The following is a 57,671-nucleotide window of genomic DNA, read 5'->3' as shown; positions in this document are numbered from 1 at the left end:
GTAGTCGCTACAGTTTGAACACTCTCGGGTTTTTCTTTTATCATTTCAGCGATTTTAACTAGTAATACTTCGAAATGAACACTTTGGTTTACACTGAATCGAATCGAAACGAGTGTATCATTGATGATATCAATCATTTTGTAAAGAACATCTAAATCAAAATGCATTAATGCATCATATTCAGTTTCTACATTAGAAGTCTTATTCATAATCGTATCTCTCACAAAGTAAATCATATCGTTAATCAAACGATTGACTTCTTTACCTTGTGATATGAATTGATGATAAGTTGAAAAAGCGCTTTTTACATCACCTTGAACTACTTCTTTAAGCAATTCATTTAAAGCACTGGCATCTACACTACCGGTTACGTTCAGCGCATCTTGTAACGTGAGATGCTCATCTCCAAAAGCAATGGCTTGATCCATAATACTTAACGCATCACGCATACCACCTTCTGATGCCTTCGCAATAAATTCTAACGCGGCTGTATCGTATTCTATTTCTTGTGAGTCCGCTACAAACTTTAAGCGTTCAACAATTTCATCTTCACTAATTGCTTTAAAATCAAACCTTTGTGATCTTGAAATAATTGTCGGAGGTATTTTGTGAGGTTCTGTCGTCGCTAATATAAATATTGCATGTCTTGGTGGCTCTTCTAACGTTTTAAGTAACGCGTTAAAAGCACCTGTTGTTAGCATGTGTACCTCATCTATAATATATACTTTGAATTTCGATTCACTAGGTGCATATTTAACTTTATCTCTAATATTTCTTATCTCATCTACACCGTTATTACTTGCAAGCATCAATTTCAATGACGTCTGAATTCGTTCCTCGCGTGATACCCTTACATATTGCACATTCATTACAAGGTTCACCATCGGTACGTTCAAGACAGTTTATGGCTTTTGCGAACACTTTAGCAATACTCGTTTTACCTGTCCCTCTAGGTCCGCTAAATATATAAGCATGGGATTGTTTACTTTTAGCAATCGCATTACGTAGTGTCTTAGTTACATGCTCCTGACCCACAACATCTTCAAAGCTTTGCGGTCGGAACATTCTATATAAAGCTTGATAATTCACTTTCGCACCTCCAATAGCATTCATCAACTATTATAGCATTGTACTTTATACTTTGAATATCAATTAAAAGATTCTGGATAAACCACTTTGCCATTAGGTTGCTCTGTTAGTTGTTCCCAAAGGAATTTGACCATAAAATTTTTTGAAGGTAAATCAAATGGACTATATATATTGTATTGCTCCGCTTCTTCATAACCTAATTTGCCATAATATCCCGAAGCTCCTAAAACAATAATGGTAGTATAACCTTGCGCTTTTGCTCGCTCTTCTGCTGCTTGCACTAGTGCTTTTCCCAACCCCATGTTTCTATATGCTTGGTAAAACAGATAGTGGCGCTAATGCTAATGCAGTAAAACTTGTTTCTTCATTAAGGATGTGGATTTCTGATAACATAATATGACCAATCACTTCACCATCATCATTTTTCGCGACAACTTCTAGTTCATAGTTATATTCTAAAGTTTCTCTCAATTTCACAACTAACGCTTGCTCATCATGCTGTGACTCAGCGACATCTTCAAACGCAGATTTTATTGTTTCCAAACTTGTATCATAATCATTTTCAGTTAAAGTACTTAAGTATATTTGCATCGACATCCCCCTTATGACGTTTAAATTTCAACCTTTGACTTAACAACATCGGCTTTGTGACAAGTATTAAACGATACCAATATCCTATCAAAGTATTCCTTATATTTTAATATAAAAAAAGAGCGACTGCTATCAAAAGATACGTCGCTCAGTATTTATATAAGTTTATTTCATTATTTAAAAATTTAAAACCGTGCACCTTCACTTCGAATGTGTATCACAAACGTAACCAAAGTCGTTAGCTAAATCTCGGCAACCCTACGGCACATACGATAATCCACTTAATGCCGCTTCCGTCAGGACCTGACATGGTTCGTGGGTTCATATTGCATAGGACCGAGATCTTCAAACACTACGTGCTTTGGGCAGACTTCACAAAAACACACCCTTAGCAAAGGAATTCAGTCTCGCGTAAAGCGGATTTCGAGTACAGGGAACCGCTACCTCCCCACTTAGCACGGCAAAATATATCATACTATAATTTAACAACTGATTGCAAGTATAACCTATCCTAGATACTATATCTTCATTATATAATTCACATTATAGTCATTTTTACGATAAAGTATTTCACCTTTTATGGCGTCTAGAAAAATCATTGAATTTAAACTCTGTGGCTAAGTGTTTCGAAACATTATATTGGAATATTGTAGTATCTTTCAAATGTACAATGCCTCGAACTGTTGCTGTATATGGCGGAACTACATCGCCAAATATTTCTCGTTCTATTTCTCCGAAGGCCTCAAAAGTAATCGACTTATTAGAGTAACTAATTTCTAAACCTAATACATCTTCTATATACTCATATAGTGATGCTTTTGCAATCTCCGTAGTAAGGTTCGGAACAATTGCTTCTATTAAGTAGTCTTCATCTATAATCTTTACTCTATTTTCTATTTTCCTAATTCGAACAACATGCCACAATACTGTTCCGTGGCGAACATTCAATGCCTTTTGTACTTTCGGAACTTCACCCGCAGTTATCTTTTCAAACACTTTGACGTCAGTTTCATGTCGCAGCCCTAATCCTTGTTGAACTTCTCTGAAGCTGGTTAAATCTGCAAAAGGAAACTCTGTTAAGCCTTGATAGATTACAATCGAACCTTTACCGCGAATCTTTTGAATCATACCGTCTCTCACTAATAAGTTCAGTGCTTTACGTACTGTTTCACGAGAGGCACTATAGGTTTCTACTAACTCATGCTCTGATGGCAATTGAGTGCCATACGATATGCGTGACTCTATGATGTCTGTACGTATTGTTTCATATATCGTAATAAATTTTTTCTGTGTCATGCGCGCTCACTCACTGCCCTTTTCTAAATTATTGTGCAATTACTATTGCGCCAAATCCATAAATTAATTCATTTGTTGCTTCACCCTGTTGGATAATAATTTCTCCCTCAATAGCTAAATCTTCTGGAATCGCTACTTGTTCATTTGAAAAATTTGCAATAACAAGCCACGTTTCATCATTATAATGACGTTTATAAACAAATAACTCATTATGCTCCATATATAAAGGTTCTATACTCCCATACGTAATAATATCGTGTTCATGACGTAAGTGAATCAAATGTCTATAAGTGTGCAATATAGATGCTTCATCTTTAATCGCCGCTTCAACATTGATTTTATCAAAATTATTTGGAATATCAATCCATGGTGTGCCTGTAGTAAAGCCCGCATGCTCTGTATCAGTCCATTGAACTGGTGTTCTTGAAGTGTCGCGAGATTTTTGTCCTAATATCGTAATGATTTCTTCTTCTTTATAACCTGCACCTTTCATATTTTGATAAGCATTTAAAGATTCAACATCACGATACTGGTCAATTGTTTCAAAACCCGGATTTGTCATACCGATTTCTTCACCTTGGAAAATGTAAGGCGTGCCTTGTAACATATGCAGTACAGTAGCTAACATCTTAGCACTTTGTTTACGCATTGGTTCAGACGAGTCATCACCAAAACGCGAAACGACACGAGGCTGGTCATGGTTACACCAAAATATTGCGTTCCAACCGCCACCTTCATAAATACCGAGTTGCCATTCCATAAGTATATCTTTTAATTTATGGAAATCTAATTTAGCATTCGTCCATTTTTCACCATCAGCATAGTCTACTTTTAAATGATGGAAATTAAAGACACTACTTAATTCTTGGCGCTTAGTATTCGTATATTTAATACAATGATCTATTGTAGTTGAGGACATTTCACCAACTGTCATTATATCTTTGTCTCCAAACGTACGACGATTCATTTCATGTACGTATTCATGTACGCGTGGTCCATCTGTATAAAACTCTTTACCGATTTTTTCAGAGTCTTTAAACTCACCTTTAGAAATCAAATTAAGCACATCAAATCTAAAGCCATCTACACCAAAACTAATCCAGTGGTTAACAATGTCATATAAAGCGTCTCGCACCTCAGGATTATCCCAATTTAAATCAGCTTGTGTAACGTCGAATAGGTGCAAATAATATTCTTCTGTTTTTTCATCGTATTTCCACGCATTGCCGCCAAATTTTGACTCCCAGTTTGTTGGTGGTTGATTATCTGCTGATCGTCTAAAGAAGTAATAATCCCTATAGGCACTTTCTTTATCTGCATACGCTTGCTTAAACCATTCATGTTTTGTAGAGGTATGATTAATTACAATATCCATCATAACTTTTAAATCACGCTTATGTGCTTCACTTACTAATGTTTCAAGATCTTCTATTGTTCCAAATTTTTCATTGATTTTGTAATAGTTACTAATATCATAGCCGTTATCGTTCATTGGTGATTCATATACTGGCGTTAACCAAATGTAATCCACACCTAGATATTGTAAATAATCTAGTTTTTCAATAATACCTTGTAAATCACCTTCTCCACTGCCTGTTGTATCATTAAATGATTTTGGATAAATTTGATAAACAACTGATTTTCTCCAATCATTATGTGCCATAACAATTACCGCCTTTTCTTTTACTATTTTAAAAAGAAACTCGCTAATCAATTTTAGCGAGTTTAATTGTACTTATCTATATAACTTGAATTATTTTTCAACCATTTCTTTTGTTTCTTCTTTACTAAATCTTGATAGAACAACAGTTAAAATTGCTGGTACGACAATTGCTAAAAGGGTACAAATAGCATAAATTAACCAGAAATCCTTTTGGATAGAAATAATAGCCGGCACGCCGCCTACGCCTACACTACCAAGCACACGACTTGCACCTATAATACCACCTATCACACAAGATGTTGAAATTGCTGCTATAAATGGGTATTTTAGTGGTAAGTTTACCCCGAATAATGCTGGTTCTGTTACACCTAAGAAACCTGAAATACCTGAAGTCATAGCAAGACCCTGTTCTTTGCCCATTTTACGTCTTCTATAGACAAACCATGCGCCAAATGCTGCTGAACCTTGACAAATGTTTGAGATTGCAAGAATCGGCCATAGGTATGTGCCGCCAAGGCTACTTCCCATTAATTGGAAATCTACCGCTAAGAACATGTGATGCAAACCTGTAATAACGAGTGGTGCATAGAACAAACCATAAAGTGCGCCACCTAACCAGCCGGCATGTTCAAAGACAAATGTCACGCCTTCTGTAATTCCTGTACCAAGCCATAATGCAACCGGTCCAATAACTATAAATGCTAAGAAACCTGTAATTAGTAGTGCCACAGGCCCTACAACTAACATTTTAATTGAATCATGAATATATTTATTTAAGAATTTCTCGATTTGAGCTAATACATACGCGGCAAGTAAAATCGGCAATACTTGTCCTTCATAGTTCAATTGTTTAATTTCTAAACCGAAAATATCCCAAGTAGGAATATTACCACTAGCAATATCGTATTGTGAAGCTAGTTGTGGATTCATTAGAATTAAACCTAGCACTAGACCAAGTATTTGACTCCCACCAAACACACGCATACTACTCCAACCGATTAATGCTGGTAAGAATATGAATGCTGTACTTGCAATTACATTGATAATATTAGAGATATCTCCAAGTTGAGGAAATTGTTCTACTAACGGTTTAGGGCCAAATAGCCCTTCCATCGTAAGTAAATTATTAATCCCCATAAGTAAACCAGCAGTAACAATTGCCGGTAAGATTGGAATAAATATGTCTCCCAACAATTTAATCAATCTTTGAACCGGATTACCCTTTTTAGCCGCTGCAGCTTTCGCGTCGTCTTTTGACGCTTCACCTACACCTGTTTCTTCAATGAATTGTTTGTAAACTTCATCGACTGTACCTGGACCAATGACAATTTGATACTGATTATCAGCTTTGAATTGTCCTTTTACTAAATCGTTATCCCCCAATCGATCCTTATCTACTTTATCATCATCTTTCAAGACAAGTCGCAAACGTGTTACACAGTGCGTTGCTGTGTCCAAGTTGTCTTTGCCCCCAATAGCTTCGACTATATCTTGCACATCTTTCTTTTTAACTGCCATGATGATTCACTCCCTTTTTCTTTTAACATCACTGAAAGTATAACTTGTATAGACAAGTTTTGTAAAGGCTTTCATGTTAATTTAAAAAAATAATGTTATTTTCATGTTTTTGTATAATATTTTCAATAGATTCATTTAATTAATGCAAAACAACTTAAAAACGGCAAATAAAAAAGACAAGCACTCAATACATGATTGATTACTTGCCTACTCTATTTATTAGTCTTAGTTTTATAATATTATGGCGGAGGAAGAGGGATTCGAACCCCCGCGGGCCGTTAAGCCCCTGTCGGTTTTCAAGACCGATCCCTTCAGCCGGGCTTGGGTATTCCTCCAAATAAATACATTATTTATAATATTATAGCCCGTTTCAAAAGTCAATTAAAATTTCAGCACTATACAAGTGCTTTTTCTTTTAAGTAAGCATCTACTGAATCTGCGACAGCCCTTCCTTCTTGAATAGCCCAGACCACAAGACTTTGACCTCTTCTCGCGTCGCCCGCTGCAAATATGTGTGGTTGATTCGTTCTAAAATCTTTATTATCAGCCACTATTTTATTACGTTTAGTTTGAATATCAAAAGCATGAGGGACGGTCGTTTCTGTACCGACAAAACCGATAGACAATAAGACTAGATCTGCTGGCCAGTGACGTTCTGTGCCATCCACCACGACCATTCCATCTTCTGTTTCTTCAAGTATTTGAGTATAAACGCCTTTTACATTGCCGATACGATCAACATCGTAACGCATCGTTTGTACACCATATGCACGTGGTTCAAAACCAAAACGCGCCTCATATTCTTTGTGTGCATAATCCATCTTGAACACAGGCATTGCTAATGGCCAGTACGTATTTTCATCAAATGTAATCTCTTCTGGTTGCTTTGTGTATTTATTAAATTGAACGATAGACTTACAATTTTCACGCAGTGCTGTCGCTACACAGTCAGCACCTGTATCACCGAGCACCAATTACAATGACATTTTTTCCTTTAGCTGAAATCTCAGGTTCGTTAATTTCTCCATTTAAAAATTGGCCTTGTTCAATTAAGTAATCCATTGCAAAGTGAATTCCAAATCCCATGCGTCCTTCTAATGGTAAATCTCTCGCATTTTGTGAACCTGTACAAAGTATAATTGCATCGTGTCGTTCATTTAATTCATCACGACTTACGTCTACACCAATTTCTGTATCTGTCATAAATTCAATACCTGATTGTTTCATCACTTCAATTCTACGGCGCACGACATCCTTATCTAATTTCATATTAGGAATACCATACATTAGAAGCCCACCCGCTTCATGTGCACGTTCATATACTGTTACTTTGTATCCTAGTTTATTTAGTTCATCTGCCGCTGTTAACCCAGCTGGACCACTGCCGACGATTGCTACTGTTTCGGATTGGCGTTGCTCAGGCTTTGTTGGTTTGACCCAGCCATTTTCATAAGCTTCATCAATAATCGTACGTTCAATACCTTTGATAGCAACAGATTCACGATTAATTTTCATCACACACGATTGTTCACAAGGCGCGGGACAAACGCGACCCGTGAATTCTGGAAAGTTATTTGTCTCACTCAAGCGTTCATATGCTGTTTTAAAATCTTTTCTATAAACGAGATCGTTCCACTCCGGAATGTAGTTCCCAATTGGACAACCAATTGTTTCTTTTCCATGAGGTTCCCCCGTTTGGCAAAATGGTGTCCCACAATCCATACAACGTGCACCTTGTTCTGCTGCTTCATCCTTAGTAAACCTCTGTTGAAAGGCATCGTGATTACTTATACGTTCAACCAATGACAATTCATCTAATTGTTGTTTGTCATAATTCATAAATCCTTTGAATTCGCCCATGACAAATCCCCCTTTATGGTTAATATACGGCAGTCTGCTGTTCTTCTGATGCTAAGCTTGTACGTTTATCATTAAATGCATTCAACAACGCTTCATCTAATTCACTCGAATCACGTTTTTGTAATTCTATTTTTTGCATCATTAATTTATAGTCTTTCGGAACTACTTTGACTACTTTTTGTGCCACATTTTCAAAATCATTTAGAATAGCTTGTGCTTTTGTGCTCTGTGTATATTTAACATGAGCTTGTAGCATGTCTTTCAAAATTTCACGCTCTGCTTTTACACTAATCGTATCGAAATCTAGACTGTCTAATTTATGTTCTTTTCTAAAAGCTTCAACGTCTGATGGGAAAATGTAACTCACGCCGCCACTCATACCTTGGCCAAAGTTTTTACCTACATCTCCAAGTATAACGACGCGTCCGCCAGTCATATATTCAAGCCCGTGGTCGCCAATACCTTCGACAACTGCTTGTACACCACTATTTCGGATACAGAAACGTTCTCCTGCCTTACCATTAATATACGCTTTACCATGTGATGCACCGTAAAAACAAACATTACCAATAATAATTTCATTTTCACGATGTTTATTCGGCGCTTTCACAATAATCTTACCGCCAGATAATCCTTTACCAACGTAATCATTTGCGTCACCTGTATGATGAATCGTTAATCCACTAGGCGTATATGCTGCTAAACTTTGCCCACCATGACCCTGTGTTTGGGCATAAATCGTGTCTTCAGGTAAACCTTCAGAGCCATGAATTCTAGTAATTGCACTACCAGTGATTACACCTACGTCTCTTTGTTCATTTTTCAATTTATATTTACCTGTAAATGCTTCACCTTTTTCAATAGCTGTTTGTGCGTCAGGATACAATCTCGTTAAATCAAACCCTTCATCAAGATGATGATTTTGTTTTATTTTATTAAATCTGTCACCTTCATGTTGATACAACAACGCTTCAACATTCATAGTAGCTGCTTTAGAGCGACGTGATGATAACTGGCTACTTCGTTGTAATAAATCCGTTCTCCCTACTAATTCATCGACTGATTTCAAACCGAGTTCAGCTAATATTTCTCTTAATTCTTCCGCTACAAAATGCATGAAATTAACTACATGGTCTGCTCTACCATTGAATAACGCGCGTAAATCTTGATTTTGTGTAGCGATACCTACTGGACATGTATCTTTATGACATACGCGCATCATAATACATCCCATAACTACTAGCGGTGCAGTGGCAAAACCAAATTCTTCAGCACCTAATGCACATGCATAAGCGACATCTTTACCTGTAAGTAATTTGCCATCGGTTTCCACTTTCACTCTTGATCTTAAGCCGTTCATCATTAAGGTTTGATGCGTCTCTGATAGACCAATTTCCCATGGCACGCCTGCATGTTGAATGCTTGTTTTAGGTGATGCTCCTGTCCCACCATCATAACCACTGATTACGATTTTATCAGCGTATGCTTTCGCGACACCTGCCGCAATCGTACCGACACCTGTTTTAGAGACAAGTTTAACTGTAATATTTGCATCTTTATTGGCATTTTTTAAATCGTGAATTAATTGTGCTAAATCTTCTATTGAATAAATATCGTGATGTGGCGGTGGTGATATTAAGCCAATACCTGGTGTAGAACCCCTTACTTCCGCAATCCATGGATATACTTTCGTACCTGGTAGTTGTCCGCCTTCCCCTGGTTTAGCGCCTTGCGCAACTTTAATTTGTATTTCTTTTGCATGTTGTAAGTAATCACTTGTTACTCCAAAGCGACCTGAAGCAACTTGTTTAATAGCACTTGAACGATTTTTACCTTCTTCATCTATTACAAAACGTTCAGGATTTTCGCCGCCTTCACCACTATTACTTTTACCGCCCATTTGATTCATTGCTTCTGCAAGTGTCTGATGTGCCTCTTCTGAAATCGACCCATAACTCATCGCTCCAGTATTGAAACGTTGTACAATCTTACTCGCAGGTTCAACTTTATCGATATCTATTGATTTCTGCTTTTTAAATTCCATCAAATGACGAATATGGTCTGTTCGCTTATGATTAACTTCATTTGAAAATGCTTTGAATTTTTCATAATCGTTTAAGCGACATGCATGTTGCAATAAATGTATCGAAGTTGGATTAAAAGCGTGATGTTGTCCTTGTTTGCGCCATTGGAACGTACTACCTGACTCAATGTATTCACTCTCAGGTGTTTGTCTCGCTTTATTTTCTTTATCAATTAAATCCATCGTTATCCCAGATAACTTGGACTGTGTGCCAGTGAAATATTTGTCTACAATTTCATTTGAAAGTCCTACAGCTTCAAAAATCTGTGCCCCTTGATAACTTTGAACTGTAGAAATACCCATCTTAGCCATTACTTTGATGACACCTTCAGACAAGGTATGTGTATAGGTTTGAACATTTTCAGAAATATCCCCTTCTAAACGTTGGCTCAAGACCAATTGTTCAATCGTACGTTGTGCTAAATAAGGTACTACCGCGTTTGCACCGTAACCTAATAAGCATGCAACATGATGTACCTCTCTTGTTTCTCCTGACAAAGCAACAATACTCGTACGCATACGTAGGCCTTCTCGGATAAGCAATTGATGAATATGACTCACCGCAAGTAATATAGGCATTGCATAACCTTTTTCTGTTACAAGTGTACGATCATCTAATACTAAAATTTCACTGCCTTCTTTAACAGCACGTATCGCTTTACCCCCTAAAGCGTCTAATGCTGCTTCTAAATCGTCTTTATAAACAGTTGATAGATGTTTTACGTTAAATCTACTCTGTTCAATTTCCTCAAGTTGCGCTTCTGTCATCACAGGACGTTTAAGCTGAATTCTATTTAACACATCCTCATTAGGATTTAACAAATTCCCTTCGCTGCCTAAATAAGCTAACTCACTCGTGACAATTTTTTCACGATAAGCGTCAATAGGCGGGTTTGTTACTTGAGCGAATAATTGCTTGAAATAATTAAAAAGTGTTTCATTTTTTTCGTTTAATACTGCAATAGGTACGTCATAACCCATTGCCCCGATTGGATCTTTTTTATTATCAACCAGTTCTGTCATGTATTTATCCATTTCTTCTTTGGTATAGACAAATTGTTTTTGCAATCGATTCAATGTTGCACTATCCCACTCAGATGATTTATACGTCACATTTTCTAAATCCAAATCTACTTTAAACTGGTTTAACCAACTTTCATAAGGCAGTTCATCTGCGATATTTGCTTTTAACTCATTATTTTCAATCACTTTATGTTGGTTAAAATCAACAAGTAATAACTTCCCAGGGTTCAACTGACCTTTAAACGCAACGTTCTTTTCAGGTACATCAACAACACCAACTTCAGATGAAAAGACAATGTAATTATCTTTCGTTATAGTATAACGTCCTGGTCTTAAGCCATTTCTATCCGTTAAAGCACCAATCTTGTCTCCATTACAAAACGAAATCATCGTCGGTCCATCCCATGGTTCCATTAAATAACTATAATACTCATAGAAAGCACGTACATTCGCATCGTTAGCTTTGTTGTATAACCAAGGCTCTGGAATCATGAGCATCGTCGCTCTTTCAGGCTCCATAGCTAATGATAAAAATTCTAAAGCATTATCGACTATAGCCGAGTCACTGCCATCTTCATCAATAATTTCTTTTACCTTGTCCTTTTCGTCGCCAAAAATAGTTTCAATCAGCTCATCTTGTCTAGCGCGCATCCAGTTTACATTACCTTTAATCGTATTGATCTCACCGTTATGCATAAGTAATCTATTAGGATGTGCACGTTTCCAACTTGGAAAGGTATTTGTACTGAAACGCGAATGAACAAGTCCTAATTTCGAAACATAAGATTCGTGATTCAAATCTTGATATAAAGCCTTAATCTGATCCGAACGCAACCATCCTTTATATACAATCGTTCTATTCGACAGACTTGTAAAATATAAATCTAGTTGTTGCTGATTCGCATAATTTTCAATTTGTTTTCGCGCTAAAAATAATTTACGATCTACATGTGAAACATCATTTAATGCCACGAACACTTGTTGAATAAAAGGCATTGTATCGGCAACATGTGAAGCAATTGCATTAATGTCTACAGGTACATCTCTATAACCAATTACGCTTAATCCTTCCGCTTCAAAGTGTGCATTAAACTGTGCCTCGTGCTGAGAACCAGCAATCGATTCATTTGTAAAAAACATCCCAACGGCATATTGACCTTCTTCAGGCAAATTAAAGTCCGTTTGTTTTGAAAAATAATCGTATGGCACTTCGGTCATAATCCCTGCACCATCACCTGTCACACTGTCTGCACCAAGACCGCCACGGTGATCTAACCTACGCAAGCATCTCCAATGATTTTTCGACAATAGCATGGTTCCTTTCGTTATCCATATTGGCATAAAAGCCAATACCACATGCATCATGTTCCTCACGACTATCATATAAGCCAATTTTCTTATTGTATTCGAGCATGATCTTCACCTCTTTTTCGAAAATTCTGAATATTAAATTAGTAAGTAAACTATATAGTAGTTGATCAATCTGTTCAATATATAAAATAGATGATATTATTCTAATTATTAGAATGTTTTTGAATTTGGGGGATACAATGGAAATCAAACAACTAAAATACTTTATAGAAGTCGCAAAAAGAGAGCATTTATCAGAAGCCGCACTTGAATTAGAAATCGCACAATCTGCAATAAGTCGTCAAATTACGCAACTCGAAAAAGAATTACAAGTTAAATTATTTAATAGAGAAGGCCGCAATATTTATCTTACCGATGAAGGGAAGCAATTATTTTCAGAAGCAACTAAAATTATAGATCAATTCGACGAAACTGTCCGTCTATTTCATAAACAATCAGAATCCAATCATTTTATTATTCGTATCGGTTATGTTGAAAGTTATATCTCACAAGTACTCACGCTATTAATACAATCTTTTGAAAATCAGAGCGATTCAATTGTCGAACCTATTCTAATGGAAGAAAGTGAAATTTTAAATGCTTTAACCACTGATCAAATCGATATTGCATTTACCGATTTATCAAATGACATCAAACAAAATCGCGAACTAAAAGTAAATGCTTTGTTCGAGGAAAACTACCACGTCTACGCCCCTAAAGACGCACCAATTACTATGGCAACTCACCCGCCTCTAGTACAGTTCTCAGACAAAATAATTTACGAACTTTATCCGTTACCTCCGCATATCAAGCAAATATTAGCCAATATTGTAGTAAAACCAATACGTACCATTACCCATCCACAACTCGCACAATACATTTTAAATAAAGAGCGTGGATATATTATCATGACTTCCTATCACCTACTAGAGAAGAACCCTGATAAATGGGTGGACATCTCTCTCGGACATACAGAGCTAAAACGCACAATTTGTAGTGTGATGCGCCAAGATAATCGTAAAAACGACATTCGCTTAATGCTTTCAATGATCGATCAATTGTTGAGTCGTAGTACAACGTATCACTAATTCAAAATTCATACGCAAACCTATAAATCGTTGAATTCAACATATGAGACGCGTATAATCGCATTGTCTATAAAGAGAGGATTGAATTAGAGCGATGCCAATCAAAACACTAATCAAACGCCCTTTCAATTGGGTATTATTGTTGTTTTGCATCATATTTATTGGGTTGTTTATTTTCACATTTGTAAACGCTAAGTTTTACGATACACCTATTGGTCAAATTACAAATATTGAAAATAAATCTACATCTAAAACCACAGATGACCATCATAATAAAGATATAAAACATACAGAAACATTGAAACTTACAATTTTAAACGGAAAATTTGAAGGTCAAACTGCAACGATTCCACATGAATATTATGAATCTCAAGCAGATAGTGAAAAATTTTCTAAAAATAATAAAGTCTTACTACATATCGATAAACATCCAAATGACGCATATATATTAGAGAAAAAGCGTGATAGCCTCGTAGTAGCCGTGACAGGTTTATTTTTATTAACGGTACTTCTTGTAGGCAGGAAAATCGGACTTCAATCCATTTTATCTTTGGCAATTAACACAGCCGTCGTCATTCTAGCGATTTATATTTATAACCAATTCCATATTATGACTTTATTCAGTCTAATGAGTATCGGAGTTATCATATCTACTACATTAACCTTATTGCTAGTTACGGGTTGGCAATGGCGCACACTCATTACTATTGTTAGTACCTTGCTTGGTACATTTATATGCGTTGGGTTAACACAATTAGTAATTCAAATGACTGGTGGCGAAGGATTAAAATTTGAAACGATGAGTTTCTTAACATTACCACCTAAAGAAGTCTTTCTCGCATCGGTAATGATTGGGTCACTTGGTGCAGTAATGGATGTCGCCATTACAATTGCAAGCGGGATGACTGAAATCCTACGTCGAACACCTCATATTAGTATGACGCGTTGGGCACTTGCCGGACGAAATATTGGCCAAGATATTATGGGGACGATGACCAACATTTTACTCTTCTCTTATTTATCTGGAAGCTTACCGATGTTACTTATTTATTTAAAAAATGCAAATACCATTACCTACACAATCTCTATGAATTGGTCATTAGAAATTTCCCGGGCAATTACAGGCGGTATTGGTATCGTCTTAACAATTCCTATTACAATATTATTGATGCAAGTATGGTTCAAAATGCGAGGTGCTAAACAATGAGTGCAATAACAATTTTAGGTATTATACTGTTCATACTCATGCTTATTTTTGGTGGTAAAAAAGGGCTCATCTCTTATCTGACATTATTCTTAAACTTTGTCATCCTATTAATAAGCTTGATTATCATTATGTTTGGCGCACCGGTTTATCTTGTAACCTTAATTTTTTGTATCGTTATCGCGGCGTGTAATCTATTTGTACTTAATAGTTATAATACCAAGACACAGGCAGCTTTTTACGCAACGATTCTAACAACAGTCATCTTGATTGCAGCCATCTACTTTTCTGTATCTATCGGTAACCTACAAGGTTTCACAACTGAGCAACAAGATGAAACGTACATTTTCTCTATGAATATCGGTATAGACATGGTTAAATTCATGGTCTTCACCATAGTCCTTGCAGTCATAGTCGCTGTCATTGATTTAGCTATTACAATTAGTTCACCCATGTATGAATTAAGTGAGACCAACCCTGATTTAACTCAAAAAGAACTATTTTATTCAGGAATGCGTGTAGGCAGAGAAATCTTAGCCACATCAGCTAATACAATTTATCTCGCTTATTTTGGAGGCCAACTCACATTATTTTTCTGGTTTTTCAAATTAAATTATTCCTTTGGTCATATCATTAATTCTAAAATATTCGCTCAAGAATTTATCTCTATTTTATTAGGCGGTATTGCGATTGCGATAAGCATCCCTATTACGGCTTGGCTGTCCTCGCTATTAATCAAAAAGGAACAAAAAATGAAATTACCTATAAAGCATACGTATAAATAAACAAAACCACTCATCTTGTATTAAATATTAGATGAGTGGTTTTGACTTATTTTTTCTTCAATCCATTAAGGCAGCTTATTAAATTTATTTAACTCTCCACTGAAATAAGCACGTTCTCCATGAACAACATAATCCAATCCATTTACTTCTTCAACTTTGTCTGTGCCTAAAGCACTAAATAATGTTATTCCTTTTGCAATTAAAAACGTTAAGCAACCGCTAAAAACAACTGTTACAAAAACTGCAATCAATTGTGCCCAAACAGTTTGTAAATTGCCACCAAAAAGTAATCCATTTACTATTTCATCATTCACTTTATGAGATTGAAAGACACCTGTTAAAATTGCACCGATAATACCACCGATACCATGTATACCAAAAGCATCCAATGCATCATTATATTTTAGTTTCACTTTAATATAATTAATTGCAAAATAACAACTAACGCCACCAATCAATGCAATCGCTATTGCACTCATATAGTCTACAAATCCGGCAGAAGGCGTAATTGCTACTAAACCGGCTAACATTCCTGATAACATACCAATCAAACTTGTTGTTTTTTTCATAATGTACTCTATAAGCAACCATCCCAACGAACCTGCACTTGTCGCTAAAACAGTATTTACAAAAGAAGTCATAGCAATATCATTGAATGTTAATGCGCTTCCCACGTTAAACCCATACCAACCAACCCATACTAATATGCCACCTACTAGCGTAATAATAAGATTATGAGGTGGTCGTTTATCAAAATTTTTCCCTGCACCTATCATCAAGGCCAATACTAGTCCTGATACTCCTGATGTAATATGAACTACTGTACCCCCTGCATAATCTATCGCACCTAATTTATGAATCCAGACCACCTCCCCATACCCAATGTGCAACTGGACTGTAAACTAAAAGAACCCATAAAAATACAAAAATTAAATAGGGTATAAACTTCATTTTTTCTGCAATTGATCCTGACAAAATCGATACAGCAATGGTACAAAACATTAATTGAAACAGCATAAAAAGCGCTATAGGAATATGCGTAGCAATATCATCTTGTGTATTAAAGCCAACTTGTTTTAACCCCAAGTATGTAAAGTCTCCTATAATAGTATTTCCTGGACCAAAGCTTAAGCTAAAACCTAAAATAACCCACGCGAATGTCACAACAACAATCGCAGACATACTTTGCATAACTGTATTCAACACATTTTTAGATTGTACAAGCCCACCATAAAACAAACTCAACCCTGGCGTCATTAACCATACAAGTAACGTACACAAAAATAAAAATAAAGTATCATTCATATTCATCTAAATCACTCCTTTGATCAAAATCATACCCCCGGTCAAAATGAATAGCAAAAATGCGTCATATAAATTAACATTGTATGTTAACTTACATGACGCATTTTTAAGTTGATTATATTTGTTGCTGTAAGATATAAACAGGTCTACCTTCTAATAAGGTTTCACCTACTTCGTTATAATGACACTGTCGATATAATTTTTGAGCTACTTCATTATTATCATTGACCGCCAGGCAAATTTCATCGATATTAGGAAAGTGGCGATGTATATATTCTGGCAACGCTTGAATAATTTGTTTTCCATAACCACGTCCTCGATAATGTGCATCTACACTAAAAGACCTAAAAAACATTGCATTTTTATTTAATGAATAAGGCGCTACACCCGCACCTTCATGGAGTGTAAAAAAGCCTATACATTGTTGCTCATCGTTATATACGAGTACAGGATGACGTTCCGAGTCGCGTTGCGCAAGTTCAATATTCACTTTTGGCGTTTTAGTAAATTGATGGTCTCCTGACGTAATTGTGATTTTTTCAATATCTGAAACAAGTTCTGCACGATATGGAATCATAAATATATTTTCTAATTGTTCATTTATCCAAGTCACTACTGCAGGTGCGATTTTATTGAACTCTAGCTTATGAATCCATTTTACATCTGTAATTTCTTGGTCAGTTGCAACATTAGACCAATCTATTTGTTCTGTTGTATAAAAACAATTCAGTTCTGTCTGCTCATTGTGCTGTGGATAAGCATCTCCAATAACTGTGTCCATATAAATGAGCGAGTTTTCCGATACATCAACTTGCAGTTCCTCTTTCAACTCTCTCTGTAATGCTTGCTTATAAGTTTCATCACCATCTATTTTACCGCCTGGAAAATAATATTTCTCTCTATCTCTAGCTTGTACTAGTAGTAATTCGTCATTTTCTTCAACAACTAAACAAACACATTTAATCATAACTACGCACTCCAAACGTATTTCAATTTTTTATTTATACGGAAATAATCGTACCATTTTCAAACTAACTGCGCTTATGTTATCATATTTTATTATTCGAGAACATCTCATTTAGAGCAACATCACAGTGTGGAACATAACAATCAACTCATAAAATGTTATAATATTGAACAATATATTCACTTTCAAAATGGAGGATACAATAAAAATGGCTAAAAAACCAAGCATTAATCGCATTTCTAATACAATCAATTTTGTAGGTATTGCCGTAGAAGGTTTCAACTGGTACGCCTATCAATCAAAAAACAAAAAATTACTTTACGCTAGCATGGCAATCACAAGTGCGGGTGCGGTACTCGATTTTTATACAGCATTAAAATCACCGCGTAAATTCGTTAAAGTTTTTTCAACTTTCACAGCGACTAGCACATTATTCACGACTGCTAAACGTGTACAATCTATACGTAAAGAAGCATAATCTCTCATTTTCTTTAGGAAAAACCTTTTCACAACTAATTACTATAAAATCAATCTGCCAACAGGGACACGCGCTCTGTTGGCAATTTTTTTAAAAAACAACATAAAAATGCTTCTAACGTATTCGTTTTAAAATACATCAGAAGCACTTTTCAAATTAGTGAATATATTTATATGAACTTACTTGTGATGCAGGAATCGTTCTGTAAGTTACAATACCTGGTGATGCACCGTAATTCATTTCTGAAATAGTAATACTACCGTTAGAATTAACAGATTCTACGAATGCAACATGACCATAATAACCTTGATCAGATTGTAAAATAGAGCCCACTGTTGCCTTATGGTCAACTGTATAACCATCAGCTGCTGCGCCAGTATCCCAACTATTAGCATTCCACCAATATGTACTAATGCCTTTACCAATTTGTGCACGTTTGTTAAATACGTGCCATGTGCATTGGCCCCAGTCATACAAATTGGAATGATTAAATATCGGTGTGTTATAACCTGTAGACCCTGATGAACCTGATCCACCAGTTGAAGCTGTCCCTGAAACTTTCAACTTCTGTCCTGGATAAATATTAGTATTTGATAAACCATTTAAACTCATGATTTTTTGGTAAGTCGTGCCATATCTTGCGGCGATTGCTGATAAAGAATCGCCTGATTTCACTGTATATGTCGTTGTACTACCACTGCTCGTCCCACCTGATGAACTTGAACCACCAGTTGAAGCTGTTCCCGATACCTTCAACTTCTGTCCTGGATAAATGTTAGTATTTGATAAATTATTTAAGTTCATGATTTTTTGGTAAGTCGTACCGTGTTTAGCGGCGATACCTGATAACGTGTCTCCAGATTTTACTGTATATGTTGATCCTGATGATGTATTCGTTGATGTACTTGTTGAACCAGAAACTTTCAATGTTTGGTTAGGAAAAATAACGTTAGACGTCAAATTATTCAACGATTTCAATTTTGAAATTGAAATATCATATTTATTTGCTATTGACCACAGAGAGTCCCCACTCTTAACTTTATAAGTTGTTGCGAGCATCAGCATTTACTGAAGTTACAGCCGCTATCGCGCTTGTACCTATTACAGTTGCAATTATTTTTTTACGCACTTATGTAAACCTCCCAATATTTCTTTTTACATTTTATCATTCATTGCTCACTATATTATTATACAGCTTAAAGTTGGGCGTGAGTATATTATTTGTATGACATTCATATTACAAACAAGAACTACTCGTAATATAAACGCCTTCATGATTATCAATTCATTTAATGCTGTTCAAATGTTTGAATCCGAATATCGTCTATCCCAAAGTAATCACTTAGTAAAGCTTGATAATTATTTTGGGTTACTGGAATTTTTTGAACTTCTCCATTTTTTGATATCGTTAAATGTGCATTAGACAATGTAACTCTGCCGTATGTTTTGGCTTTGCTAACCAATAATTTTCGAACAAAAATAGAGTCTGAATGATGCTGATTAAATTCAATTCCCGCCGCAAAATCTTTGAGCGTTTTAGATATATCAATTGCTCTATATTGTGTTTCCCAATCATCTGTTTTATACTTTTGCATTTCAATCGTATCCGCATCAATATGTATCACTTGAAATGTACCATTTACATCGCTCACTTCATTTTGATTCTTAATAAGTGGCATCGCTTTTTTAGGTACATCCGCATAACCAACATCGATCAGATATTTATGCTGATTTAAACGTACAATCAAAGCCATATGAGACCCTTCCATTGCCCATCCTTCACCTGTATTAATAGTTGCAGAAATCATATAAACGTCAAAACCTTTTTCCTTTAAAAAGCTATGAAACAATCTATTTTGTTCATAACAAAAACCACCTCTATGCGCTCGAATGATTTTATGAAGCATCGTTTCATCATCTAGTGCGATGGGTTGCTTATTTTGAACATTAATATTTTCAAACGGCACATGTAGTACATATTGGTGAATATAATGATTCAACGTCTCTAAATCGACTTTATTGTAATAATCAGAATTAATATTTAAGTACGTTTCCAATCGTTTAAAGTTTGTCATTTACCGTTACCCCTTCTAACACGATAGTCTATTGTTTATACAATACTATTTTAGCCGACTTAATCTACTTCAGACAAACAGACTGTTTTGTGGAAAGCGTCATGTAATTTGTGTCTCCACCTTAAAATGTTGTAGTTTCATAAATACTTAGTATTCACATGTCGCTTTCATATCATAGGTGTTATGATAATTTGTATAAATCATTTTAATATTGACATGAGGGAAATATACCGATACTGTGTATATTCAATACCACTTTTCAATTTACTTAGCATATATAGTATGATTTTAAAAAAAGTGCTTTACGAATGGCTCAACAGCCCTATGTAGCACTGTGATTTTAAATTCATAACTATTTTACACTTCTATGCAGGTTACATTAAAAAACGGATTAAATATTTTTAGTGAACAAAACATTTGATTATTTTAAATTTTCAGAGTATTCATACAATATAGACTTATTAATGGAGGTAATTTTTTGACTAAAGAAACAGAACATACAGAAGAGAAAAAAGATTTGCGTATCCGCGAGCAAAGTCATTAGTGAAGGTGTAAGTCGTACACCTAACCGTTCCTATCTACGTGCACTTGGCTTTGAAGATGAAGATTTTAAAAAACCGATGATTGGTGTAGCAAGTACATGGAGTGAAGTAACACCATGTAACATGCACATTGATGGTTTAGCGCGTGCATCTAAACAAGGCATTAGTGAAGTCGGTGCCTCACCACTTATTTTCAACACCATCACTGTCTCTGACGGTATTTCCATGGGTACAGATGGCATGCGTTTCTCACTACCAAGTCGTGAAGTTATTGCTGATTCAATCGAATCTGTAGTAAGCGCCGAGAATTTAGATGGCGTTGTGGCAATCGGTGGCTGTGATAAGAATATGCCTGGTTGTATGATCGGCATTGCACGTCTTAACTTACCTGCTGTTTTCGTATTTGGTGGCACGATTATGCCTGGTAAATTAGATGGCAAAGATTTAGATGCCGTTTCAGCATTTGAAGGCGTAGGTCAGTACAATAATGGAGAAATCGACAAAGAAGCATTACATAAAGTAGAATGTGCGGCATGTCCTGGCGCGGGCGCTTGTGGTGGTATGTTCACTGCAAATACTATGTCTTCAGCTATAGAAGCGATGGGCATGAGTTTACCTGGAAGTGCCTCTCATCCAGCTGTATCGACAAACAAAATGAAAGATAGTAGAGCTGCCGGAAAAGCAGTTTATAAATTATTAGAACAAGATATTTATCCTAAAGACATCATGACAAAAGAAGCGTTTGAAAATGCAATCACAGTCGTTATGGCCCTAGGTGGTTCTACAAATGCTATTTTACATTTATTAGCTATTGCACATACGATTGAAGTAGATCTGACACTTGACGATTTTGAAAAAATTCGTAAACGCGTACCACACATTGCTGACTTAAGACCAAGCGGTAAATACGTTATGGCACATCTTGATGAAGCAGGTGGTATTCCTGGAGTAATGAAATTACTTTATGACAATGGCTTAATCCATGGCGACTGCTTAACAGTAACTGGTAAAACTGTTGCCGAAAACTTAGAAAACGAACCTGGCTTAACTGATAATAAAGAAATTATTAACTTTGATAAGCCTAAACATGCAACTGGACCACTTGTTATATTAAAAGGTAATCTTGCACCAGAAGGCGCAGTTGCTAAAATTTCAGGATTAAGTGTAACTTATATTAAAGGACACGCACGTGTATTCGATTCTGAATCTAAAGCGACAAAAGCGATTCTTAATGACGATATTAAACCTGGCGACGTCGTAGTTATCCGTTATGCTGGCCCTAAAGGTGCACCTGGCATGCCTGAAATGTTATCCGCATCATCTATTTTAGTAGGTAAAGGATTAGGCGAATCTGTTGCTTTAGTCACAGATGGCCGCTTCTCAGGTGGTTCGCATGGTCTCGTAATCGGACATGCTCGCTCCTGAATCAATGGTAGGTGGACCAATGGCCTTATTAGAAGAAAACGACACAGTTACAATCGATGCTGAAAATCTTGAAATAAGCTTTGATGTATCAGATGAAGAACTTGAACGTCGTAGTCAGCAATGGCAGGCGCCACCATCAAAAGCTACACGAGGCACACTCGCAAAATATGCTAAACTCGTGTCTTCTGCTTCTAAAGGCGCTATCACAGACTAATATATTAAAACGTTTCTATCCATTTTAACTAAAGCATTATCATAATGAACATTTATCCTGTTCTCTATGGTAATGCTTTTTATTTTCGGATATTTTTTAAAAAAGAATCGTGAAAAACACTTTTGCATGCGTTGTCGTTTTATTTTTCAAATTATTCACACTTACGAATAATTTGTTACTATTTAAGAAATTATAAACAAAATTAAGTACAATTATATTAAAGTGAAAATAACAAAACAAAGCGAGGTGAGTTATATGAGCTTTATCATTGATATCATCAAAAAAATTATCGGTTTATTCACTGGCAAATAATCTCTAAAATTGCTTTAAGGGCCTGATATTTAATTAAATATCAGGCCCTTATTGGTAGTGTTAACTGAGTCATATTAAATTTTTATATGAATTGCACTACAAAAATCAAAATAATTACTACAGGTAAAATAAATTTAATTAGGTAATACCAAGGTATAAATAATCTGAGTTTATCTTTACCAAAATGTGCTTTCAAATCATTTTTATCTAATAATTGACCAACAACTAGTGTTGTTCCTAATGCTCCCAGTGGCATTAATATATTCGAAACTAAAAAGTCCATATTATCAAAAATAGTACCTGCGGCAAATTGTATATGACCTAAACTTCCAAACGATAGTGTTGTTGGAATACTGATTGCGAACACTAATATACTTACATAAAATGCAACTGGCTTACGTTTTGCATTATCATTTTTTGTGAAGTTCGAAACGTTCAATTCTAATAGTGAAATTGAAGAAGTAAGTGCTGCAAATAAGAATAAGATTAAAAAGATTAGGTAAAATCCTTGTCCATATGCCATTTGATCAAATACTTTTGGTAATACTTTAAATAGTAACCCAGGCCCTTCTGTTGGGCTGTAGCCGAATGCTGAAATTGCAGGAAATATAGCTAAACCTGCCAAAATTGAAACCAGTATATTCATTGCTACAATAGAAATCGCCGAAGTCTTAATCGTCATCTCTTTTGAAGCATAACTCGCGTACGTAATCATGCCCGTCGTCCCTAATGATAATGTGAAGAAGGATTGCCCAAGTGCAAATAAGACACCCTCCATAGAAATTTCTTCTAGACGTGGTTGTAAAATATATTTTAAACCTTCAAATGACCCTTCAAGTGTTAACGATTTGATAACAATAACAATTAAAAAGATAAATAATAGTGGCATCATAAACTTAGAGGCTTTTTCTAAACCTTTTTCAACGCCCATCATCACAATAAACATCGTTAACAATATAAAGATGCCTTGCCCAGTAATCGTTAAGAAAGGATTACTAATAATAGATTCAAACTGTATATTTCCTAATTGACCACCGTTAAGGGTTAATATTTGAAGCGCAACATTAAATATATAGATGATAATCCAACCGCCTATCACACTATAAAACCCAAATAGTATGAATACAGCTAAATTACCGTTCCATCCGATAACGTTCAGCCATTTTTTCTTTGTTAACTTTTCATAAATTACAGTTGTATAAGTCTTCCCCATCTTACCAACAGTAAATTCCATCATTAATAAGGGCAGTCCGACAACTATCGTAAATATTAAAAACATTAATAAAAATGCGCCCCCGCCATATATACCAGCCATATATGGAAATTTCCACATTGCTCCTAGTCCTATAGCAGATCCCGCACTTGCTAAAATGAAGCCCGTCGACGACTTCCATTGTGATTGTTTACTCATAATTTTACATCCTTTGTGTTTTAGAAAACTTCATTGCGTTAAAGCGTTTTAGTAACATAGCAATTACTATAACATTTTTCAGTAATTGTCTCAATATAAATTTCATTGAATAGTGCGCACTATGTAACCTAAGACAAAACATGAAAGCGTTCTGTTACATTGAACATTTTATGACGTTTATAAAACACAATACTTTTAATATTGAAAATTATCTGACATCTCATTGAATTAACAAGTAATATATGTTAAAGTTGCTTGTGTTTTGTGCAAGTAAATTTCCTTTAAATCGAGGTATTAGAAATGAACAGCCTCATCTTAATTTCTGGTCTAATGTTATTCTCATTTTTCTTTGGAGCAGGAAATTTAATATTTCCACCTATGTTAGGTTATACAGCTCAAGAAAATATGTGGGTTGCTATGACTGGATTCGCTATAACAGGCATCTTATTGCCTTATCTTACAGTAATCGTCGTTGCTTATATGAATGGCGGCGTTGAAAGTATCGGGAACAAAGTCCACCCTATTTTCGGGACAATCTTTGCGATCTTCATTTATTTATCTATCGGGGCATTATATGGTATCCCACGTGCTCGCAAATGTTGCGTACGAAATTGGAACAAATCATGTTTTACCAGTACATAACCATTTTACATTAATCGTATTTTCAGTCATATTTTTCCTAATTGTTTATTTTATCGCATTATATCCAAATCGTATTATAGATAATTTAGGTAAATATCTGACGCCAATTTTAATACTTATTATAGCTATTTTATGTATCCTAGTAATCATAAATCCAGAAGGTTCAATTGGCCAAGCAAGTGGTGATTATGCACAAACTCCACTCGTATCAGGTATTTTAGAGGGGTACTTTACAATGGATCTTGTGGTTGCGCTAGCCTTTTCTGTTGTGATTGTGCAAAGCTTCAAAATGAATGGCATCACCGATCAAAAAACACTCGTTAAAAACGTAATTAAAGCTGGTTTGATCTCTGCTATTTTATTATTAGTCATTTATTTTGCACTGGCTTATGTAGGTGCTACAACCACTCAAGCTGGCTTTAAAGATGGCACTGGCATCTTAACATTTAATTCGTTACGTGTATTCGGTTCATTCGGCAATCTGTTATTTGGGGTCATCGTTATATTAGCTTGCTTAACTACTTGTGTTGGATTAGTAAACGCATGTGCGGCCTTTGCGATGAAAAAATTACCGAAAATATCATATAAAATTTTCGTACTTATCTTTTCATTATTGGGCTTTTTAGTTTCAACGTTAGGTTTAGAACTGATATTACAAATTGCAGTACCGTTGTTAACGTTTATATATCCAACATCTATTGTATTGGTGCTTATTTCATTAGTAAGTATTTTCATTCCATTTGAAATGAAATTTGCGTTTATCATTCCTACTATCGTGACTTTAATTATTTCGGTGTTACAGATACTCAATGATTTCAAATTATTCCAACCACTGAATGCGTTATATCAAGTGTTACCACTCTCTGATATTCAATTAAGTTGGCTCATACCCTTTATAGTCTTACTTATCATTGGATTAATAATAGATTTTTTCTTAAAAAACAAACCAGCAAAATCGTTATAAATTTGATTTCGTTGTCTAGACTTTCCTTATTTCACTGTATAATGGCTTGTCATAAGTAGTTTTGCTAAAATGGATATTATGCAAAGAAATTTATTTTAGTTATATTTTTAAAAGGGGATGGGATGTTACATGGATAATTTCAATGAATTTTTACAAACTATAGATAATGATAAACACAAAAAAACAATGACTGAGATTTTTAATTGGATTTCAGAAACATTTTCTAATCTTGAGACAACCATAAAATGGAACCAGCCTATGTTCACAGATCACGGTACTTTTATTCTCGGCTTTAGTAAAGCAAAACAGCACTTTTCAATTGCACCTGAAGCGAAATGCATGACTGAATTTAGCGAACGTATCGATGCCGCTGGTTACTCACAAACGAACAATTTATTTCGAATAAAATGGACTCAAGAGGTCGATTACACATTGTTAAAAGACATGATTCAATTCAACATCGATGATAAAGCTGATTGCTCTACATTTTGGAGAACTTAACATTTATTTCATAGTCAAAGATATAAAATAATGGTTTCTACTATATTTCAGTAGAAACCATTATTTTAATTATCTGAAAGCTTATATCTCAAACATTTCTCATGCTTAAAAGTTAATAATCTTCGAAAAATGCAATCACATCTTGTTCTACTTCTATATGGCCTTCACCATAAGTCATTAAATGTTTGCATGGCGCATAACCTTGCACTTCTTTTTGTTCATGCGTAATATGATCATAGATATAGCGCGCACTCGTTTCATAAGCATCATCGTCTTGTTCACCATATTTGATAGTAATGGGAGCAGTGATTCGGTCTAATTTTGACATCACATCTTCAACTACGATTTGAAACTGATTAAGTCCTGCTCCATAACGCTCAATATTTTTAATTTGTTGTGCTACCTCCGATTGTTCTAAACCAACCAACTCTCCCATACGTTGACCATAATAGGTCAATCTACCTGAGAGACCAAGCATCACTTTTTCTATATGGTGTAGACATAATAGCTATTGCATCTATAGGTTGATGCTCTGCCAATTTGAGTGATAATATACCACCTAATGAGATACCGCAGACACCAATACTTGAATACCCTTTATCCTGTAAAAATTGATAACCATCTAATACATCTTGCCACCAATCTTCAATATCATAGTCCATCAACGTGTCTAACATTAAACCATGACCTTTGTATGCGGGAACATAACATGTGAAACCCGCTTTATGTAATTTAGTAGCTAATAATTTTACATCTCTTACCGTACCCGTGAATGAATGTAATAATAATATAGCCCGTTCCGCTTCATTATTCTCCAAAAATATTGGGTTTGGTGCCTTAACATTTATCATCTTTTGTCACTCCAAAATTTAGATTCACCATTTATTGTAATTCAAATTCATAATGCGTACAAAGCATATAAACTATCACTCTTTTTAAAAATAAATATCCCCTTCAAAATCCAACACGCTTACGTGTTAATTTTGAAGGGGATATTTTAATGAATTATTAACATTTATAACTTCTCTTAGTTTTTAGTTATTCGTTCATGTTAAAGAATTGTAATTCATATATTGATTTTTCATCATACGCATTAAAAGTATCAATTTTACCGTTTAAATGTATTTCTTGTGTTTTTCTACTTACATTATGCTTGTAAGTTATCCTCACATTTAAATCAGATTCATAACCATTATTCTTAATTGTGCTTTCAATTTCTGAATAAACGTCTTTATTAATCGGTAACAAATAACCTTCTTTACTAGGTAAAATATTAACATATTTTGTTTGTAAGATGTCTTGATTACCAAGATAGATTTCGATTTTTATATTTTTAGCAGCACCGCCACCTAAGTTATATAATTTCAAAAAGTCTTGGTCTTCATCACTATCAATAGCAGTATTTCTTAAGTTTAATTCATCATGGTCTCTAGTAATCAGTATTTGATTAAAACCGAGCGCCGGTAAAAAACTGATTTTCATTTGGTACAGTTGCACACTGACTGAGATAAAGTAAAACAGTGCCATTATAAATGTACCAAGTGAGCCAATCGCTGAAATAATATTTATCATAATTGTAAACCTCCGTTATTCTATTTAAGAGGCAGGATTTGCATTGTAACATATTTTACACTCAAAAAAAATAACGAGCCACCAAAAGGCAGCTCGTAACTAAGAGGAAGTCTGTTAACATGCCCAAGGGCATGTTACAGACCTGCCTCTAGTTATCATGCCCGTGGGCACGAACAATTATTGTACAATGAACTTTTACTTTTTACAACCCAACATATATTTTTAATTTTATAAATGTTTTATAGCATTTACAATTGTATGCTAATATTATATTTATAAAATATGATTTAATATCAATAGGAGTTGTCGTATGTATAGTTCTAATCAAAGAGTCACCTCATTTTTAAAAATCACCACATTTTCTACTCTATGTTTTTTTACTTTTTGCTTTTTTCTAACTTTATCCCCTAAAGCAATTTATGCCGATGATTTATACACGTCAATGACTGAACTTATGGAGGACACTGAAGAAGGTGGCGACTGGGAGCTCAACTATAACAACAACCAAAGCAACGCACTTATTGCGACAATACATGGCGGTAATATCGAACCTGGAACTACTGAAGTAGCAAAACTAACTGCTACCAAAGGGGCTTATAATTACTATAGCTTCCAAGGCATTCGTTCAACAAACAACGCAAGTTTACATGTAACTTCAGTTAACTTTGATGAACCTATAATAGAAGATATGCAACAACAAGTATCAAATTCCGTCATGATTCATGGTGCAAATGGCGAAGCGCCTATCGTTTATATTGGTGGCAAAGATGATGCTTTAAAAGCGTCTATTGAAGAACAATTAGAGCTTAAAGAATTTGATGTACAAACATCACCTAGTCATTTAGAAGGTGAAGCTGATGAAAATATAGCCAATAAAAATAATCAAGGTGCAGGTGTACAGTTAGAATTAACGACTGGACTACGACAATCCTTCTTTAACAACCAAGATCTAACCATGAATTCTAGGCAAGATCAAAGTAATTGGAGCTTTGCAATGTATGACTTTGCTCAAGCAATACAAACAGCAATACATGAACACGAATAATTTTTATTGAAAATGCTACTTTAAGCTAATATAAAAACGCAGTCGCTTTTTTAACTCAAACGACTGCGTTTTTTATCATTTATTTTCCGAATTTTATTACGTCTCATCTTCAACCACTTTATTTTTAGCGGCTGGATAGCCAAAAATAAAGATTAAAATCGACATAATGATTAATGCAACAATACCTGAATTCCAACTTCCAGTCGCATCATATAGATAACCAATTAGGAATGGTCCAATTGCGGCAATTAAATAACCGACAGATTGTCCAAACCCTGAGAGAGAAATACTACCCTCACTTGTATGTGCACGAATCGAGAAGAATGTCATACACAAACTGAAACATGCGCCCATCGCTAAACCTGCAATCACAATACCGATGATTAGCAACACGAGCGATTGTGTAAAGAACAGACTAAATCCGATTAAGAATAATACTGTAATAATCACGACTAAAATGCGTTGGTCTTTCAACTTAGAAGCAACAATCGGAAATATAAAAGTCATAGGAACTTGAGAGAATTGATTTAACATTAATAGATAGCCTGCTGTGGTTGGTTCTAACCCTCTATCTATGAGAATTGAAGGCACCCATGCCACCATCGTATAGAACACCATCGACTGAAATCCCATCGTCAATGCGACCATCCACGCTAATTTAGACTTTACAACATTCACTTTTTTAGAAGGCTCTAGTTTCGATTGGTCCACTGTCTCTTGCTCCAATTTGGCGCCAGTACGCGCTTTGGGTATCCACAGTAATAAAGCAATGACACCAAAGATAATCCAAAATGATAAGGACAATCTGAATCCTATAGGTGACATTTCAGATAAGGGGAAGCTTAGTCCCCCACCTAAACCCGCCGTGAAATTCATCGTTCCGCTATAAATACCTGTTGCTAATCCAATTTGCATTGGAAAATACCATTTAACATAACTTGGCAAGACGACATTTCCAAATGCAATCGCAATACCCAACAATAACGTTCCTATAATAAACAGATTAAAATCACCGACGATACGTAAAAGCAGCGCAATAATCAATAATATCGTAGAATAAAATATCGTCCGCGACATCGTTAAGCGTGACGTAACTTTAGATACGAGTGGCGATACAATCGCAAAGATAATCAGTGGTATCGTAGTCAAAATACCCGTTACACTATTACCAATTTCCATCACCTGTTTAATCTCTTCGACTACAGGACCTACAGAAGTAAGTGGTGCTCTTAAGGTAGAGGCGATAAAAACAATAGCTATAATGACGCCCCAATGCTCATTAATTCTGTGTGTACGATAAAGTTCCGACATCTTATACCACCTTTCTACAATAAATTAATTTTAAAGTTTTATATATTCCATATCATTCAATTTACCTAATTAATAAAAAATATTATAGTGACCTATTTATACTATTGCTAATTACGTTACTACAATACTGAGTAAATTTAAAGATGCTAAATTTTTAATTGCAAAACTACTTTTGTAAAATTGATAGATACATGAGAAACTAATCTATAAGATACATGGAGTAATGATATGATTTCAAATTAAAAAAACTACAATAAAGGTTGATATCAATGACGGAAATTTGTTTTATCAGACACGGAGAAACAGATTGGAATACAGCAGGGAAATTACAAGGTCGTACAGACGTACCTTTAAACCATACAGGCATTAAACAAGCAGAAGCATGCGACCAATTTCTAAATCATTCAGAATGGGATATTATCATCACGAGCCCATTAGCGAGAGCAAAAAAGACAGCTGAAATTATTCAGCAACAACTTACTATACCTTTAATAGAAATGGAGGCTTTTATTGAAATTTCATTCGGTGATGCTGAGGGATTATCAACAGAAGAACGTACAGCGTTATATCCCGATCGACTTTACCCAAACAAAGAACAAGCACACCTCGTAACAAATCGCTTTCTTAATGGGATAAATTCACTTATAGAACAATACAAAGATCAAAAAATCCTAATTGTTTCTCATGGCGCATTTATTAAAGCAGTATTTTCTTACTATTCTAATGGAGAAATTAGCACTGATTCGCCGAGATTGTCTAATGGCAGTCTAAGTACACTTAAACTAACGAACGAGCAAGCCACAATTTTAAATTATAATGAAGCGGCACACTTACCATCGCATTCTTCACTAGGGAAAAAGTAACGGTTAATTATAACTTTTTGTTATGATTAACCGTTTTTTTGTTATACAGCTCTATGACAATACTTTAGAGCAGTAAGTAGATTGAATAAATAGAGCGTTTTAAAAATAATCAGAAGAAACTTTGTAAAATGTGAACTCTATCTAAAAAGAAAACGTATATTTATTGAGTGAAATTAAAAAAGGGGGCTAGTTGTGTAAGCTTATTTGGGATTTAATTTGGTAGATAAAATCTCATAAGAATTAAGGTTAGACAACATGAATTACTTTAAAATTTTAAAATAGGGGTGAAGCATTATGAATAAAAAATTATTAGTATTATCATCAACAGTCGCGACTACAGGATTTTTAGTAGGAGCAGGAAATGGCGTAATTGGAAATAACACTGCACATGCAGATACAATGAATCCTCAAGAAAATAACATGAACAACAATATGCAACAACAAGCCATGCCAATGGAAAACGATATGGCTATGGATCAAGGCATGAACGACATGCAAGGTAATATGAATCACAACGATATGGACATGGATCAAGGCATGAACGACATGCAAGGTAATATGAATCACAACGATATGGCTATGGATCAAGGCATGAACGACATGCAAGGCAATATGAATCACAACGATATGGCCATGGATCAAGGCATGAACGACATGCAAGGTAATATGAATCACAACGATATGGCCATGGATCAAGGCATGAACGACATGCAAGGCAATATGAATCACAACGATATGGCCATGGATCAAGGCATGAACGACATGCAAGGTAATATGATGAAGGGTAACATGGAAGAAGCTATGATGCCATATTATAATTACACAGGCTACACAACATATGATGGCCATTTTACTCAAGATTATGATTTTGTAAGAGCATTAAAATACGATAATGTAATGATTGACGGATACAAAGTTAACACTGCAACAAACGATAAAGATGTAGCTACAAGCAAAAAAGTGAATGACACAATGGTTGATATGAATAAAGATGGTCAAGTCGTTAATATCACTTTTAATACTAAAGCAGATACAGTAAGCAAAGCAATGTTCAAAAAAGCACATATGTCTAACCACATGTCTGACGAAGGACAAACAGAAAACGGCTCATATATAACTTATAAAACAAATCATGGTATGTATACAGCACACTTCGACGAACAAGGCTTTTTAATGAAAGTGATGATAAGTTAATAAGCAATAACAAAAAGGACCTGATTATAGGTCCTTTTTTGTGCTTTATATAATAAATTATAATGTGGTTATATTAATAATTACGAAATGATAGCAGTTTATAAGACCGACTCCAATGGAAAAAACACTCACCAAAGACTACAAGGTGAGGATGTGCCCATAGAAAGTGTACGCAACAACACAGCCAATTCAGTTAAATAACATCCATTTGTAGTATTTCCTCTATATATGATTGGTCATCGTGTTCATACTTACTCCCTTTAAAGTTCTGTGGTTCATTAATGCCAGTAAGTAGGATAACCTCATTATTGCTATCTGTGGCATATAGCAGCTCTCGTATACCTTCTTTTCTCGAACATCCATTTAAAACAACACGCTTTTTATAACAATCAGGTAAATGTTGATTCATAAATTTGATGATAAGTTTAGGATCTACATACCCTACTTGCTCTGCGACCAACATCAACTTATGCACCCCATCAGGAAGCTCATCGACAGTCAAAGCAATTTTATCAAAACCTCTTAAGCCTATACCAGTAATCATCGTATTTAATTTTTTACCTATACTGTCTGTATAGTCTAAAGCATTGTTTACTGATTCTCTAACTGCTAAAGCTGTATGCGCAAAATCTAAAATAATCGTATATGCACCTATATTAATAATTTGAAAACGATGTAAAGGTGAACCAATTACATGAGTCGCTTGAATAATGTCTTCAATATCAAAACCTATTTTATGCAATGCAAACATACTCGTCGCTAAATTAATGTAGTTATGGCCTCCCTGAAAAGTAGGATGAACACGATACTTTACTCCATCGATGACAATATCAATATGATTATTTTTCGCATGATATTGATAATATGTTTCTTCTTGATTTGAAAAATATAAATCATCTTTTGCTATGGTTCTATATTCAAGCGTGTCCCAATTCACTAAATTCACCTTACTTAAATCATTCAATTTTAACTTAGCATTTAAATATTTTTCCATTGTGCCATGATATTCAAGATGTTCCGGACTAAAGTTAGTAAATACTGCTAACTCATTTTGAATGAAGTCTATGCGCCTTTGTTCTAAAGCAATAGAGGTTGCTTCATAAACAATATAATCATAATTTTCACGATAAAAATAATCTATGATTTCTCCCATTTCAAAATACATCGGCGTCGTTTGCGTCGTATGGTTAAATTTCATTTTGTTATAATGACTATCGAACACGCCCATCGTACCAATGATAGCTACTTTTTTACCTAACTGTGTTAATAAATTCCCAATCATATGACAGGTTGTTGTTTTACCGTTTGTGCCCGTCACTGCAATAAAATTTAAAGCGTCAATGGCGCCTTCATAGTATAACTTCACTAATTGATTAGCCACTTCAGGAAAATCATTGATATAAATAACGGGCATATTAAATTCGAAATCTTTAAATGTAGACGGAGACGCATCTGTAATCATTATCAATGGTTTCATTTCATTTGCACGTTCCGCATAATAAACCGTATTGTCCGAACGCTTCAACATAAATATTGTATCTTGCTGAATATCTTGATACATTGACGTAATTTTTTTACAGGTCTTATCTGTCTTCACTTTTACGCTTAATGAACGCTTAACTATATTTTCTCCAATTGTTAATAATATGTCTTCAACAGTTATTTTCATTATATTCACCCAACATTTATCGTTTATTTTATAATACTTAAATATGCATATTAAAAAAGTAATTATAAAGTATACGTATAAACCAAAGAAAAGGATCACATTAATTTGTGATCCTTTCAAAATCATTTTTTCTAAATTAAAACCTAGTTAAATTTCATTACTAGACATAATCATTTGTCCTTTAGGTTGCTTATTATTAGGTGATGGTTCTAGTGTAATTGCTATTTTATCTTCTTTATCAACATCTACATTACTTAAGTCAAAAACAACCATACCTTTATCATTCGCACTCGCAAACGTGCCTGCAGGGTGTGCTTGCTCGCCTTTTAATATCCACACTTGATAAACTTCATTACCTTTTGTTGCTTCAATATCATTGGCTTCAACCATTAATTTTCTATCTTTTGTACTACTAGAGTCAGACAGATAGGCTTGCCCTTGCACTTCGTCCCCAGACATGGACTTTAAGTTTATTGCTTTCGCATCATTCGTATTAATCATAGAAGCTGATTGGTTTTGAGATGCCTTATATCCAAAGTATTGCACGCCATTACCTATAATAGATAAGAACAATAGCGCTACTATAACGCCTATCGATACACGCTTGGTAATAACACTTTTAGATTTTTTCTTTTTGTGTTTTGAAAAATGCGCTATTTGTTGATTTTCATGATTATTATTTGCACTTGTTGTATCAAGTTCATCTTCTTGTTGTTCTTTTTCTGCTTCTTCGTTTGAATTGTTTTCTTCATCTAGCACTGACGTTAAAATTCTTTTCTTCATACCTGTTGGCGGTTCAATTTCTTTATTACTATAAGGAAGTGAATCGTGAAGAACGTTTAGGTCTTCTAAAGTCTCATGGCTTTCAGATGACAAATCTAATTCTTGTTCAACTTGCTCTTTTTCACTTTCGCTCAGATTGTCATTGAAATAATCATATAGTTTATCAACTTTATTATCTTTCATTTTCTCCACGCTCCCTTCTTAAATGTTTTTTGGAATAATCGTTCAAATGCTTAATTGACAGCCTCATTCTACTCTTAACAGTGCCCAGTGGAGTTTGTAGTTTATCAGCAATTTCTTGCTGACTCAAACCTTTATAATAAAACAAATAAATAATCTTTTGTTGGTCTTTATTTAAAAGTGAAATCATTTTTTTAATTTCTTCAGACACTTCCTTATCCAATAAGTCATATTCTGGTAGATGATCATTTTGTATTCCTTGAAAATCCTCATCAAACTCATTTTCAATATGTTTATTCTTTCTTAACATATCAATAGATTTATTACGGCATAACGTAATAAGCCAAGTCGACATTTTCCCTTTATTTGGTTTGAATATAGCTTTTTGATTCCAAATTTTCATGAAAACATCTTGCAAAACTTCTTCACTAGATTGAACATCTTTTGTGATTTTATAAGCCAAATTAAATAACAATGACTCATATCGATCATATAGGATTTCTAAACTCTCGCTGTCCTTTTTATCGATTATTGATCTATAAAGATCATTTTCATCTATCATGCCGTCCCCTCCTTAGTTTAAATTCAGTATCTAGAAATACCTATCCTATATGTATATTTACATATGTATTCAATAAACATACGAAAGTTATTCGTTAAAAGTTTAACTTTCAAGAATCTTTTTATAATATCGCTAAATAATTAGAGTTATTTCCTTTTCCCCTTTTATTTTTAACCTATTATTCACATTACCACTAATAGCTCAAGCATTTCATTACAAAAGTGGTTGTACACTTGTTAGTTAACTGACAAGTGTAATAATACTATAAGCCTTCGTACTAGATTGTCTATAAATAGGTGTTACACTGGACGTAAATCATAACCTACTGGAGGGATTTTGATGAGTATCATTCTTACACTAATCGTAGGTGCTATTGTAGGCATCAGTTTATCGCTTTGGTTAACGAGTAACTCAATTCCCACTGTCATTGTCAGTCTGATTTCAGGTGTGTTAGGCGCATTTATAGGCACATCTTTATTAATAGCACCAAGTATGTATTTCTTAATCACAGCATTTATAGGCGCATTTACGCTTACATTGCTTGTTCTATTCATCATCAATACAAGCATCGATGTTGTAAGAAACTAAGTTAAGTTCTAACTACAAGTCGATATTAAACTGCAAAAAACATTCCTTGTAATATGAATTTTTAAAAGGAATGTTTACATATAACTCATCTTAAGTTATTCATGATAGTAAGTGCTTTTCAGTTTTTGAAATGACTTATAGCTTCAAATAGCAAACTAGTGTATCTTGTTTTAATCATTTTTCGAAACATGCTTACCATCACAGTAGCCCTCTATATTATAATGAGTGATCAAGTTGAAAAATGTGTATATGATGTATATCAATTACTTCATTTTAAAAAATTCCACACTTTTTATTTTCCTCTTTCAAAATCATATTCACTATATATGCGTCAATTAAACGAAAAATAATTTGGTTCAAATCCTAATATGTTACTGACAAATTTCCGTCGCTTTTTCTAAAAAAAGTTGTGCTTGCCTTAGAAAAAGTATGGTCTTTGCGCCATACCATATTATGTTTTGCTATTAATTTCGGTTTTAGAGGTACAAAGCTAAGTTTGTTTTCAATAGAAGTATTGATAATACTATCCAAAGTGATGACATACCCTATGCCAGATTTGACCATTAATCCAGCGTTATATGCTAAATTGAAAGTACCTACAATATTCAGTGCTTCAAAACTACTACCAAACCAATCTGCAAATTCATTTTTAGAAATCGTTGTATCTAAAACTTGTCTGGAACAAATTAACGGTTGCGTTAATAAATCCTCCTTAGTTACAAAATTTTGCTGTGCTAAGGTACTATCACTTTTAGCTACCACCCCCCAATGATCTGAAGACGGTAAATTTAATGCTTTATACTTATTTAAGTTTGTTGGTTGAATAAATACCCCAAAATCCAACAATCCTTTATCTAACCGACTCTCAATATCTTCTGCATTACCACTATATATATGAAAATGAATATCAGGATACATTGATTGAATATTTTTAAAAACATTAGCTATTACTTGCATTCCTTTAGTTTCACCACAACCTATATAGACATTACCTTCAATGTTTTTATCAATAAATTTAAATTCTTCTTGTATTTGTTGAGACATTTCTAATAATTCTTCAGCTCTCTTTTTTAGTAACAGCCCTTCATCTGTAATATAGATACTGTGGTTGCTTCTTTTAAAAGTTTGACACCTAGTTCACTTTCCAAATCTTTAATTTGTCTAGATAAAGTTGGTTGTGTAATGTGCAATGTGTTAGCGACACGTGTTATACTCTCTTCTTTTGCAATCGTGACAAAATAATATAGGGTTTTTAATTCCATTACATTTCTCCTCATTATGCATTTTAAGCATATCTAATAATTACAATTAAGTATTTGTTATAACTACTTATACCCTTTACACTTTTATTATAAAAGTTTTGTAGGAGGTACATAGTGAAAAACAATAAATTAATTATACTCATTTTAACTATTGGTGTTTTTGGTATCTTAAATACTGAGATGGGTTTCATAGGATTAATACCTCAAATTGCTGAACGTTTTGGTGTTAGCACTTCAACTGCGAGGTTGGCTCGTCTCCATTTTTGCTATTGGCATAGCAATATCAGGTCCAATTATGCCTTTATTATTATCTAAATTGGAAAGAAAAAAAGTAATGATTATTGTGCTTTTAATTTTTATTATCAGTAATATCATTTCAGTATTCACTACAAGTTTTACTATTTTATTAATTGCTAGAGTAATTCCAGCCATTTTCCACCCAGTATATATCGCCTTAGCTTTTTCAGTCGCGTCTGATTCGGTCAATTCTAAAGATGCACCTAAGGCTGTAGCTCGCGTATTTATTGGTGTTTCTGCAGGCATGGTTGTAGGTGTACCTATCGTTAATTTCTTAGCAACTCAATTCAACTTGTCTATCGCTTTATCATTTTTTGCACTGGTTAATATAATCGTTTTGATTTTAACATTAATCTTTATACCTAAAATGCCAACAAAAAAATCTGTGACTTACGGCACACAACTTAGTGTATTAAAACGTCCTTTAACATGGATGTCCATCATCATTTCTATACTATTTAATGTTGCTATATTTGGTGTTTACAGTTACTTAACCGATTACTTAAATATTGTGACAGAAGCGCCTAGTCACTATGTATCCATAATTTTATTCCTATATGGTGTATCCAACATTTTAGGAAATATTATTGCGGGAAAACTATTAACTTCTATTCCACAAACAGCAATTTTTCTACTACCGTTTGCGTTAATTATTATATATATATCAATGTTTGGCTTAGGCTCTTTCCTTATCCCAATGGCTATCATTTCAATATTTTGGGGTACATTAGCTGGAATTTCTGCAAATATCACACAATACGTAATTACTTCATCTGCTCCTGATGCACCAGATCTTTCCAATGGTATATTTTTATCAGCTGTAAATTCAGGAACCACGATTGGTACATTTATTGGTGGTATATTTATCACTACACTAGGATCTAATTATGTCATTATGGTTGGTATCTTAGCCTGTGTCATTAATATCTTGTTTATCTTAATTAGAAATAAAAGTTTAAAAAAACAAGATAATATTTCATAATAAAATCCCTTAATCTATCTAGATTAAGGGATTTTATGTTGATACTTTCATTATTCATTTTGAAATTTAAATTTAGCCATAAAAAAAAGACGAGTTATACTCGTCTTTTAGCCGTTATTATAATTTAACAACGTTAGTCGCTTGAGGACCGCGGTCGCCTTCAACGATTTCGAATTCAACAGCTTGGCCTTCTTCTAATGATTTGTAGCCTTCTTGAGTGATTGCTGAGAAGTGTACGAATACGTCGTTTCCACCTTCAACCTCGATGAAACCAAAACCTTTTTCTGCATTAAACCATTTAACTGTACCGTTATTCATATTAAATTCCTCCATGTGCTTTTGCACTAATATTTGTAATCTGTCTTAAAAAATCAAAAGGAGTAAATTCAAAAGAATAAAACTACAAATCAATTTCACGAACTAAATTACTTAATACCTATTATAACGAGTTATACTCATTTTGTACACCCCTATTTCTAATTTAATTTTAATTTTTAATCTTTGATACGAATATATTGTGTTGCTCGACTCATTTTATTTTCAATTAAACCTGCGTACACTATGCCTCTCATTAATATGATCACTCATCACATCGCTGTTTAGAAAATAGATTCACTACAAAAAACAATGAAGACACGCTATTAAGTGTGCTCCATTGTTTCAAATGACTCTATTTTCAGACTTTATTATACTCTTTTACGTAATTGGTCCATTATTTTACTAACATATTTTGAATAATCTTTTCCAGTTTTCTTTTTAAGTTTATCACTTATTTTATACAAGCCTTGCTCTAATTTACCGTTTTTTACATATTTACTTAACGTACTTTTTACCTTCTTTATCAATTATAAAACTCCCTTTTGGCATTCTAAATGCATATTAGTATTTCAGTCACAAAATCTGCGTCGTAATTTTTAATCTAATGAATAGCGTTTCAATAAGTGTAAACAAAATATTAATACACCAATTGTCACTGCAAGAAGCAATGTTTCAATTGCATTATAATGCTCTACAATAATAAATCGAATCACTGCCGTAATTCCTACGTAAATAAAAAATTGTAATGAGAAATGATAATTCTTTCTGAAATATTGTATGATTAACAGTATGAATTCGATATGCATGAAAGCAATCAACATTTTCTCTACGACATAATTATACTTCACCGTTTTATTTTCTATAAAGGTATAAATCATACCCCAACATTCTTGAAATAAAAATACGACTAATATAACTCCTAATATTGCAATACAGAGGTTTAAACAAAAATAAAGTGCTTTAGTGAAATAATCTATCACTTTGTTCAATATTAATAAATCTCCTTAACTTGAGAATGTCCTCATACAAACACTTGTATGAGGACGTCTATTTTAACATTTATATCTTAAAATACATCATATAAAACCTTATAAATAAAATTTATAATTCGGCTAAGCAACTATAAATGTACCCACTAACAATATTACCGAAATAATCATTGTCCAACTCAATATTGGTGCTACTTTATCAATCATTTTTTTATATTCTTTATCTGGCGCATTATTTTTCTTTAAATGCCGGCACTTTGTTAATAAATACAATGCTTCTAGCAAATTAACGAACAAAACTATAATTAAGATTGTGATAATCATAGATATATCTCCCTTTTTATAATTATATGTAAGCTTAATTATTGTGTTTTTTTCTTATGTTCATAGCTTTATAAACGAGGTAACCTGCATTTAGAATGGTGATTATTACTAATATAATTAATAATGGCATACTTAATGAAGATGAACCAAAAGCTATGATTAATACAAGAAAGATATTTATAATACTAGAAATCATAAAACCCGTGTCTAGATTCTCTTCTTTCTTCATCAATACATCTCCTTGGTGTTTAATTCTTTTAACAATACACTAACATAAAATTTTTTTGTCATGTATATTTTATTGATAATATATTTAAAAGCAATACAAAATGGATTATACTTATATTGTTGATTAATTAATAAGGAGATCCTATTTTGAAATTACTTTTATTCTTCATTGCTATTTTGATATTTTCATCAATTTGGACTGTGATAACAGGCAAGTATTTACCAAGTGAAGTTGTGGATAATAACAAGAATAATAGCCGATATGACAAAAGACAAAAGAAAATATTCATTGAAATTTTAGCTAGAACTTGCGTTTGGCTAGTTTATATTTTAGTACTCATACTTATATTTCGACTTTTTGGTTTTTGGGATACCAAAGGCAGCCTTTTCATGAACTATCCTGAAATTATATTTTTAGCTGCAACTTTTATATTAATTGTCGTAAATTATTTAGGTGTTAGGAAAAAATACTCTACTGGCGAGTAATAAAATAAGAATACATAAAATAAAAAAAGGATTGATACAATTATGAAATTCATAAATTTTACTGCAATGACAGAAAAAGGATTAAATAAAAAGGTGAATGAATTTTTAACAGAAAATCCATATATTGAGATTATTAAATTCGATTATCAAATAGGTTATAGCGGCTTTGGCGTCGGCATACTTTATAGTAAAACGAAAGTTTCTAATTTATAAAAATTATCAGAAATTAAAATGAGCAATGCATTGTATATACAGGACAATTAACATTTTGATTATCCTATCCATATTAGATTTCACGAATATAGGTGAATCAACAGCTTTAATCGTATTAGCAATTGTCTTTGTTTGTAATACGATATTATTACTAAGCGCTAACAGTAAACATGTTAAGAAAGATGGCACTACTATAGAAAATTATGAGAAATAATACTACCAATTACACAGGAGGAATTTCATGAAATATAGCGATTCTCAATCAAATACTAAGGATGTTAGGACGATATTTTTAAAACCTTTTCCGGTACCTTTAATTTTCATTGTATTTGCAATATACACCATAATAACTAAAGATAATACAGCTTATATAGTTACATCTATAATCGCATTAATATTTTTCACATCATTGTTAACGTTAGATATTAATGCCTACATGAATTATAAAAAACAAAACAAGCAGAATAAACAAAATGGAAGATATGTATGAATTTTGGTAAATATAAATATGATTATAACTATTTACTCATGTCTACACCACTTTTAGTAGTATCACTATTTGTACCATCAGTATTTGTTGCCTTTTTCATATGTATATTTTGTGGATTTGAGAAAAAGAGTAGGAGTGATTAATGATGGTATTTTCGTTGATGAAGACAAACCGGGTACTATGATTAATACAAGAAAAACATTTATAAAACATAACGGTAACCACTTCATTAATTTACAAGGAAATTGAAACTGACTCTTATAAAAATTTACCTCACAAAGAACGAGGTTGGTTTGAATGGATAGTAGGAGCACATTGTGGAAGTGGTGGTGCTAGAGGCTGTTGGACTGTTGCTATTACTTTAGGTATTACCCTTTGGCATGGCAACAATATGTGGCTTAATTACTTCATTAGGGTGTATAGGCGCGACAAACTATATTTGTAGATGAAAGAAATGAGGTTTTACTATGGCGATGTTTATCATAATATTCCTATTTGTATACTCTATAGTCATAACGTTAATGTATTTTAAAAATCAAAAATAAATCAAAACACTTTTACTTTAAAAGGGCGACTCTAATAACAGTCGCCCTTTTGTTGCTTTTGGAATTATCTAAATCAGGCAATCCCTTTTTTCTTTAATGCTAAATATGCACCAAAACAAGCGAGAACTATGCCCACAATTAGTTTTAAACTGATTTATGTCTCTCGCTTAATAGTGATCAAATTACTCAAGCACGCTTCGATTAGCATGATGTTGATAAGTCTAAATTTATGATTTTATTTCCAACACCAAAATAATTGCTATCATGTGTCGCCATTATTATAGTTATGCCTTGCTTATTTAACGCTTTAAATATATTTATTACATTATCACTGTTATCTCTATCCAAATTACCTGTAGGTTCGTCCGCAATAATTAATTTCGGTTCTTTTAATATTGCTCTTGCGATAGCAATTCTTTGTTGTTCACCGCCGCTACATGTGTAAATTTTCGTTTTTAAAGATAGATCTTGCAAACCAACTTTTTTCATTACACTTTTTAATTTAGTTATCTCTTTTTTCGAAACATTTAATGGCAAAGTGAGATTTTTAAGGATTGTCTCATTTTCAAGCAGACCATAATTTTGATAAACGTATGATATATCTTTACGCTTATAGATTAATTTCGTTTTTTCATTTTTCACTACAACGCCGTTGTATAATACTTCTCCTGAGTCTGGAGCTTCAAGTAATCCAATAATATTTAATAAGCTTGATTTCCCTTTACCACTTGCTCCTCTAATGATTACAAAGTCTCCTGATTCAATAACGACGCTAAATTTTTCGAAAATTACTTTTCCATCAAAAGATTTATTAATATGATTAAGTTTTATCATTCTTTTTTCCCCTTCAATACTTGATTTATATTTTCTTTATTCAACTTTTTAAATGAATGCATTATCACAGTAGAGTGAACTATAAGTAAAATTATATAAAATAGTATTGCTATTTGATTTAAGCCTTTACTAAGGAATAGGCCTATAAAGAAATTAACCAAGCACAAAAAGAATAAAACCCATTTGTGAATTTCAAAATAACTATAGCCTAAATTTCGTTTAAGAAAAATAACATATTGATACGATTTAAAATAAAGGTTTATAAAAGTGATACTTACTATCATATAAATTAATGCTGTTAATCCCGATAAAAAAGTATATTTATACATTTTTGATTTCAGTTCATTTATAAATTCTATTTTAGAATCGAACACCGAACTTACTGTAGGAATATAGTTATCTAATTTATATTTTTTCAATCCCGATTCTATTGTTTTATATGGATGATCTAACATACTCTTAAACATATAAGATTGAGAAAAATATGGTTCAAAATTTTCTTCATGTGTTTTTCCACTTTCAACTATTGCAATAGGATCTATAATGGTATTTTTTTCTCCTCCTATTTGAGCGTCATAGGTAAAGTAAGAGGAATTATTTTTCGTCCAAATAATATTTACATCTAAACTTTCATTTGCTTCTCCTTTATATTTAAATAAATTTTTTCTGAAAGTGAACTCATCTTTGAAATTGTCTTTAATTTCACTTTCATAGCTTTTATACTTTACTGGAACTATGATATTCTGCGTATTATCTTTATATATCATTTTAGTTAATACATTTTTATTTTCCTGAGTATATTGTGGATGGTCTTTCAAAAATCGTTGGTCTATCGTAATTGTTTTGCCAGCTGGATCGATATTATAATTTTCTATTTCACCACTTACATATAATGGCTCTCCATCAACCTCAAGAAATTTAATAGTATCAATAATAAACCCTTTATTCTCGTTACTGTTATAGTAATTTTTAAACTTCTTATTAACTTCTATATCTAACTTTCTATTTTTCAGCTGACCTCTATCCATAACGTTGGTTTTATAGGTGTTCTCGGCTTGTGTCCAGTGTTCACAAGAAAGTTTTTGTCTTTGATATTCGCTATAATTATTAATTAAACTTTGAGTAGATAGCACTAAAAATACAACTATTACAATTGTTAATAGCATATAGGTGTACATCATAATTAATTTATTACTATGCTTTTTATTTTTAGCAAAATCCTTTCCAAATATATAAGTGATTATTACTATAATTATTAAAGACAGTAATAGTATGATTAAAGTAGTTAATAAAATAATACCTATCACATTTAACAACTGAAAATCTTTATAAATTAATATATACATCAATAGTGTAAGTAATATATTAAGGAGAATATAGTAGAGCATCTGTGTTCTAAATGATTTAATAATAGCCAAGATGATTCTATATCTTACATATCCTAAATCATATAATATTTTATAGTTAATTTTATTATTGTTTAAATAATGATGTAACACTGTCATATATATCAAAATTAAAAGTGAACATAGGGTTAAACTAAATTGGTCTATTTTTAAGTAAACTTCACTACTATTATCCATTTCTTCGATATGACCTACATTTTTTTCTATCAAATTTTTAACTTTTTCAGTATTATTTTTACTACCTGACAAATAATAAGTGCCATTCTCTGATAATTTTGTATCTTCTAGAGCATATATTTTAATATGTAACTTACTATCAAATATCATCATCTTATTATTGGTGTTTGCCATAGCTTTCAATTTTTCATCATTAGTATTTATAACGATTTCATCATTATTTATGTATGTGACTTTTGTAATTTTAGTGTTGTATTTTTTTGACAGTTTATTGAAATACTCTAACGCTTCGTCAGTATACTTTTTCTTTTCTTGAGTGAATAAAAACTCTATTTTCTCATTTCCTTTTGCTACAGTATTATAAAAAGAAAGTGACTTATAAGTGTCGATAATAATAAAATTTAAAGTGAGTGAAATCACTACTGCTAATATTATTAAAATCCTTTTCACAACATCTATCTCCTTATAAAGAAAGCCCACTAAGAATAATAATCTTAGTGGGCTAAACATTATTATTTGTGATCATAATATACTTTATTACCATATAAAGTTTTCACTATTCTGCCATATGAAAAATCCCCCGGTTTTTTCCATTTTAGTCCACCCTTCATTCATAATTTAGGTCGCATTCTAAGTTACACATTTCTCTATATTTAACTTAAATTATACTTATCCCTTAGAAAATATCTACAAATCTTTATGTTTATTTATTTTTTATTGCCTAAGATTAAATTTTCTTTATATTAGATGGAGATAAAAAGAAGTTCAATTAAAAATATGCTACTAATACCTTAAAATTTTTAAGATATTAGTAGCATAGGAATTATTATGAAGAAATATTTCTAGCACTTTATTTAAAATAAAAAACACCCCCTTAAGCCTATGGCCTAAGGGGGCATCATTCTATACTATTATTCCCACTCGATTGTGCTTGGTGGCTTAGATGTAATGTCATAGACGACGCGGTTGACGTGGTCTACTTCGTTTACAATACGACTTGAAATCTTTTGTAAGACTTCCCAGTCAATGCGTGCGAAGTCACTTGTCATGCCATCAATAGAAGTTACAGCACGGATGCCTACTGTGTGATCATACGTGCGGTAGTCTCCCATAACACCTACAGATTGGATGCCTGGTAATACCGTGAAGTATTGCCAAATCTCACGTTCAAGACCTTCTTCACGTACAACTTGTCTTAAAATCGCGTCAGATTCACGTACAATTTCTAGTTTATCTTCTGTGATTTCGCCAAGCACACGAATACCAAGTCCAGGACCTGGGAACGGTTGTCTCCATACTAAATGCTCTGGAATTCCTAATTCGATACCTAATTCACGTACTTCGTCTTTAAACAATGTATTGATTGGTTCGATTAATTGGAAATCCATATCTTCTGGTAATCCACCAACGTTATGGTGTGATTTAATTGTTTGTGCAGTCTTCGTACCTGATTCAATAACATCTGTATACAATGTACCTTGAGCTAGGAAGTCTACGCCTTCTAACTTAGATGATTCGTCATCAAATACATAGATGAATTCATTACCAATGATTTTACGTTTTTGTTCTGGGTCAGATACACCTTTTAGTTTACTCATGAAACGTTCTTGTGCATCCACACGAATAATGTTCATATTGAAACCTTCACCAAATTGTTCCATTACCATGTCGCCTTCACCTTTACGTAAAAGACCATGGTCTACGAAGATACATGTTAATTGGTCACCGATTGCTTTGTGTAGTAATACTGAAACTACTGATGAATCTACCCCACCACTCATTGCAGAAAGGACTTTACGATCGCCAACGAGGTTGCGGATTTTTTCAATTTCAATATCGATAAAGTTTTCCATTGACCATTCGCCTGTACAATCACAGACGCGACGTACAAAGTTACGTAATAAATCGTTACCGAATTCTGTATGACGTACTTCTGGGTGGAATTGCACGCCATAAATGCGGCGTTCTTTATCTTCGATAGCTGCATAACGTGTGCTTGGGCTATCTGCAATGACTTCAAAGCCTTCAGGAATTTCAATTACTTTGTCCGAATGACTCATCCAAACATTTTGTTCTTCTGGTAAACCAAAGAATAATTCATCCGTTTTAGCATTAATAACTGCTTTACCGTATTCGCGTTCATTAGCGCGCTCAACTTTTCCACCTAATAATTTAGTTGTAAGTTGCATACCATAGCAAATACCTAAAATAGGAATACCTAAATTATATATTTCTGGATCAATTGTAAATGAATCTTCTTCGTAAACTGAATTTGGTCCACCAGAAAGGATAATACCTTTAGGGTTCAAACTTTTAATTTCATCCATACTCATTTCATGGTCGTGTAATTCACTGTACACTCCCATTTCACGAATACGACGTGTAATTAATTGGTTGTATTGGCTACCAAAGTCTAAAACAAGTATGAGCTCTTGCTCTTTCGCCATTTCCATAACTTTTAAATCTCCTTTGACTTAGAATGAATAATTTGGTGATTCTTTTGTAATTTGAACATCATGTGGGTGACTTTCTGCTAGTCCAGCAGGTCCCATACGTGTAAACTGTGCTTCTTCTCTTAGTGCTTCTAAGTTTCTTGAACCAGTATAACCCATACCAGATCTTACGCCACCCATAAGTTGATAAATTGTATCTTGTAATGAACCTTTATAAGCAATACGGCCTTCAATACCTTCTGGAACGAATTTCTTAGGTGTTTTGTCCTCTTGGAAATAACGGTCATTTGAACCACTTTCCATAGCACCTAATGAACCCATGCCTCTGTATACTTTATATTGTCTACCTTGGAATACTTCTGTTGCGCCAGGGCTTTCTTCAGTACCAGCGAGTAAGCTTCCTAACATTACCGCATGTCCACCAGCAGACTAATGCTTTGATGATGTCACCAGAGAATTTAATACCGCCATCAGCAATAATTGATTTGCCTTGTCTACGTGCTTCTGTAGCACAATCATAGATAGCTGTAATTTGAGGTACACCAACACCTGCTACAACACGTGTTGTACAAATTGAACCTGGGCCAATACCTACTTTAACTACATCTGCACCTGCATCATATAACGCCTTTGTACCTGCAGTAGTAGCTACGTTACCAGCGATTAATGTTACTTGTGGGAATTGCTCTTTAATATGTGCAACTTGGTCTAATACGCCTTTAGAATGGCCATGCGCTGTGTCTATAACTAACGCATCTACACCGGCTTCAACTAATTTTTTAGCACGGATGTCTGTGTCTTTAGCAATACCAATTGCCGCACCAACTAATAATCTACCGTGTGCATCTTTAGCTGAATATGGGAATTCAAGTACTTTTTCAATATCTTTAATTGTGATTAAACCTTCTAAACGCCCTTCTTTTACTAGAGGTAGTTTTTCGATTTTATGTTTTTGTAATAATTTTTCAGCTTCGTCTAATGTTGTACCAACAGGTGCTGTAACAAGTCCATCTTTAGTCATCACATCAGAGATTTTAATTGAAAAATCTTCAATAAAACGTAAATCACGGTTTGTAATAATACCTACAAATTGTCTATCTTGTTTACTGTTAACAATTGGTACGCCTGAGATACGATATTTACCCATTAATGCTTCCGCTTCAAAAACACTTTCTTCAGGTGTTAAGAAAAATGGATTTGAAATAACACCATTTTCAGAGCGTTTTACTTTTTGAACTTCGTCTGCTTGATCTTCAATGTTCATGTTTTTATGGATTACACCAAGTCCACCTTGTCTAGCCATTGAAATCGCCATTTTCGATTCAGTTACTGTGTCCATACCCGCTGAAATCACAGGAATGTTCAATTTAACGCCTTCTGATAATTGAACACTTAAATCTACTTCTTTCGGTAAAACATCTGATTCTGCTTGGTAACAATAACACATCGTCAAAAGTTAAAGATTCTTTTTCAAATTTATTTTCCCACATACTGGTACAGCCTCCTATTATTTGTTTTATAGTTATTATTTCATAACTTCCGTATTTTGTTGACTCTTTATACCATTAAAAAAGAAATTCAAAATAATTGCTGAAATCGCGCCAAGTACAATACCATTTTGAGTTAACCATGCAAACTGTTCACCTAATGCTTCAAATGCTTGAGGTACTGCACTTATACCCGTTCCTAGCCCAACTGATACAGCAATTACTAACAAATTGTTTTGATTCTTAAAATTAATATTACCTAATATACTAACACCATATGCCATAACCATGCCAAACATAGCTATCATGGCACCACCTAATACTGGAAGTGGGATCATATTCGCCAATGCACCTAATTTAGGAATACATCCGCAAATAATCAATAATATAACCATGCCATATATCACATTGTTCTTTTTAGCACCTGATAACGATACTAACCCAACATTTTGAGAATACGCTGTATATGGGAAGGCGTTAAAAATTGACCCTAATATAATCGCAATACCTTCTGCAGTATAGCCTTTACGGAAATCTTTACGTTCTAGTTTCTTACCTGTAATCTCACTTAATGCATGATACACACCTGTTGATTCTATCAAGCTGACTAATGCAACAATGAAAAATACAAGCGTCGCACCTAAGTCAAAGCTGAAAGTTGAAAACCTAAATGGTTGTGGTAACGCAAACCAATGCGCTGTTCCAACTTGCTTCACATCTACAATACCAAATATCGAAGCTAAAATCGTCCCTGCAACCAATCCTATTAAAATAGCAATAGATTTTAGAAAACCTGATGTAAATCGTTGAACTATCAAAATAATAATTAACGTCGTCGCACCAAGCATAATATTCGTAGCATCACCATAATCTTTTGCGTCTTCTCCGCCGACTAAATAATTCATTGCAACTGGCATTAGGTTAATCCCTATTATCGTAACGACACTACCTGTTACAACAGGTGGGAATAACTTCACTAAATGCGAAAAGAATGGCGCAATAACAACAACTAAGATACCTGATAAAAATAGTGAACCATATAAGTCACCAATACCTTTTGTCTGACCAATCAAAATCATCGGTGCTACTGCAGTGAATGTACACCCCAATACAATAGGTAATCCTGTACCAGTACCTTTCCAAACTTGTAAAAATGTAGCTACACCACACATAAAAATATCTACTGTAACTAAGAATGCAATTTCTTCTGGAGAGAAGTCTAAACTTGTTCCAACGATAATAGGAACTAGGATGGCTCCTGCATACATTGCCAATAAATGTTGTAAGCTTAAGAAAAAGGTCTTCATGCTTCGTCCCCTAGAAACGTTACTTTGTTTCCACTTAAAGAAGCAACTTTACATAGTGATGAAACTGTAAGACCTGCTTGTTCTAATCGCTCTCTTCCGGGTTGGAAGCTTTTCTCTACTACAATGCCAACACCGACCGTAGTTGCATGCGCTTTTTCTACAATTTCGTTTAAACCAAGTGATGCATCGCCGTTCGCTAAAAAGTCATCTATGATTAATACGCGATCATGCTCACCTAAAAATTCATTTGAAACAATGACCGTACTTGTCGTGTTTTTTGTGAATGAATGGATATCTGCTTGATATACATCTTTCTTTAACGTACTCGGCATTGCTTTTTTCGCAAATAGACACGGTACATCAAAGTGCATTGCAGCCATGATAGCTGGTGCAATACCTGAAGCCTCTATTGTTAATATTTTAGTAATACCTTCGTCCTTAAACTGCTCATAAAACGTTTGTCCTACATCGTACATTAACCTTGCATCGATTTGATGATTTAAAAATCCGTCCACTTTCAAAATCTTCTCATCAATAACGACACCATCTGCTTCTACTTTCTGTTTCAACAAATCCACTCGAAAAAACCTCCTCATTTTGTGTACAAAAAAAGTCCTAAACTAACTTAGTTTCAGGATCTATGAGTGAACTTGCAATACGAGAAGAAGCCCTTCTTCAACTTATAACTCATGTTGCCCAAGTTGGTTGTTTCACATTCATTTCCCAAATTATATGTAAAAAGGTTAGATTTGTGACAACAGTAGCGATAAGTGTTCTAAAACGTGTACGTCTTCTTACGATTTAAAACATATGAATTCGAATTACTTATGTATTGTATTGGTTACCCATAGTCATATCGTTAATGGCGACATGGTAGAAACTTCTAAAGCCTTATCCTTTAGATTATATGAGTTAGATAAATTATTAACTGATGATAGCAAATTTTAGCTTTATTTTCAATACACATATTACAAGTAAGCGCTTCACAACGACCTTTTTATTACTTTTTTCTCGAATTTGTAAACGTTTTCTATGGCGATAAAATGATGTTTGTCAGAGTTATCATTCCGTTATATAATAAAGTTGTATTCGTTTTATCTATATGTGAACTGGGTAAATACTTAATAATCATTAAAACAATGGCTGGAGGGATTTTACATGACAGATTTTACAATTGTACAAAATGAAGAAGAATTATTACAAAAAGTTAAAGAAAAAGTTTCTGAAGGATACGATGAATCAGAGCTATCCGTTTTATCTAGAACAAAACTCCATATTGATGAATTACATAATTCCGAAGTGAGTTTAATAGCAACAAGCGGATCATTTAGTGATAAAGTCGCTAAGATTATGACTGGTGAAGACGGTGAAGAAGTTGTCTTATCTCACTATGATATTACAGATGATGAAAAAGAACATTATAAAAAGGAAATACTAAACGATAAATACATTATCGTAGTCGCGAGAGATACCTCTTCACATGAAGAAGTAGAAAAAACAAATGCCGCTTATGAAGATGAATCAGTTGTTGGGCATCATTATGCCGAAGAATCAAACGGCCCAAAATCGTAAAGATGCACTTACTATAATCATTTTGAGTCTGAAACATAATTGCATTTATTAATTTAGAGACTGCACAGTAGTTGACTAGATATTTAGTCAACTTAGTGGGGGCGGGAATACGAAATCAAAATTTGATTTCTGTCCCGCTCTTTTTCAATTACATAATAAGTATTAACAAGATTTAGATTATGTGTTAATAAATTACAAATATAACTATTATGTTATAATGAACGCAATAATTTTGGGGGTGAGTCTATGGAATTTAAAGCCGTAACATCAATTGATGATCCATTGTTCAAATCAGCTTTAAAGATATATGACGAAAAGTTTGATATCGGGTTAACAGAGGACGAACAAATATTTAAACAATCGTTAAAAAACGAACGTACTAAACATGATTATTTATTTTTAGTAGGTATCGAGTCAGAAAAACCAGTGAGTTTAGCTACTGCTCACTATGAAGCAACGACGAACTCAGCTTTTTTAATTTATTTAATAGCCCTCGATCAACCGAACCATGATGAATTAATCAATTTAACACTAAAACGTATGGAAAAAGAAATTAATAAATTATCTAATCAACTCCATGCTCATGATGTTAACTTCATCATGTTGGAAGTGCCAAAAGAACCTGAAGAAGCGTCTGAAGACGAAATAACTATTATGGATAACAGACGTCAGTTTTTATTCGAAAATGGTTTCGAAAGACAATATGACATCGATTATTTAGCACCCAGTCTGAAAGGTTTTTCTGAAGGACGACCTATGGATTTATTTATTAAATCTAATATCGAATTAACTAAAGATATTTATGGACCAAGTATTAAATCAAATTATATATTAAAGTATGTATTTGCTAACAGAATATCTAGAAGTGTTATTTATCCTTTACTCACGGAAATGGATTTGCGCAAATGATAGCGAGGCACTACTTGAAATCACTGTTAAAACAGTTTAGACTAATATAGAGGTAAGACTGACGTTTCACTAACCGAAGACAAACGTCCGTATACATAAATCGCTTATATGAAAGGACTTATTACTATGTTAACTAAAGAATTTGCACTACGTGTAGAGCTAAGTGAAAAACAAGTCCGTAAAATCGTTCAACATTTAGAAGAACGCGGGTACCAACTTAGCAAAACCGAATACCGTGGCCGTGAAGCTACAGATTTCAAAGAAGAAGATATTGAGCTTTTCCAAGAAATTGCCGAAAAAGTTAAGCAAACCAATAGCTATGATTTAGCTTTCGAGGAATTAGAAAAAGAAAAAGACTTCCTACAAGTACTTGTTAAAGACAATGACAGTAATCTACCTACTGACCAAAATGTTTCTAAACTTGTGGATGACTTACGTTCTGAAATCCAAAAAATGCGTGACGAACGTCAAATGCTTGGCCAAATGATTAACCAAGTACACCAACAACAACACGAATTACATGAAATGCAAAATCAAATCACATCAAAATTAGATGCTAACACGGAATCATTAAAAGCTATCCAAACATCAACGGATGAAATTAAGACAACTCAAAGTGTGATTCAAGATTCTCAAAAAGAACAATCAGAACTTGTGAAATCTAACGTTGAGACAGACAATATTACTGCTTCTACGGGTACAACTGCTGGTAAAGGTGATAATTTGACTGATAATACTACTGAACAAGCTTCATCTGCTACTGCACATCCAGCTAAAGACAGTAAAGTAAGTACGGAAAACACTTCAAACTCAGTTCAAGTCGAAGATAGCGAGATTACACAAGTTGGTGCTCAACCATCTACTGTAGCTAAACCAACAACTGATGATAGCAAAGTTGCTTCAACTTCTTCTACAAGTCAGACAGCTAAAGAAACTGACACAACGGGTGCTCGCAACTACTGCATCATCAGAAGAAAAAGATACAACTTCAGTTGATAAAGCTAAAGATGATTCTATCCAAAAAACACCAGACAATGATCATGCTACAGACCTAGCATCGTCTAGTGAGCAAGAAGCATCTTCAGAGCAAACGCACGCTTATGAATCCCCACTTGCTAAAGAAGAACCAAAAGATGAACGCAAAGGATTTTTTGCTCGTTTATTCAATCTATAAAGAAAATCTAATTTATTTTAACCATCCCAACAATCAAGGGATGGTTTTTTTATATAATTATCCAGTATATCAATCTTCTCTCCTCACCCCTTTCTTCACCCACAAAAACATCTTCATAGCAGTCTCTCACTGCATTTCATTATTGTCAGAATATAAAGTCATTTTCATTTTCAAATTTTCTTGCAAAATAGACTTGAATATTATTAACTTTTCTAATATCCTTAGTATGCTTATCGGAATTAAAAAATTAAATTATGAAAGTGTAGGTCCTGCTTTATGTTATTAACAATTCTTAACATCGTCATTTTTGTGGCCTTCCTCATCGGATTATATGTAATGGCTAAACGACACGTATCATTTCCAAAACGTGTTTTCAGTGCTTTAGGCGTAGGTATCATTTATGGTATTTTCATTCATCTAATTTATGGTGTGGATTCTACGATTACTAAACAAACAACAGACTGGTTTAGTATTGTCGGAGATGGCTATATCTCATTATTACAAATGATAGTAATGCCCTTAATCTTTATTTCAATCGTTTCAGCTTTCACTAAAATTCAAATTGGAGAAAAATTTGCTAAAATAGGCATTTATATTTTCATGTTCTTAATCGGTACAGTAGCTATCGCGACTATCGTTGGTATTGTCTCTGCCCTTGTTTTTGGCTTAGATGCTTCATCTATCGATTTAGGAAGTGCTGAAAGTTCAAGAGGTGGCGAACTCGCAAGTCAGGCTAAAGACATGACTGCCAATACATTGCCACAGCAAATCTTAGAGTTACTACCAAGTAATCCATTCTTAGATTTCACAGGTCAACGTACAACTTCTACTATTGCAGTCGTTATATTTGTTGCATTTATTGGTTTTGCATTCTTACGTGTAATGCGTAAACAACCTGAAAGTGGAAATATCTTAAAACGTGGTATCGATGCATTGTATAACCTAGTAATGGCGATTGTAACGTTCGTATTACGCTTAACACCTTATGGTATTTTAGCGATTATGACATCAACGATTGCCACAAGTGACTTCGGTGCTATATGGACATTAGGTAAATTTGTGCTCGCATCTTATGCAGCCCTTATCGTAATGTATATCATTCACTTACTTATTGTTACAGGATTAGGTTTAAACCCTGTTACTTTTGTTAAGAAAACGGGTGAAGTATTACTCTTCGCCTTTACGTCTCGTTCAAGTGCAGGTTCATTGCCACTTAACGTACAAACTCAAAAAAATCGTTTAGGTGTACCAGACGGTATCGCTAATTTCTCCGCCTCATTTGGTTTATCTATCGGACAAAATGGTTGTGCGGGTATTTATCCAGCTATGTTAGCTGTCATGGTGGCACCTGCTGCCGGTGTGGAAGTTAACTTACAATTTATATTGGCAGTTATCGGCGTTGTCATTATTAGTTCATTTGGTGTAGTTGGTGTTGGTGGTGGCGCAACGTTTGCTTCAATCATCGTATTGTCTACACTGAACTTACCTGTAGCACTTGCGGGTGTGTTAATTTCTGTAGAACCCTTAATTGATATGGGTCGTACTGCATTGAACGTCAATGACTCTTTACTTGCGGGTACAGGTACAGCTAAACTGACAGACAACTTAGATAAAGACGCATATAACTCAGAAGAATATGGTGAAATTACTGGCTAATCAGCCTTTAACCAGAACTATCCCTGCTCATTAATAGTTCTAACTATAATTAAAATTAAATATGTAAAAAACCTTCCCAAACCGTGTGATTTCACGTTGTTTAGGAAGGTTTTTATTTTATCTAGTATTCTGGTTTGAATGGCCCCCAAGTGATTCTTTCTTTACCATCTAGTGGAATTGCATCAATTTCTTTCGACACATCATCAAACCATTTTAAAAAAGCGGGATCTTTTTCCAAATATGCTTCGACACTTTCTTGAGTAACATCATGTAAATACCAAGCTTTACTTTCAAATTCATATTGAATTTGAGCATATGCTAACCTAACTTTGTCTACACTATCGTATAAACAATTCACTTGTTTCACTAAATTCGGTGCTTGAGAAACGATACTACCTGAAATAACCTTTTTATGTGTTTCATTATCCAAGTCATTCCACATTCTGAGTTGACCATCCATTTGAAAAAACAAATCGATTGTCGAATCTTTCTCATCAAAGGTGATTAAAATAAATATGCGCTCAGCTGTATGATCTACTGAATTGATTGCTGTGACAAGTACTTTTTGCGCCATTTTCGCCCAATACTTTTGCGCTTCTTCCGGGGTTAGTTTGCTCTCAGATGAATAAATATATTGATTATTTATGTCACGTCCATCAATTTCATCCGGTTTTTTTCTAAAAAATCTATTAAACATGCTCAACTTAACCAACCCCTTCCTTAATGTAATGAGTTTGTGAAAATGAAACACTTTAGCTATCTTGCTATACTATTATTTTCTAATAAAACCTGCTCTATTCAATTGATCTAACATATCTAATCTTTGTTTTGCGCTCATAAAATTCGCAATTTGATTAGACCATGTTTCACTACGTTCACCGTTTGTACGCGATTTGTAATAATCACTTACGGTTTGATCATATCTTTGTAATGCTTCTTTTTGCTCGTCCTTATCGCTATTATATCTATCACGATGAAAAACATGTTCAAACGGTAAACGCGGTTTCGGGCTACCATCTTCCTCATCTTCAGGTATACCAAGTGCCATACCAAATAGAGGGAAAGTATGCTCGGGTAGGTCTAATACTTCTTTAACTCGTTCAACATCATTTCTTAATGAGCCTAGATAAACAATTCCATAGCCCATATCCTCTGCTGTAGCGACGATATTTTGTGCTACTAACGTTGCATCTATTGTACCAACAAGCAAGCCTTCCGCAGATTCAAATGATGTCTCCATTTGATGCTTGGAATCTTCATTCACTATTGAGTGTCTATAATAATCCATTACAAAAACAAACAAATAGCCATTTTCTACGACATAAGGCTGCCCAGATACTTCTTTTAAATCTTCTTTTATCTCAGGATCTTCTATACCTATAATGGAATAAGTTTGTAAATAACTAGAAGTCGAAGCGCTTTGCCCTGCCTCAACAAGTTGTTTAATATGCTCTTCTGGAATAGGTTCTTTCTTAAAATTTCTTACTGAATGGTGTTTTTTCAATAAGTTGTACACGTGATCAGACATGCTATCGCTCCTCTTTATGAAATATATCCATATCTTACCAAAAGCATATTTTGATTGCTTATATTATGTTTACCCATTTTTCACCTTTCTTAAAAGATTTGAAAGTAATTAAGTTTATGGTTAGTATAATAGTAACAATATTCTGAAAAAGGAGTGCTAATATTTCATGACACAAGCCAATACAACTGTCGCAGATGCATTGTTTGAAGCCTTTAAACAGCACGAACCCATAGATTTTGTTAGTCACACGTACAATATCAGTGAACGAGAAGCATACCAAACACAGGATTTACTTATCGATAAACTTAAAGACGTTGATCAATCCAATATCGCCGGCTATAAAGTAAGTATGACAAGTGCGAGCAACACAAAGTATCGCTAATACTGATGAGCCAGCTTATGGCACAATACTTTCTTCTAAAATTGTAGAAAGCAATGGCTCTGTATCACTTTCAAGTCTATTTTCACCTTTAATTGAACCAGAAATTATGTTTATTCTAACGAAAGATTTATCTTCTAATCCAACAAATGAAGAAGTCCTATCTAGCGTTAAAGTTGCACCAGGTATTGAAATACCCGATGCACGCTACAAAAATTGGTTTCCTAATTTTACTTTAGGTGATTTATTAGCAGACAACACTGCGACAGGATTAATTGTTGTTGGTGAAACAATTGAGCCTCTGTCATATGAAGATTTTGCAAACATCCATATGAAACTATCGTATAACGGAATAGTAGAACATGAAGGCGATTCTACAGAAGTACTTGGCAACCCAATCGAGTCTGTTAAATGGCTTGCACAAAAACTCGCAACGCACGATAAAAAATTACACAAAGGTCATATCATTTCTTCAGGTACCTTTATATCGCCTATTCCAGTA

At 33.9% G+C, this 57,671-nt stretch carries 43 protein-coding genes, 1 tRNA gene, 1 other RNA gene, 14 pseudogenes and 1 riboswitch (2 of these 60 cut by a window edge); of the genes and pseudogenes, 24 read left to right on the top strand and 35 right to left on the bottom strand.

Annotated features, from left to right (window positions below):
* The 9 genes and pseudogenes from dnaX to gltB all read right to left on the bottom strand — a co-directional run.
* A pseudogene (gene dnaX, locus ABLV95_RS14360) lies at nt 1–1,089 on the bottom strand (DNA polymerase III subunit gamma/tau) (it extends 631 nt beyond the left edge of the window).
* A 59-nt stretch (nt 1,090–1,148) separates the two neighbouring features.
* A pseudogene (locus tag ABLV95_RS14355) lies at nt 1,149–1,680 on the bottom strand (GNAT family N-acetyltransferase).
* A 191-nt stretch (nt 1,681–1,871) separates the two neighbouring features.
* Nucleotides 1,872–2,141, bottom strand: an RNA gene (gene ffs / locus ABLV95_RS14350) — signal recognition particle sRNA large type.
* 109 nt (nt 2,142–2,250) lie between these two features.
* Nucleotides 2,251–2,976 (bottom strand): trehalose operon repressor, encoded by a 726-nt coding sequence (gene treR / locus ABLV95_RS14345; protein ID WP_427705510.1) that lies wholly within the window; start codon nt 2,974–2,976, stop codon nt 2,251–2,253.
* Between the two features lie 28 nt (nt 2,977–3,004).
* Nucleotides 3,005–4,639, bottom strand: coding sequence for an alpha,alpha-phosphotrehalase (treC, locus tag ABLV95_RS14340; RefSeq protein WP_427708319.1), 1,635 nt, complete (start codon nt 4,637–4,639; stop codon nt 3,005–3,007).
* A gap of 90 nt (nt 4,640–4,729) precedes the next feature.
* Nucleotides 4,730–6,157 carry a PTS system trehalose-specific EIIBC component gene (gene treP / locus ABLV95_RS14335; RefSeq protein ID WP_069816772.1) on the bottom strand — a complete coding sequence of 476 codons (1,428 nt, stop codon included), beginning with the start codon at nt 6,155–6,157 and terminating at the stop codon, nt 4,730–4,732.
* A 242-nt stretch (nt 6,158–6,399) separates the two neighbouring features.
* A tRNA-Ser gene (locus ABLV95_RS14330) sits at nt 6,400–6,492 on the bottom strand.
* Nucleotides 6,493–6,552: 60 nt separating this feature from the next.
* Nucleotides 6,553–8,017: pseudogene (locus ABLV95_RS14325) on the bottom strand (glutamate synthase subunit beta).
* Between the two features lie 19 nt (nt 8,018–8,036).
* Nucleotides 8,037–12,537 (bottom strand): annotated as a pseudogene (gltB, locus tag ABLV95_RS14320) (glutamate synthase large subunit).
* A gap of 136 nt (nt 12,538–12,673) precedes the next feature.
* Here gltB and gltC point away from each other — a divergent pair.
* From gltC to ABLV95_RS14305, 3 genes are all read left to right on the top strand, one after another.
* On the top strand, nt 12,674–13,561 hold the full coding sequence (gene gltC, locus ABLV95_RS14315) for a glutamate biosynthesis transcriptional regulator GltC (RefSeq protein WP_460876039.1): 888 nt from the start codon (nt 12,674–12,676) through the stop codon (nt 13,559–13,561).
* 94 nt (nt 13,562–13,655) lie between these two features.
* Nucleotides 13,656–14,768: a YibE/F family protein gene (locus tag ABLV95_RS14310; protein WP_069816764.1), complete on the top strand. Its 1,113-nt coding sequence runs from the start codon at nt 13,656–13,658 to the stop codon at nt 14,766–14,768.
* Complete coding sequence (locus tag ABLV95_RS14305; protein ID WP_460876037.1) at nt 14,765–15,550, top strand: YibE/F family protein; 786 nt, start codon at nt 14,765–14,767, stop codon at nt 15,548–15,550. Before ABLV95_RS14310 ends, ABLV95_RS14305 begins: the two co-directional genes overlap by 4 nt.
* Before the next feature lie 65 nt (nt 15,551–15,615).
* On the opposite strand, the pseudogene ABLV95_RS14300 reads toward ABLV95_RS14305, so the two are convergent.
* Nucleotides 15,616–16,861 (bottom strand): annotated as a pseudogene (locus ABLV95_RS14300) (ammonium transporter).
* Between the two features lie 109 nt (nt 16,862–16,970).
* Entirely contained in the window at nt 16,971–17,822 is an 852-nt protein-coding gene (locus ABLV95_RS14295) for a GNAT family N-acetyltransferase (RefSeq protein ID WP_285324213.1), read from the bottom strand.
* A gap of 208 nt (nt 17,823–18,030) precedes the next feature.
* Here ABLV95_RS14295 and ABLV95_RS14290 point away from each other — a divergent pair, with 208 nt between their 5' ends.
* The gene (locus tag ABLV95_RS14290) at nt 18,031–18,300 is read left to right on the top strand and encodes a hypothetical protein (protein WP_460872305.1); all 270 of its coding nucleotides are present in this window, start codon (nt 18,031–18,033) and stop codon (nt 18,298–18,300) included.
* A gap of 156 nt (nt 18,301–18,456) precedes the next feature.
* On the opposite strand, the pseudogene ABLV95_RS14285 reads toward ABLV95_RS14290, so the two are convergent.
* Together ABLV95_RS14285 and ABLV95_RS14280 are read right to left on the bottom strand one after the other, a co-directional pair.
* A pseudogene (locus ABLV95_RS14285) lies at nt 18,457–19,429 on the bottom strand (LysM peptidoglycan-binding domain-containing protein).
* A 160-nt stretch (nt 19,430–19,589) separates the two neighbouring features.
* Nucleotides 19,590–20,375 (bottom strand): arylamine N-acetyltransferase family protein, encoded by a 786-nt coding sequence (locus ABLV95_RS14280; RefSeq protein WP_427705525.1) that lies wholly within the window; start codon nt 20,373–20,375, stop codon nt 19,590–19,592.
* 478 nt (nt 20,376–20,853) lie between these two features.
* Here ABLV95_RS14280 and ilvD point away from each other — a divergent pair.
* Nucleotides 20,854–22,556: pseudogene (gene ilvD, locus ABLV95_RS14275) on the top strand (dihydroxy-acid dehydratase).
* 394 nt (nt 22,557–22,950) lie between these two features.
* Here ilvD and ABLV95_RS14270 read toward each other — a convergent pair.
* Nucleotides 22,951–24,282 carry a sodium-dependent transporter gene (locus tag ABLV95_RS14270; protein WP_460876760.1) on the bottom strand — a complete coding sequence of 444 codons (1,332 nt, stop codon included), beginning with the start codon at nt 24,280–24,282 and terminating at the stop codon, nt 22,951–22,953.
* Nucleotides 24,283–24,579: 297 nt separating this feature from the next.
* On the opposite strand from ABLV95_RS14270, the pseudogene brnQ reads away from it, so the two are divergent.
* Nucleotides 24,580–25,885 (top strand): annotated as a pseudogene (brnQ, locus tag ABLV95_RS14265) (branched-chain amino acid transport system II carrier protein).
* Between the two features lie 129 nt (nt 25,886–26,014).
* On the top strand, nt 26,015–26,386 hold the full coding sequence (locus ABLV95_RS14260) for an iron chaperone (protein WP_427705531.1): 372 nt from the start codon (nt 26,015–26,017) through the stop codon (nt 26,384–26,386).
* Nucleotides 26,387–26,498: 112 nt separating this feature from the next.
* On the opposite strand, the pseudogene ABLV95_RS14255 reads toward ABLV95_RS14260, so the two are convergent.
* Together ABLV95_RS14255 and ABLV95_RS14250 are read right to left on the bottom strand one after the other, a co-directional pair.
* A pseudogene (locus tag ABLV95_RS14255) lies at nt 26,499–27,237 on the bottom strand (alpha/beta hydrolase).
* 187 nt (nt 27,238–27,424) lie between these two features.
* On the bottom strand, nt 27,425–27,958 hold the full coding sequence (locus tag ABLV95_RS14250) for a hypothetical protein (protein WP_069816739.1): 534 nt from the start codon (nt 27,956–27,958) through the stop codon (nt 27,425–27,427).
* A 442-nt stretch (nt 27,959–28,400) separates the two neighbouring features.
* Between ABLV95_RS14250 and ABLV95_RS14245 the strand changes: the two genes are divergently transcribed.
* Nucleotides 28,401–29,003 carry a poly-gamma-glutamate hydrolase family protein gene (locus ABLV95_RS14245; RefSeq protein ID WP_460876034.1) on the top strand — a complete coding sequence of 201 codons (603 nt, stop codon included), beginning with the start codon at nt 28,401–28,403 and terminating at the stop codon, nt 29,001–29,003.
* Nucleotides 29,004–29,099: 96 nt separating this feature from the next.
* Here the strand turns inward: ABLV95_RS14245 and ABLV95_RS14240 are convergent, their stop codons facing one another.
* Entirely contained in the window at nt 29,100–30,314 is a 1,215-nt protein-coding gene (locus ABLV95_RS14240; RefSeq protein ID WP_460872303.1) for a CynX/NimT family MFS transporter, read from the bottom strand.
* A gap of 269 nt (nt 30,315–30,583) precedes the next feature.
* Between ABLV95_RS14240 and ABLV95_RS14235 the strand changes: the two genes are divergently transcribed.
* Together ABLV95_RS14235 and isaB are read left to right on the top strand one after the other, a co-directional pair.
* A complete protein-coding gene (locus ABLV95_RS14235; RefSeq protein ID WP_460872302.1) occupies nt 30,584–31,177 on the top strand; it encodes a histidine phosphatase family protein in 594 nt (197 codons plus the stop codon).
* 294 nt (nt 31,178–31,471) lie between these two features.
* Nucleotides 31,472–32,371 carry an immunodominant staphylococcal antigen IsaB family protein gene (gene isaB / locus ABLV95_RS14230; RefSeq protein WP_460872301.1) on the top strand — a complete coding sequence of 300 codons (900 nt, stop codon included), beginning with the start codon at nt 31,472–31,474 and terminating at the stop codon, nt 32,369–32,371.
* 193 nt (nt 32,372–32,564) lie between these two features.
* On the opposite strand, the gene ABLV95_RS14225 is transcribed toward isaB, so the two are convergent.
* The 3 genes from ABLV95_RS14225 to ABLV95_RS14215 all read right to left on the bottom strand — a co-directional run bounded on the left by ABLV95_RS14225 (nt 32,565) and on the right by ABLV95_RS14215 (nt 35,565).
* Entirely contained in the window at nt 32,565–34,040 is a 1,476-nt protein-coding gene (locus ABLV95_RS14225; protein WP_460876032.1) for a Mur ligase family protein, read from the bottom strand.
* A 147-nt stretch (nt 34,041–34,187) separates the two neighbouring features.
* The gene (locus tag ABLV95_RS14220; RefSeq protein ID WP_069816727.1) at nt 34,188–35,006 is read right to left on the bottom strand and encodes an anti-sigma factor; all 819 of its coding nucleotides are present in this window, start codon (nt 35,004–35,006) and stop codon (nt 34,188–34,190) included.
* On the bottom strand, nt 34,996–35,565 hold the full coding sequence (locus ABLV95_RS14215; RefSeq protein WP_069816724.1) for an RNA polymerase sigma factor: 570 nt from the start codon (nt 35,563–35,565) through the stop codon (nt 34,996–34,998). The genes ABLV95_RS14220 and ABLV95_RS14215 overlap by 11 nt, the downstream gene beginning before the upstream one ends.
* Nucleotides 35,566–35,904: 339 nt before the next feature.
* Between ABLV95_RS14215 and ABLV95_RS14210 the strand changes: the two genes are divergently transcribed.
* The gene (locus ABLV95_RS14210; protein ID WP_069832198.1) at nt 35,905–36,153 is read left to right on the top strand and encodes a hypothetical protein; all 249 of its coding nucleotides are present in this window, start codon (nt 35,905–35,907) and stop codon (nt 36,151–36,153) included.
* Nucleotides 36,154–36,516: 363 nt separating this feature from the next.
* Here the strand turns inward: ABLV95_RS14210 and ABLV95_RS14205 are convergent, their stop codons facing one another.
* On the bottom strand, nt 36,517–37,197 hold the full coding sequence (locus tag ABLV95_RS14205; protein WP_460876030.1) for a LysR family transcriptional regulator substrate-binding protein: 681 nt from the start codon (nt 37,195–37,197) through the stop codon (nt 36,517–36,519).
* Nucleotides 37,198–37,223: 26 nt separating this feature from the next.
* Nucleotides 37,224–37,415, bottom strand: coding sequence for a LysR family transcriptional regulator (locus ABLV95_RS14200; RefSeq protein ID WP_460876028.1), 192 nt, complete (start codon nt 37,413–37,415; stop codon nt 37,224–37,226).
* Nucleotides 37,416–37,529: 114 nt separating this feature from the next.
* On the opposite strand from ABLV95_RS14200, the pseudogene ABLV95_RS14195 reads away from it, so the two are divergent.
* Nucleotides 37,530–38,694, top strand: a pseudogene (locus tag ABLV95_RS14195) (MFS transporter).
* 117 nt (nt 38,695–38,811) lie between these two features.
* On the opposite strand, the gene cspD reads toward ABLV95_RS14195, so the two are convergent.
* From cspD to ABLV95_RS14170, 5 genes are all read right to left on the bottom strand, one after another.
* Complete coding sequence (gene cspD / locus ABLV95_RS14190; protein WP_460872297.1) at nt 38,812–39,012, bottom strand: cold-shock protein CspD; 201 nt, start codon at nt 39,010–39,012, stop codon at nt 38,812–38,814.
* A 368-nt stretch (nt 39,013–39,380) separates the two neighbouring features.
* A complete protein-coding gene (locus ABLV95_RS14185) occupies nt 39,381–39,539 on the bottom strand; it encodes a hypothetical protein (protein WP_176721514.1) in 159 nt (52 codons plus the stop codon).
* Between the two features lie 69 nt (nt 39,540–39,608).
* Nucleotides 39,609–39,992, bottom strand: a complete 384-nt coding sequence (locus tag ABLV95_RS14180; RefSeq protein WP_256092389.1) for a phosphate-starvation-inducible PsiE family protein — start codon at nt 39,990–39,992, stop codon at nt 39,609–39,611.
* Between the two features lie 132 nt (nt 39,993–40,124).
* The gene (locus ABLV95_RS14175) at nt 40,125–40,325 is read right to left on the bottom strand and encodes a hypothetical protein (protein ID WP_460876026.1); all 201 of its coding nucleotides are present in this window, start codon (nt 40,323–40,325) and stop codon (nt 40,125–40,127) included.
* 34 nt (nt 40,326–40,359) lie between these two features.
* A complete protein-coding gene (locus ABLV95_RS14170) occupies nt 40,360–40,554 on the bottom strand; it encodes a hypothetical protein (protein WP_069816711.1) in 195 nt (64 codons plus the stop codon).
* Between the two features lie 146 nt (nt 40,555–40,700).
* Between ABLV95_RS14170 and ABLV95_RS14165 the strand changes: the two genes are divergently transcribed.
* From ABLV95_RS14165 to ABLV95_RS14140, 6 genes and pseudogenes are all read left to right on the top strand, one after another.
* Entirely contained in the window at nt 40,701–41,039 is a 339-nt protein-coding gene (locus ABLV95_RS14165) for a hypothetical protein (RefSeq protein WP_069816709.1), read from the top strand.
* 42 nt (nt 41,040–41,081) lie between these two features.
* On the top strand, nt 41,082–41,252 hold the full coding sequence (locus tag ABLV95_RS14160; RefSeq protein WP_176723017.1) for a hypothetical protein: 171 nt from the start codon (nt 41,082–41,084) through the stop codon (nt 41,250–41,252).
* A gap of 55 nt (nt 41,253–41,307) precedes the next feature.
* Nucleotides 41,308–41,466: a hypothetical protein gene (locus ABLV95_RS14155; protein ID WP_256092387.1), complete on the top strand. Its 159-nt coding sequence runs from the start codon at nt 41,308–41,310 to the stop codon at nt 41,464–41,466.
* 27 nt (nt 41,467–41,493) lie between these two features.
* A complete protein-coding gene (locus ABLV95_RS14150; RefSeq protein ID WP_069816707.1) occupies nt 41,494–41,742 on the top strand; it encodes a hypothetical protein in 249 nt (82 codons plus the stop codon).
* A complete protein-coding gene (locus tag ABLV95_RS14145) occupies nt 41,739–41,885 on the top strand; it encodes a hypothetical protein (protein ID WP_176723016.1) in 147 nt (48 codons plus the stop codon). Before ABLV95_RS14150 ends, ABLV95_RS14145 begins: the two co-directional genes overlap by 4 nt.
* A 98-nt stretch (nt 41,886–41,983) precedes the next feature.
* A pseudogene (locus tag ABLV95_RS14140) lies at nt 41,984–42,191 on the top strand (hypothetical protein); the annotation flags it as partial.
* Between the two features lie 297 nt (nt 42,192–42,488).
* Here ABLV95_RS14140 and ABLV95_RS14135 read toward each other — a convergent pair.
* The 6 genes and pseudogenes from ABLV95_RS14135 to xpt form a co-directional block, all read right to left on the bottom strand.
* Complete coding sequence (locus ABLV95_RS14135) at nt 42,489–43,121, bottom strand: ATP-binding cassette domain-containing protein (RefSeq protein ID WP_069816704.1); 633 nt, start codon at nt 43,119–43,121, stop codon at nt 42,489–42,491.
* Nucleotides 43,118–45,154: a DUF1430 domain-containing protein gene (locus ABLV95_RS14130; protein WP_427705554.1), complete on the bottom strand. Its 2,037-nt coding sequence runs from the start codon at nt 45,152–45,154 to the stop codon at nt 43,118–43,120. Before ABLV95_RS14130 ends, ABLV95_RS14135 begins: the two co-directional genes overlap by 4 nt.
* Nucleotides 45,155–45,615: 461 nt before the next feature.
* Nucleotides 45,616–47,157 carry a glutamine-hydrolyzing GMP synthase gene (gene guaA / locus ABLV95_RS14125; RefSeq protein ID WP_069816699.1) on the bottom strand — a complete coding sequence of 514 codons (1,542 nt, stop codon included), beginning with the start codon at nt 47,155–47,157 and terminating at the stop codon, nt 45,616–45,618.
* A 21-nt stretch (nt 47,158–47,178) separates the two neighbouring features.
* Nucleotides 47,179–48,647: pseudogene (guaB, locus tag ABLV95_RS14120) on the bottom strand (IMP dehydrogenase).
* A 35-nt stretch (nt 48,648–48,682) separates the two neighbouring features.
* Entirely contained in the window at nt 48,683–49,951 is a 1,269-nt protein-coding gene (pbuX, locus tag ABLV95_RS14115) for a xanthine permease PbuX (RefSeq protein WP_460876023.1), read from the bottom strand.
* A complete protein-coding gene (xpt, locus tag ABLV95_RS14110; protein ID WP_069816693.1) occupies nt 49,948–50,529 on the bottom strand; it encodes a xanthine phosphoribosyltransferase in 582 nt (193 codons plus the stop codon). Before xpt ends, pbuX begins: the two co-directional genes overlap by 4 nt.
* Before the next feature lie 250 nt (nt 50,530–50,779).
* A riboswitch (purine riboswitch) is annotated at nt 50,780–50,882 on the bottom strand.
* A gap of 227 nt (nt 50,883–51,109) precedes the next feature.
* Here xpt and ABLV95_RS14105 point away from each other — a divergent pair.
* From ABLV95_RS14105 to ABLV95_RS14085, 5 genes and pseudogenes are all read left to right on the top strand, one after another.
* Nucleotides 51,110–51,523, top strand: a complete 414-nt coding sequence (locus ABLV95_RS14105; protein WP_460872292.1) for a general stress protein — start codon at nt 51,110–51,112, stop codon at nt 51,521–51,523.
* A gap of 246 nt (nt 51,524–51,769) precedes the next feature.
* Complete coding sequence (locus ABLV95_RS14100; protein ID WP_069816690.1) at nt 51,770–52,432, top strand: hypothetical protein; 663 nt, start codon at nt 51,770–51,772, stop codon at nt 52,430–52,432.
* 126 nt (nt 52,433–52,558) lie between these two features.
* Nucleotides 52,559–53,030 (top strand): annotated as a pseudogene (locus ABLV95_RS14095) (hypothetical protein); the annotation flags it as partial.
* Between the two features lie 348 nt (nt 53,031–53,378).
* On the top strand, nt 53,379–53,606 hold the full coding sequence (locus ABLV95_RS14090) for a hypothetical protein (RefSeq protein ID WP_460872291.1): 228 nt from the start codon (nt 53,379–53,381) through the stop codon (nt 53,604–53,606).
* A 276-nt stretch (nt 53,607–53,882) separates the two neighbouring features.
* Nucleotides 53,883–55,262 (top strand): L-cystine transporter, encoded by a 1,380-nt coding sequence (locus ABLV95_RS14085; RefSeq protein ID WP_460876020.1) that lies wholly within the window; start codon nt 53,883–53,885, stop codon nt 55,260–55,262.
* Nucleotides 55,263–55,383: 121 nt separating this feature from the next.
* Here the strand turns inward: ABLV95_RS14085 and ABLV95_RS14080 are convergent, their stop codons facing one another.
* Both ABLV95_RS14080 and nfsA read right to left on the bottom strand, forming a co-directional pair.
* Nucleotides 55,384–55,959 (bottom strand): hypothetical protein, encoded by a 576-nt coding sequence (locus tag ABLV95_RS14080; RefSeq protein ID WP_069816782.1) that lies wholly within the window; start codon nt 55,957–55,959, stop codon nt 55,384–55,386.
* A gap of 75 nt (nt 55,960–56,034) precedes the next feature.
* Entirely contained in the window at nt 56,035–56,790 is a 756-nt protein-coding gene (nfsA, locus tag ABLV95_RS14075) for an oxygen-insensitive NADPH nitroreductase (protein WP_460872290.1), read from the bottom strand.
* A 166-nt stretch (nt 56,791–56,956) separates the two neighbouring features.
* Here nfsA and ABLV95_RS14070 point away from each other — a divergent pair.
* A pseudogene (locus ABLV95_RS14070) lies at nt 56,957–57,671 on the top strand (2-keto-4-pentenoate hydratase); it runs 66 nt beyond the window's last position.

Source organism: Staphylococcus sp. Mo2-1, assembly GCF_046721385.1.
Taxonomy (GTDB): Bacteria; Bacillota; Bacilli; order Staphylococcales; family Staphylococcaceae; genus Staphylococcus; species Staphylococcus equorum_A.
Note: the sequence above shows the minus strand (reverse complement) of the source record. Positions and strands in the feature narration are given on the sequence as shown.

What these genes read in the sequence shown, in the direction of transcription:
- ABLV95_RS14085 (WP_460876020.1), top strand. Translation starts at nt 53,883, where the DNA reads ATGTTATTAACAATTCTTAACATCGTCATTTTTGTGGCCTTCCTCATC.
- ABLV95_RS14170 (WP_069816711.1), bottom strand. Translation starts at nt 40,554, where the DNA reads ATGAAGAAAGAAGAGAATCTAGACACGGGTTTTATGATTTCTAGTATT.
- ABLV95_RS14250 (WP_069816739.1), bottom strand. Translation starts at nt 27,958, where the DNA reads ATGATAAATATTATTTCAGCGATTGGCTCACTTGGTACATTTATAATG.
- ABLV95_RS14220 (WP_069816727.1), bottom strand. Translation starts at nt 35,006, where the DNA reads ATGAAAGATAATAAAGTTGATAAACTATATGATTATTTCAATGACAAT.
- ABLV95_RS14310 (WP_069816764.1), top strand. Translation starts at nt 13,656, where the DNA reads ATGCCAATCAAAACACTAATCAAACGCCCTTTCAATTGGGTATTATTG.
- guaA (WP_069816699.1), bottom strand. Translation starts at nt 47,157, where the DNA reads ATGGAAATGGCGAAAGAGCAAGAGCTCATACTTGTTTTAGACTTTGGT.
- treR (WP_427705510.1), bottom strand. Translation starts at nt 2,976, where the DNA reads ATGACACAGAAAAAATTTATTACGATATATGAAACAATACGTACAGAC.
- treP (WP_069816772.1), bottom strand. Translation starts at nt 6,157, where the DNA reads ATGGCAGTTAAAAAGAAAGATGTGCAAGATATAGTCGAAGCTATTGGG.
- pbuX (WP_460876023.1), bottom strand. Translation starts at nt 49,951, where the DNA reads ATGAAGACCTTTTTCTTAAGCTTACAACATTTATTGGCAATGTATGCA.
- ABLV95_RS14235 (WP_460872302.1), top strand. Translation starts at nt 30,584, where the DNA reads ATGACGGAAATTTGTTTTATCAGACACGGAGAAACAGATTGGAATACA.
- ABLV95_RS14105 (WP_460872292.1), top strand. Translation starts at nt 51,110, where the DNA reads ATGACAGATTTTACAATTGTACAAAATGAAGAAGAATTATTACAAAAA.
- ABLV95_RS14200 (WP_460876028.1), bottom strand. Translation starts at nt 37,415, where the DNA reads ATGGAATTAAAAACCCTATATTATTTTGTCACGATTGCAAAAGAAGAG.
- ABLV95_RS14160 (WP_176723017.1), top strand. Translation starts at nt 41,082, where the DNA reads ATGAAATTCATAAATTTTACTGCAATGACAGAAAAAGGATTAAATAAA.
- cspD (WP_460872297.1), bottom strand. Translation starts at nt 39,012, where the DNA reads ATGAATAACGGTACAGTTAAATGGTTTAATGCAGAAAAAGGTTTTGGT.
- ABLV95_RS14240 (WP_460872303.1), bottom strand. Translation starts at nt 30,314, where the DNA reads ATGTCGGAACTTTATCGTACACACAGAATTAATGAGCATTGGGGCGTC.
- ABLV95_RS14260 (WP_427705531.1), top strand. Translation starts at nt 26,015, where the DNA reads ATGGATAATTTCAATGAATTTTTACAAACTATAGATAATGATAAACAC.
- nfsA (WP_460872290.1), bottom strand. Translation starts at nt 56,790, where the DNA reads ATGTCTGATCACGTGTACAACTTATTGAAAAAACACCATTCAGTAAGA.
- isaB (WP_460872301.1), top strand. Translation starts at nt 31,472, where the DNA reads ATGAATAAAAAATTATTAGTATTATCATCAACAGTCGCGACTACAGGA.
- ABLV95_RS14100 (WP_069816690.1), top strand. Translation starts at nt 51,770, where the DNA reads ATGGAATTTAAAGCCGTAACATCAATTGATGATCCATTGTTCAAATCA.
- ABLV95_RS14135 (WP_069816704.1), bottom strand. Translation starts at nt 43,121, where the DNA reads ATGATAAAACTTAATCATATTAATAAATCTTTTGATGGAAAAGTAATT.
- ABLV95_RS14290 (WP_460872305.1), top strand. Translation starts at nt 18,031, where the DNA reads ATGGCTAAAAAACCAAGCATTAATCGCATTTCTAATACAATCAATTTT.
- ABLV95_RS14295 (WP_285324213.1), bottom strand. Translation starts at nt 17,822, where the DNA reads ATGATTAAATGTGTTTGTTTAGTTGTTGAAGAAAATGACGAATTACTA.
- gltC (WP_460876039.1), top strand. Translation starts at nt 12,674, where the DNA reads ATGGAAATCAAACAACTAAAATACTTTATAGAAGTCGCAAAAAGAGAG.
- ABLV95_RS14225 (WP_460876032.1), bottom strand. Translation starts at nt 34,040, where the DNA reads ATGAAAATAACTGTTGAAGACATATTATTAACAATTGGAGAAAATATA.
- ABLV95_RS14305 (WP_460876037.1), top strand. Translation starts at nt 14,765, where the DNA reads ATGAGTGCAATAACAATTTTAGGTATTATACTGTTCATACTCATGCTT.
- treC (WP_427708319.1), bottom strand. Translation starts at nt 4,639, where the DNA reads ATGGCACATAATGATTGGAGAAAATCAGTTGTTTATCAAATTTATCCA.
- ABLV95_RS14175 (WP_460876026.1), bottom strand. Translation starts at nt 40,325, where the DNA reads ATGATTATCACAATCTTAATTATAGTTTTGTTCGTTAATTTGCTAGAA.
- ABLV95_RS14205 (WP_460876030.1), bottom strand. Translation starts at nt 37,197, where the DNA reads ATGTCTCAACAAATACAAGAAGAATTTAAATTTATTGATAAAAACATT.
- ABLV95_RS14245 (WP_460876034.1), top strand. Translation starts at nt 28,401, where the DNA reads ATGACTGAACTTATGGAGGACACTGAAGAAGGTGGCGACTGGGAGCTC.
- ABLV95_RS14080 (WP_069816782.1), bottom strand. Translation starts at nt 55,959, where the DNA reads ATGTTTAATAGATTTTTTAGAAAAAAACCGGATGAAATTGATGGACGT.
- ABLV95_RS14280 (WP_427705525.1), bottom strand. Translation starts at nt 20,375, where the DNA reads ATGACAAACTTTAAACGATTGGAAACGTACTTAAATATTAATTCTGAT.
- ABLV95_RS14215 (WP_069816724.1), bottom strand. Translation starts at nt 35,565, where the DNA reads ATGATAGATGAAAATGATCTTTATAGATCAATAATCGATAAAAAGGAC.
- ABLV95_RS14150 (WP_069816707.1), top strand. Translation starts at nt 41,494, where the DNA reads ATGAAATATAGCGATTCTCAATCAAATACTAAGGATGTTAGGACGATA.
- ABLV95_RS14145 (WP_176723016.1), top strand. Translation starts at nt 41,739, where the DNA reads ATGAATTTTGGTAAATATAAATATGATTATAACTATTTACTCATGTCT.
- ABLV95_RS14210 (WP_069832198.1), top strand. Translation starts at nt 35,905, where the DNA reads ATGAGTATCATTCTTACACTAATCGTAGGTGCTATTGTAGGCATCAGT.